The organism is Ruegeria sp. CDSC042 (assembly GCF_059610745.1).
In genome coordinates this window covers 172225-229895 of sequence record NZ_JBXWOF010000006.1, presented here as the reverse complement: position 1 = coordinate 229895, position 57671 = coordinate 172225, and the positions used below count along the sequence as shown (strand labels likewise).

Here is a 57671-nt window from a genome sequence, read left to right as displayed (position 1 = left end):
GTGCCAAGGCCAGTGCCTGACGATGCAGCGGATCGGAATAAGGCAGCGATGTCATTAGAATACACGGCAAAGATGGGTCCAGTTTCTGCAAAAGGTCAAGCCCCGTCTCTGGTCCTTCCAGCCGAATGTCGGACAATATCAATACAATGTCTTCGATCTGGTTCACTAATGAAAGCGCCTCATCGGTTGAAGTCGCCTCAATCACGGTGAACCCAATCTCCACAAGCATGTCACGGAAATTCCGACGAAGTTGGCTGCTATCTTCAACCAACAGAACTAGCCCTTCCAGCGCCGGCGGCGCGGCGCGATATGGTAGCCGAAGAACCACCATGGCACCGCTTGGTGTATTGCGCAGGCTCAGATTTCCACCGGTCAGTTTGACCGTATCGTAAACCATGGGCAAACCCAAACCCGATCCCTTGTCACCCTTTGTGGTGAAGAAAGGATTGAGTGCCTTGCCAAGTGCTTCTTCCGAAAAGCCCGGCCCTGTGTCCGAGACCGAAATCTCGACCCAGGTTCCACCAATCGTATGCGCGCTGATCGTGATCTGACCTGTTTCACCGCAGGCATCTCGCGCATTCAGCACCAGATTCAGGATGGCGTCCTGCATCATCCCCTGATCCAACATAAGTGCCACATCCGGCAATGTATTCACGACCGAATGCCCCATGCCACGCGGCAGTGACGGCGTGGCGAGAATACGCAAATCCTCGAGGAGAGCACGCATATCCGTGGCTTTGGGTTGCGGCGTTCGGTTGCCGGTCATGCCTGCTATGCGGTTCAGCAACTGTCCGCCGCGTTTAGCAGTCTGGCGCGTGGCGGCCACCAGCTTTTGTGCGCCTTCCGGCAGGTCCATTTTATCAAGCTTGGCCTGCATCCCCAGTATAATTGTCAGCAAGTTTGAGAAATCATGCGCAAGACCGCTTGTCATTTGCGCCGCCATTTCCCGGCGGCGTGTTTGTTGCAGGGCCACACGGGCTTGCGTTTCTTCAGTGATGTCGACTGACATCACATAGACACCGCCTTCGCTGTCGGGCGTGAACGAAACACGGATTCGACGTGAATCCTGACCCTCTGTGAATTCAAATACCGTGGCTTCCCCGTCGTAGGCACGGTTCAGGTTCTGTTCGATCCGCGCAAATGCGGCCGGTCCCAAAGCGTCAGAAATATGCATCCCAAGAATTTCAGAGGGACGGCCGGGCAAAACCGAACTGAGCTTGCGATTGGAATAATCGTACCGCCCATCGGCATCCAGATGCGCAATATGCGCTGGCATCATTTCGGTTGTCATCCGGGTGCGGGCTTCGATTTCGGTTAACTGACGTTTTGCCTCTTCCAAAGCCGAAATGGTCGACGCTAGCTTTCGGTTGGTCGCCGCCATTTCCTCGGCCCGGGTCAACAATTCGTCCGACAATTCTTCGGAACGCGCCCGCAATAGCGCTTCGGCCTGTTTGGTATCTGTGATGTCGGTATAGACCGTTACCCATCCGCCGTTGGGCAGCGGTGCTCCCTCGACCGAGATCACCTGCCCATTCGCCCTGACGCGCTCAATATAGTGCGGTTCAAAAGTGAGGGCCTGACTGACCCTATGTGCGACGATGTCCTCGACAACCTCATCATGGCCATACTCGCCGATGCTCGCCAGAAAATGTATTGTGTCACGGAACAACGCACCCGGCCGGACCAGATCATCCGGAAGGTCGAACATCACCTGAAAAGGCCGGTTGCAAAGCACCAGCCGCAACTGACTGTCGTAGATCGACAACGCCTGACCGATCAGATTCAGCCCAGCTGTCGTCATTGCCTTTATCTGGTTATCTGTGATGTTCAATCTGCCCCCTCTCTGAAGCTATGCGTAACATCAGATTGATCGCAGTTGTAGCAGAGACAGGGCAACACTCCCGACTAATGCCTGAGCTTGGATTTTGGCCCCTCTTTGGTGATGGAATGCAGGGAAAGCGTATGGTCCATATTTCGCATACGGTGCCGCAGCATCTCGCGCCCCAACCTGGCCAGGTCTGTTGCGTATTCCGGGTTGCTCGCCACGTTTTCCATTTCGCCGCGACGCAGGTGGTCAAACAAAAGCGGTGGCAGGTTTGCCGCAAACTCGACCAGCGTAAACCGTTCGTCACGCAAGATGGACAGGCATGAATCGCTATTGCCCGTTCCCAATTCCTGTTGCCAAAGGGTTGGATTTTCCGGCTCGGCAAAGTCAAGCTCGCTGAAAGAAAAGCTTCGCCAATCCTTGGGTCCCTGCCCCTGCAGAAACGGCATCAAAGACCGCCCATCCATAGAATTCGGGATACTCTGGCCCACCCAATCCAAAATGGTTGGCGTGATGTCAATCGACTCGGTCGGTGTCGTCACCACGGCTCCGGCCTGCGCCTGATTGCCTGGCATCCGGATCAGCAAAGGCGTGTGATAAGCTGCGTCATAGACGGTCATCTTACCCCAGCTATGTCGATCACCCAGCATTTCACCGTGGTCAGCTGTGATTACGATCAATGTCTCATCATATTGATTGCTGTCCTTGAGAAACTGGACAACGCGGCCGATATGATAATCGACCTCTGTTGCAAGGCCCAGATAAACAGAGCGCAGCGCCTGAATATTGGCCGTGGAGGGTTGCACCTCATCAAAACCCAAAACGAAATCCGAAGCCGAATACCGAGCCATCGTTGGCCCAAAAAACGGGTGTATTGCCTGTTCATCTTCTGGGCTGACATGACCAACTGGCCCCGGCAACGCGACGGGATCGTACATATCGTTATAGGGAGCGGGTGCGACCAAAGGAGGATGAGGCCGGATATAGGTCAGATGCGCAAACCAGCTTTGGTCGCCGAAGGCCGCGATACTGTCCAGAAAAGCGTTGGTCAAAAAGGCGGTGTCGCTGTCTTCGGCGCGGTACACCGCCGGGTCGTTCAATTTGGACGGCTCACCTGAGGTTGAAACAGGTTTGTGCAGATCCCAGTATGTGTCGAACCTGTAACCTTTTTTCAGCAAGTCGGCGCGCCAGGGATAAGATTCTTCAAGCCGCATTTCCACGACCTCTTCAAACCCCTCCATGGGACGTTCGTAAGATTTCAGGATCGGGTCATTGGCATCGTAAACCCGTGGGTCAGCCGAGGTGTCGGTATACCCGTAGAGCAAGGGCAGATATCCCGCCTTACGCATCTCGGTTGCGATGTTTGGCGTGTCGTGCCGCAAAGGCGTTCCATTGCGAACCGATCTATGATTCATCGCATATTGCCCGGTCAGGATGGACGCACGCGACGGGCCACAAGGGTTAGTAACCGAGAAATGGCGCTGAAACGTGACGGCCTCGTCCATAAAAGCGCGCAAATTAGGCAAATTGACATGCTCGGCCAGCGCGCCGGTCAGACAATCTGCCCGAAGCTGGTCAATCACGACAAACAAGACATTTCCGCGCTGCCGCATTCCCTGCCCCCGATTCCACCAAATAGGTCTCAGGGGCAGACTGTGTCGCGGTTCCGCCGCTTGCGCAACAGATTAGTCCAGCTCGTATTTTGTCTCGTAATTCTCCCTAAGTGCGGGATCCTGATCTTCCTTACGCAACAGGCAGTTCCCGATGGACAGGACCTCGATATCCGTTCCCATGAAACAGCGGAACGCATCGGTGGGCGTGCACACAATCGGTTCGCCGCGCACATTGAATGAAGTGTTCACCACCAAAGAGCATCCGGTCAGTTCTTTAAACTTTGAAATCAGCGCGTGATAGGCTGGGTTGGTCTCTTGGTGGACTGTCTGGATACGGGCAGAATAATCAACATGGGTCACAGCAGGGATGTCAGATCGTTTGACGTTCAGTTTTTCAATCCCGAACAGAGCGTCTTCTTCCTCGGTCATCTTGCGCCGGATTTTTTCCTGCACATCCGCCACGATCAACATGTAAGGGCTATCGCCATCCAGTTCGAACCAATCGGCTACGTCTTCGCGCAGAACGGATGGGGCAAATGGGCGGAAGCTTTCGCGATACTTGACCTTCAGGTTCAGCGTTTTCTGCATCGAAGCTGACCGTGGATCGCCCAGAATGGAGCGGGCACCCAACGCGCGCGGCCCGAATTCCATCCGCCCCTGGAACCAACCAACGGCCTTCCCGTCAGCCAGCGCCTGCGCCGTCTGGTCAATCAACTCACCATTTTCATAGGTGGAGAACTTCGCACCGGCCGCCGCCAGTTCTTGTGCGATGTCATCATCTTCGTAACGTGGACCCAAATAGGCTCCCAGCATCTGGTCACCCGAGGTCACCTGCCGCGGCTGCGCTAGCTCTTGATGCCAGGCCGCATAGGCAGCACCCAGCGCCCCGCCCGCATCACCCGCTGCGGGCTGCACCCAAACATTGTCGAAGGCGCCATCGCGAAGAATTTTGCCATTCGCGACACAGTTCAGAGCAACGCCTCCGGCCATGCAGAGGTTGCGTATACCATGCTCTTTCGCCAGGTCCCGAGTGATCCGCAGCATGATCTCTTCGGTCACGGCCTGAACCGAGGCGGCAATATCCATGTGGAACTGCGTCAGCTGGTCGGTTTCGGCTTTTCGAACCGGTTGGTCGAACAGCTCTTCCATCGCTTTGCTCGTCATGGTCAGACCAGCTGTATAGTTGAAATACTTCTGGTTCAGGCGGAACGAACCGTCCTCTTTCAGGTCGACAAGATGCTCAAGGATCAGATCCTTGTATTTGGAGTCGCCATAGGGTGCCAAGCCCATGACCTTGTATTCACCAGAATTCACCTTGAACCCGGTGTAATAGGTGAATGCAGAATACAGCAGACCCAGCGAATGCGGGAAATGCAGCTCTTTCACCATGGTCAGCTCGTTACCGCGACCAATACCCACGGTGGTGGTTGCCCATTCTCCGACTCCATCGACAGTCAGCACGACCGCGTCTTCGAAGGGCGAAGGATAGAACGCACTGGCCGCGTGACTGATGTGGTGCTCGGCGAACAGCAGTTTTTCGAGATCGAATTCCGGGTCGATTTTGCGAAGCTGCTTTGCAAGCAGATCCTTGAGAAACAGCTTCTCTCGCAGCCAGACCGGCATTGCCATGCGGAAGGAATTGAACCCGCGTGGCGCCACCGCAATGTAAGTCTCGATCAACCGTTCGAATTTTAGAAACGGTTTGTCGTAGAAAACCACATTGTCGACGTCTTCAAGCGCAACCCCCGATTCGGCCAGCACGTAATTGATGGCTTCTACCGGAAATCCGGGGTCGTGTTTGCGCCGTGTAAAACGCTCTTCCTGCGCGGCCGCAACGATCTTGCCGTCGCAAAGCAACGCCGCTGCGCTGTCGTGATACAGCGCCGAAATACCTAAAATGTATGCCATGTGATCAGAACAACGTGTAGACGAAAGGTGCAATCGCCGAGCCTTGGCTCAACACGATCAATCCACCAAACACACCCAAAACGATCAGAATGGGCAACAGCCAGAATTTCTTTCTGACTTTCATAAATGACCAGAGCTCGGATACGAATGTCACGCCTGGTACTCCCTTGTTAAAATTGCTGTTTCATGCTGCCGGGCTGCTCTTCACGAACAATCCAGTAGCTATCTGATGAACTGTCCAGTTTCTGTGACAGCAGGTCTTTTCCCAACAGGCGCGTAACCAGCCCAAACGGGACAAACGTAGTGATAAACACCAAAAACATGACGATTGGGGCCACAATCGCACCCAAAAGCATGCCGAGTTTGAACCAAAGCCGGTTCGGCACCTTCAGAGTAGCGGGTGCAAAAACTGTCAAAGCCAGAATAACCCCAGCGATAACCATTGGGATCAGGCGCACCGACCCTCCGCCCCACAAGGGCCAAAGAGCGATAATTATGAAGACAGCGGTGAAGACGTAACCAAAGCCCCGTTCGGACCCAATTTCGACTTCTACCTTCGCGTGATGATCAGACATTGAACACAACCATAATAACCAAACAAAAAACCTGCGCAAAGAATAACACTACTGGTTGCCGAAACAAGCCTTTTGCAAGCTCGCACCATCATTCTTGCGATGAATGCCATCTTGCATCGCCTGATGGCTAAATACTTGAAGCGTGACAAAAACCCGTTGCAGCACCATGCAGATTCACATCAGATACCCCCATGACCCCGCCTACATTCACAACTGACCTGGATACGGATCAGGTTCACCTGCAGATATCGGGTGATCTTCACACCCAATCTCTGGATATGGTTGAGCGTGAATTCGCGAATTTCCATCCCAACGGCGGAACGGTCATAGTTGATTTGACAGGCGTTAAGGCACTCGACACTGGCGGGGCTTGGCTGATTGCCAGCCTTGTCCGCAAGGTGAAGTCCAGCGGCGGGCAGGTCGAGCTGCACGGTGCAACCGCCGCGCATTCCGCGCTGATCGAAACGGTTTCCCGCAACATGCCGGACGAATCCGCCCCTGATCCCGGAAAGCCAGATTTTCTGGATTGGGTGGCACGTGTCGGCGAGCGTACAGTTGGTGGCTGGAAAGACAGCTTGTCGTTGCTTGAGTTTCTGGGCCTGACGCTACATCGGCTGGTCCGCACAATCTTGATGCCGCGGCGTCTGCGGCGGGCTGCGCTGGTATCGCAGATGGAAGAAACCGGTTTGAAAGCGATTCCGATCGTTGCCCTTATGGGTTTTCTGATCGGCGTTGTACTAGCATTTCAGGGGGCCACGCAGCTCAAGCAGTTCGGGGCCGAGATATTCGTGGTCGAATTGATCTCGATCTCTGTGCTGCGTGAGCTGGGCATTTTGTTGACGGCAATCATTGTTGCGGGTCGCTCGGGATCTGCCTTTACAGCTTCCATCGGCTCGATGAAGGTGCAAGAAGAAATAGATGCCATGCGGACGCTGGGCCTGGATCCGATCGAGGTTCTGGTCATTCCACGCGTTGTGGCGTTGCTGATCATGCTGCCAATCCTAGGGTTCATCGCCGATATCGCCGCCTTGATTGGCGGCGGACTTATGAGCTGGATCGACCTTGGGGTCAGCCCCGGAATGTTCGTGACCCGCCTCAAGGAAAACACCGGCATCTGGCAATTTGCCATCGGTATGATCAAGGCACCGTTCTTTGCGCTGGTCATCGGTATCATCGCCTGTTGGCAGGCCTTACAGGTCAAAGGATCGGCACAAAGTGTTGGGCAAAGAACCACCGCGTCCGTGGTCCAGGCGATCTTCTTGGTGATCGCGCTGGATGCCATGTTCTCGATCTTTTTCTCGGTACTGGGGGTCTGAAATGGACGGTGTAACCCGCGAACAGATGCCGATTGGCGACACCCAGCGCGAGGCGGTGATACGGGTCCGCAATCTGACCAACCGGTTCGGACCGCAGATCGTGCACCAGGATCTGAATTTGGATGTCTGGCGGGGCGAAGTACTGGGCATTGTCGGCGGCTCGGGCACGGGCAAATCCGTCTTGCTCCGCACCATCGTCGGCCTGAACAAACCGGCCGCTGGAAGCATCGAAGTTCTGGGCGTCGACGTCCTGAACGGCCCCGAACAAGAGAGGCGGCGCATCGAACGCCGCTGGGGCGTCGCCTTTCAGGACGGCGCGCTTTTCTCGTCGCTCACCGTGTTGCAGAATGTCGTAGCCCCCCTGCGCGAGCATACAGGAATAAGTGAAAGCCTTATGTCGGCGCTTGGCGGTCTGAAAATCAGCTTGGTCGGACTGCCGCAGCTGAGCTGTGGCAAATTCCCGTCTGAACTGTCGGGCGGGATGCGCAAACGTGCCGCTTTGGCGCGCGCGCTGGCGCTGGACCCTGAGATCGTATTTCTTGATGAACCAACGGCCGGTTTGGATCCCATCGGCGCCGCTGCTTATGACGACCTGATTGGCGAGCTTCAGCAAGCGCTGGGTCTGACTGTGTTTATGGTCACGCACGATCTGGATAGCCTTTATGCGATCTGCAACAGGATCGCAGTTCTTGCAGAAAAACGTGTTCTGGTTGATGGTCCGATTGAAGAGATGACCAAAGTCGATCATCCTTGGGTCCAAGAATATTTCACCGGCCCCCGGGCGCGCGCAGCACAAAAAAAGGGTCAGGACAGGTAACACCCATGGAAACCCGAGCAAATTATATCCTGATCGGTGCATTCACCCTGGCTGGAATACTGGGTGCGTTTGGCTTTTTTCTATGGCTGGCCAAATTCGAGGTTTCCCGGCAATACGCCTATTACAATGTACTGTTCGACAATGTTTCCGGCCTGTCTGCGGCAGGTGGCGTCAGTTACAACGGACTGCCAGTCGGGCAGGTAATCTCCCTTAACTTGGATGACGAGCACCCATCCAAAGTGCGCGTCCGCATTGAAGTAGACGCAAGTATCCCGGTGACCGAGGATACCGTCGCCCAGTTACAATCGCTTGGGGTCACTGGGGTCAGCTATGTGGAACTGACCGGAGGCTCGGCCTCGGCCAAGCGTTTAGAACAGGACAGCCTGATCAAAAGCAAACGCAGCACCATCCAGTCCTTGTTCGAAGGTGCCCCTAAACTGTTGGAAAAGGCGATTACGCTGATCGAGGATATCGACAAGGTGGTGGATGACAAGAACCGCCAGCAGGTATCTCAGATTCTGGAAAACGTATCTTCGGCCACCGGAAGGCTGGACAAAACCCTTGCAGATTTCGAAAACTTGTCCTCAGATTTGGGTGGCGCAGCGAAAGAAATTTCAGCCTTCTCAAAACGCCTCGAAAAATTGGCAGACACCGCAGAAACAACGCTGGAAGCCGGAACAAATTCATTAAATAGCCTCAAAACCGCATCCGACACGGCTGTATCGGCCCTAGACAGCGCAAAAGATACTTTTGACGCAGCAGATCGCATCATGCAGCAGGATCTGCATCCCTTCATCGAACGGGCCTCGACCCTGGCAGACCACCTTACGGTCCTGACCGAAGATGGGCGCGTCGCCCTGGCCACGGTTTCCGAGACTTTCGTGAACGCAAACAAAACGCTCGGCTCCGTCACTGGTGCGATGGAAACAGCAAAGGGCACTTTGACCTCAGCTGAACGCGCATTTGACTCGGCCAATGAGGTGATCAACAAAGATATCGGCGTCGTCATGGATGATGTCCGCAATGCCGCCAACCAAGTGGCGTCCACGGTGACGAAAGTGACAGACAGGCTTGATGATATTTCAGCCGACATCCTCAGCGCGTCCAAATCGGCCTCGGAACTTTTGGGAACGATCGACGGCATCGTTCAGGACAATCGCCGTCAACTGTCCGATTTCATGCGGGTTGGCCTGCCACAATTCACGCGTTTCATAGAAGAATCCCAACGACTGGTGATCAGCCTCGATCGTCTGGTGGACAAAGTTGAACGCGACCCCGCCCGTTTCCTTCTTGGGACCCAAGCATCGGAGTATCGTCAATGATCAGGCATTTGATAATGACCGCAGTTTTGGCGTCTTTGGGGGCGTGTACCGGACTGGAAACGCTGCGGCAGGCCTCAGAACCCAATGATCTCTATCTGCTGACACCCAAAAGCACGTTTTCTTCTTCGCTGCCGCGCATCCAGAAACAGATCGTGGTCCAAGAGCCAACCGCGACTGCCGCGGTAAATACCGATCAAATTGCAGTTCAGCCGACACCTTTGCAGGTTCAATATCTGCCGCGTGCCAGATGGGTGGATCGCGCGCCGCTGATCGTCCAGGCTCTTTTGGTCGAAAGCTATGAAAACAGCGGACGGGTATCCGCCGTGGGTCGTTCGACCGTGGGGCTTCGTCCGGATTATGTGATTGTTCCCGATCTACGCGAGTTTCAGGGCATTGTCGTTAACCAGGATGGTGAAAGCTCGACCGTACGCGTCGAAGTTCGCATGAATATCAAGATCGTGGACGAGTTCGACGACAAAATCATCGCTTCGAATTCGTTCCAAGAGAACATAATTGCCAAAAGCAACCAGACCGAAGATCTGGTTACTGCCTTTGACGTTGCTCTGGGTAAAACCATGCGGGATGCTGTCGAATGGAGCATTCGTAGAATTAGTACCCATACAGCCAACAACCCTAGGTCATTCTAGTTTCTCCCAAGCCCGGACCTTACTCAGCCAGCGTCTGGGCCAGACGCATCAAGGTGACAGCTTCAGCCCGATATCCGAAAAAATCCTCATCTCGGGACAGCGTGGCCAGATCAATGGCATCCGCATAGGACCAGCCGCCAAGATATTCTCCGCCCCGGAGCAACTGACCAAATCCTGCAATCGCATAGGAAAAGCGGATGTCATCCGTGACTGTCCCTTGTCCGGGTAAAATAGGCTGCTCCATCAGATTGCTTTGATCTTCACCAGGAAGCTTGTAACGCATTTTGAAGAAACCAATTTCCGCTGAATCATCCGATATGGATTGTTCAGCATACCGCAACGGGCCGTTTCTGATCGCATCGGAACCAACTGGCGTGACCTCGTAGATCGCCGTTACAGTGTGACCTGCTCCAATATCACCAGCATCCACTTTGTCATTTGAAAAGTCCTCGCGCTGCAGGGATCGGGTTTCATAACCGATCAGACGGTATTCAGCGATCTGTAACGGGTTGAACTCGACCTGGATTTTGACGTCGTTGGCGATGGGAAAAAGCGCCCCGGTAAGTTGATCGACCAATACTTTTTGCGCCTCAACCAGCGTATCGATATATGCCGCCTGCCCGTTTCCGTTCTGGGCCAGAGCCTGCATGGTGGCATCGTCCAGATTGCCTCGGCCAAAACCCAGAACGCTTAGGAATGTACCACTGTCGCGCTTGCGGGCGATAAAATCCTTCAGGGCATCAGGGTCTGACAGACCCACATTGAAATCGCCATCGGTGGCCAGAATTACGCGGGTCACCTCACCGTCCGCAGCCATACCTTCTGCCACTTGATAGGCTTGCTGCAACCCGGCCTGCCCCGCTGTCGAGCCACCGGCTTCGAGCCTGTCGAGGGCTGGGAGAATGGTCGTCTTTTCGGCTGCTGCGGTCGGTGGCAAAACCTGCCCGGCACTTCCCGCATAGGTGACGATCGAAACCTGATCTTCCGGACTGAGTTCAGACAGCATCAACCTGAAAGACTGTTTCAGCAGCGGCAATTTGTCAGCATCCTGCATTGAGCCCGATGTGTCGATCAGGAAAACCAGGTTCAATGGAGGACGGTCTTCGATCTGGGGCATGACCCCTTGGATGCCGACATGAACAAGCTGCGTCCCCTCATTCCAAGGCGTCGGTGTCACGGTGATCGTAGAACGGAACGGTTCCGCCCCATCAGGCGCCGGGTAGGAATAGGGGAAATAGTTCACCATCTCTTCAACCCGCACCGCATCCTTGGGCGGCAGATGGCCATTCATCAAAGACGACCGAACAATGGCGTAAGAGGCGGTATCTACATCAATCGAAAAAGTCGAAACCGGTTCGTCCGTCGTGATCTTCAGCGAGTTGCTGTCCGCGTTGGCGAAAGTTTCGGTATTCTGTTCCGGCGCGGGAACAGTCTCATGTTGAATGTCAAATTTCCCGACCGCCGATGCCGGCGCGCGCTGTAAAAGGTCCGCAGCCCCCAGCTGCGCAACGGCCCCCTGCCTCTTGGCGGAAGGTTCGATTGTTTCTTCAATCACAACAGGCGCCTCAACAACTGGTTCTTCGAGATTGGCCTCGGGCATATCCGCCACCAATAGGTCAGACTCCTGCTGTGCGTCGGCGCGGTCCTCGGACCAGGGCAGTGGCGCAACAACCTCGTCGCGCGTCTGCGGCAAGATCACAATCAGAGCCACAGCAGCAACTGCGGTGGTAGCGGTCAGGGCACCGCGATAAGAGAGGGCATTCAACATGGCTTTCGCTCCTTCTGTCAGGCGGGCTATGAGGCCGCGCTTGACAGTGGGACGTCGCGCAGAGGTCGATCCTTGGATATTATCGAATTTTTTTTGCGCCTGGCTCAGATTTTCAATCCGTCGCGATGCATCCGGGGTCGGCGTGGCGGCTTCCATCAGCATCTTCAGCTTGTCCAGTTCATCGGTCATTGTGCCAGTTCCTCTTGCCGCAAGGCGCGCAGCCGTTTGCGGATATCTGACATCCTCCAGGACACTGTCCCTTCGGAAACACCCAGCACCTCTGCAGCTTCTGCATGGGTCATCTCATCCTCGAGGGTCAGGGCCAGAGTGTCTTGCAAGTCCTGCGGCAAGGACCGCATGGCCCGTTGCAACCAATCGACAGCCTCGGCCGTTTCCTGCACCTCGGCCCGGCGCATCTGTTCCACATACCCCCAGCCGTGGGCCGCCCGCGTGTAACGGGTCGCGCGACGGCGTGCATCCTCGGCTGCATTGACAACAACACGGTACAACCATGTCGTAAACCGGGCTTCGGCACGAAAACCTACGATCTTTGACGGCAAGGCGGCGCATATATCCTGCGTCAGATCTTCGGCCTGATCCGCGCGTCCTGTCAGTCGAAAAGCCAACCGAAAGACCGTGTCGTAGTGGCGTGCCAATAGCGTGGCAAACGCATCAGCGTCCCCTGCAGCAGCGGCCTTTGCCAGATTCTCATCCGATGTTTTCATGCGCATCACAATGGGTAAGACGAACCAAAAACATCAATCCTTGGCAATGCACACAAAAAAATCAGAAATGATCCGCCGATGCGCGATTCCAGTCCTCTGCATATTCATCCGGAAGCGGAGCCTTCAGCAAAGCGCCTTCTTCAAGATGCAAATAGAGTTCAGCATAAGAGCGATCTCTTTCATCTGCAGTACGCCGAAGGATGTCCGAAGGGTGAAGTTCGGAGACCTTTTCCTTGCCCATGGCGCCCAGCAACTCGCGAAAGCTCTCTAATGTCGCGTCGTGATAGCGATGTACCCGTTGTCTTTTTTGCGGAACATTCACAGCGCGGCCTCGTACCGGATCCTGTGTGGCCACGCCGGACGGGCATCGGTTTGTGTTGCAGTGAAGCGCCTGAATGCATCCCACTGCAAACATCATTGCCCTTGCCGCATTACACATATCGGCCCCAAGCGCGCATTTCTCGATGATGTCATAGCCTGTGGCGACTTTGCCCGAGCAAATTATGCGAATCTTATCGCGCAAACCCACACCGCGTAGACAGTTATTCACGAAAATCAACGCCTCGTTCAAAGGCATGCCCAACCGGTTTGTGAATTCTACAGGGGCCGCGCCCGTGCCGCCTTCGGCACCATCAATGGTGATGAAATCAGGCAGGATGCCTGTTTCCAGCATGGCTTTGCATATCGCTAAGAACTCGGACGGACGACCAATGCACAACTTAAACCCAATAGGTTTGCCACCCGACATCTCGCGCAGATTCTGAACGAAATTCATCAAGCCGGTAGGTCCGTCAAATGCGGAATGAATTGGCGGAGAGATCACGTCCTGATGCAGGGGAACACCGCGTATCTGCGCAATCTCTTCATCCACCTTGGCCGCAGGCAACACCCCCCCGTGCGAGGGCTTGGCCCCTTGCGACAGCTTGATTTCAATCGCCTTGACGACCTCGTTCCTGGCTCTTTCGGTGAATTTGTCTTTGTCGAACCCGCCATCCGGTGCGCGGCATCCGAAATACCCAGTGCCAATCTGCCAGATGATATCGCCACCTTCGGCCAGATGGTGCGGCGACAGACCACCCTCACCCGTATTATGCGCAAAACCTCCATCCTTTGCCCCACCATTCAATGCTCGGATTGCATTGGCGCTGAGGGCCCCAAAGCTCATCGCTGAAACGTTCAGGCGCGAGGCACTATAGGGTTGGGAACATTGCGGCCCGCCCAGCATCACCCGTTCTTCGCTTTCCGGCACCTGTTTGGGCGCAAGCGAGTGATTGGCCCTGTGGTATCCAACGGTTTGGATGTCGTATTGGGTTCCAAATGCCTGGGTATCAACCTGCCCTTTGGCACGGGAATAAACCAGGCTGCGAATGATGCGATTATAGGGACGGCCGTTTTCGTTGGTTTCAACAAAATATTGCCGTATCTCTGGGCTGACGAATTCCAGCATGTACCGGAAATGCCCCAGAACCGGATAGTTGTTCAGCACGTTATGCCTTGTGGTCAGGATATCATATAGCCCGACCACCGCGTATGGGATCAGGAAAAGCAGCAGCCAATGGGCCGGGGGCCAGAAAAACCCGGCCACGATTGTCAGTGGCAGGCACACGAGGCTCAACACGTAATAGAGTCTGCGTATAATCATTCGTGCTCTCCCACTGTGGCTGTTAGCTGAGTCACCGTGGTACAAATTCGCGATTGCACGCAAGCCTTTACGCCCGAAATCACGTAAATGGTGAAACTTGTGATCCGCCATGCGCAGTTGATCCCGGCCGCGCCAATCGGTATCCCGGATGGCAGGGCAACGCGGGCAGGATCATTGGCTGTGAAAAAATCGCATACAGCATGGGCCACGGCTCTCATGTTCTGCGCCGTTTTCACGGGTGGCGCGACTGGGTCACTGGTCAGAGAAGCGTTGTCGCTCGGGATCTCGGGCCTGCCGATCCTGACCGAGACCTTTGGAATCAATATAGCCGCATGCTTTGTGCTTGGCTGGTTATACGCCATCCGACACCGGGTACATGCGCACGTCCTGCATCTGGGCGCGGTTGGGTTTTGTGGCGGGTTATCTACGTTTTCCTCATTTGTTGCGGAATTGGAACGTCTGGCAGAGGTCAGTTTCGGGCTTGCCCTAACCGCAGCGGGTTTGGAAATTGTGGCGGGTCTTTTTGCGGCGATTTTGGGTGAAACCGCCGGGCGTCGCTTTTCCCCGCGGAGGTCGTCAGAGTGAGCGATCTCTATCTGCATGCAATGTTTGGTTTAGGCGGCGGTCTGGGCGCGGTTCTGCGGCACTGGATCGCCATTCGAATTCGCCATGACCTGCCCGTTGCAACGCTGATCGTGAACGTCTTTGGCAGTCTGTTGCTTGGGCTTTGGGTCGGGTATCTGGGCGGACCGACGGGCGTCAGCCAGGAGGAACAGCGCCTGGTGTTCGGCTTTTGTGGCGGCTTCACCACTTTCTCCAGCTTTGCCTACCAGTCACTGGAACTGCGGCGCGAACGCACAATCGCTACGGCGGCGGGCAATATCGTGCTGAGCCTCTTGCTGTGTTGGGGCGCGCTGTGGCTTGGGCTGATGGCGATGCGCTGATCCGGTGCAGCCGAACCTACATCGGATAAGTATGCATCCGCACCGCCAGATTCCCCATTATCCAGACCGTCCCAACAATGATGATCAATAGAACCATCGTGGAAAACAGGACCAGGTCCAGGTCCTCGCGGCTGCTGCGTCGACGGTCGATATGCAGGAAATACACCAGTTGAACAATCAACTGCGCCAGCCCCAACAAACCGATCGACAAATAAACGCCCTTGGTCTCGATCCCGAACGTATATGCAATGGTAAAGACCGCCAGTGTCAGCAGCAGCGATCCGCCATAGCCAATCACATATCGGCGGCGTTCACGTCGGTACATTTCGCTGCGCCTATCCATAGGTCAGCCCTCCGAAATAGACGATCGTGATTATGCCGATCCAGATGAGGTCGAGAAAATGCCAGAACAGGGCCAGACGAACCACCCGTGACATCAGAACGTCGGTTAGACCAAACACACGCAGCTGAATACCCAGAACGATCAACCACAGACACCCCGCAGCGACATGCAGCCCGTGCAGCGGCACAAGCCCGTAAAACGCTGACAGAAACCCGCTGCGCTGTGGAATGCCACCCTTTTCCGCCATAGCCAGAAAGTCACGTATCTCAAGTACCAGAAAGCTGAGACCCAGAACCAGAGTTACCGCGAACCAAAGCACGATACGGGGCCGTGGCAGGTTGTATTTCAACGCCAGCATCGCAAGGCCCACTGTAAGGCTGCTGGTCAACAGGATCAGGGTCTGGGCAAAAATGCTGGTCAGGTCGAACAGCTCATGCGGACCGGGCCCACCCGCCTGCGCGTCGATCATGGTGATATAGATCGCGAACATCAGGCCGAAATAGACCAGATCGCTCATCAGAAAGACCCAGAACCCAAAGGTGACCACTTCGCTGGCCTTGTCGGCACCCGGATGCCGTCGGCCCAAGTTTAGGCCCGGATAGCTGTGTGTCGGCGCGCGTTTCATGTAGTGGCCTCCAGATCGGGACGGGCCAGGCCGCGGTTCTCGGGCGCGTATTCATGATCGCGATTGACCGGAGCCGATGCGCGCACGAGATCAAGCCAGGCTTCATGCTCTTTGCGGACCTGCTCGGCCGGAATAACCTCTTCGGTGTCGGTTCTGAAAGTCCAGGCGATGAAGGCCGCCAACATCGCGGCTGTCGTCGCAATAGCCAGCCACCAGATCCACCAGACCAGCGCAAACATCCAGATACCGCTGAGCACGCACAGACCGAACCCGATCGCCGTATTGCGTGGCATGAGGATATCTTCATAGGCATCAAGGGACGGATAGGCGTTGCCGCGCTCTTTCGCGGCGGCAAAATCATCCCGGTCGGTCACGTCAGGAATGATTGCAAAGTTATACGGCGGAGGCGGTGCCGGTATCGACCATTCCAGCGTGCGCCCATCCCAAGGGTCGCCAACCGGCACGCGGGTTTTTTCCCGGTCTCGAATGCTGACCCACAGCTGGACAATGATCGACAGAAGCGCTGCGAGAATGACCAGAGACCCAAGCACGGCGACGATCATATAGGGGTGAAAGCTGGGATCTTCCCAACTGTAAGATCGACGCGGCATCCCCATCAGGCCGACAAAATAAAGCGGCAGGAAGGTCAACATAAACCCAACGGTCCACAACGCGACAGATATCCGTCCCCAGCCTTCATTCAGGCGGAAACCAAAGGCTTTGGGGAACCAATAGTTGTATCCCGCAAGCAGGCCAAACAGGACGCCAGGCAACAGCACATTGTGAAAATGCGCGACCAGGAACAGGGTGTTATGCACCTGATAGTCGATGGTCGGATTGGCCAGGATGACGCCCGACAACCCTCCGATCACGAACAGCATCAGGAAAGACAACCCATAGAGCATCGGGACCGAGAACCGGATACGCCCGCGAAACAGCGTGGCCATCCAATCATAGACTTTCACGCCAGTCGGTATGGCGATCAGCATCGTGGCAATCCCAAACACCGCATTGATCAGCGCGCTTTGGCCCATAGTGAAAAAGTGGTGCAGCCAGACCGTGAAGGACAGCACCGCAATCGACATCGTGGCAATGACCAGAGAATTATACCCGTACAGGCGCTTGGCCGAGAAAGTCGCAAACACCTCGGAATAGATACCATAGGCGGGCAGGACCAACAGATAGACCTCGGGGTGACCGAACAGCCAAAACAGGTTGGCATAGTTCATCATGTTGCCGCCTAGGTCATTGGTGAAAAAGTGGAAATCCAGGTACCGGTCTGCGGCCAGCATCAGCGCCGCGACACCCAGCGGCGGCATGGCAAAGACAATCAGGATCGAGCTGCAGATGATCGTCCAGCAATACATCGGCAACCGCATGAACTGCATCCCCGGCGCGCGCATCTTGTAGATCGTGACGGCAAAGTTGATCCCGGTCAGCGTCGTGCCGATTCCCGAAACGACGATGGCCCAAATCCAATAATCCGGCCCAACGCCGGGATTGAAGGCTGCACCGGTAAAGGGAGGGTAGGCCGTCCAGCCCCCGGTCGAGAACTCTCCGACCACCAGGGAAACCATCAGCATCATGCCCGAGGACACGGTCAGGCCTAGGCTGATCTGGTTCATCACCGGGAATGCCACGTCGCGGGCGCCGATCATCAGCGGGATCAGGAAATTGGCGGCGCCGAACACAAACGGAACGGCCACAAAGAAGATCATGATCGTGCCATGGGTACTGAAAAGCTCGGCGAAATGCTCGGCTTCCAGAAAGCCTTCGCCCGGGCCAGCGGCTTGCTGGGCGCGCATGACAACGCCTTCCAGAACCCCCCGCGCCAGCATCACGATGGCAAAGACGATATACATGATGCCGATCTTCTTGTGGTCGGCGCTGGTCAGCCAGTCACGCCACAGCGGCCCCCACAGACGAAACCATGTCAGCAGCCCCACAACGGCAATGACACCTACAATCACAATCCCAGCCGCGGCATTTGCCACGATCTCATTCGCGTTGGGCGACTGGATCAACCCGGTGATCGGAAAAGCATCCCAGTTTAGACGGCCGAAAAAACCAGTCTCGACATCGGTCATTGTGTTTTCTCCTGACCATATTCGGCAGTGCCCGGTTGCTGATCGGCAGGCAAGGGTGTTGCCCCGTGATAGCGGTGCAGGATCGACTGAAACAGATCACCATCGGCTAGCGTGAAATACAGCGCATCAGTCGGCATCTGATCAGTGCCCAACATGGCCTGCACCTCGTCCCGGTCCGTTCGCATGGCAAGCGTTCGGTATGTTTCAGCGCTCAACGGAACCCCGTTTGCCTGGACATTCTCGGCCCATTCATTGAACTCCTGAGGCGCCATGGCAATGGCTTTGAATTTCTGCTTGGTAAAGCCACGCCCGTTATATTGCGTGTTCTCGCCCTGCATAGTTTCGGGCCTATCGGCGACAAGGTGCAGTTTGGTCGTCATCCCCGGCATGGCATAAATCTGTCCGGCCAGCGCCGGGATCATAAAGGACTGCATCACCGTATCCGTTGTCAGTGTGACAGCCACCTGTTGGTTGACCGGGAGCCCCATCTCACCGACGCTGGCGATGCCAAGATCGGGGTAGATGAACAGCCACTTCCAGTCGAGACCAACAACCTGCACTTTCAGCGCCGGTTCTTCTCCGAATGAGGTCTCGTAAGGGTCCAGCCGGTGGGTGGCTTTCCACAAATAGAATGAAAGGATGGCCACAATAACAACCGGGATACCCCACATGAGAAACTCCAACCGGGCGGAAAAATCCCATTCCGGTCGATAGTCTGCCTGCCCCTCCTTTCGCCTTCGATACCGTATGGCAATCAAAGGCACCAGGATCAGAACCGGAACAACTGCGACCAGTATCAGAACAGTTGCACGTAAAAGGTGGCTTTTCTGAAGGGCGGCGACGGGTCCCTGAGGGTCCAAGAAATTGTTGCTGGCTTCGGCAACCGGCACAAAGCCAAGACCTGCGATAGCGGCAGACAGGACAACCAAGGATGCAAAAGACGGTCTGGAATATGTCACGCCTGTTCATCCTCATTTCAAAATTGATTGGGACAACTATCGGCAGAGTCCTGAATTTTCACAAGGATTTTTACGCAGCTCTGCCAGTTTCCCGAGATTTGATCTTGCCACCCCGATCACAGCGGCAGAAACGCCATTCTGGTAGGTTGACTTAAAGCAGATCGCAGGTGAGATCATAGGATAATGCGTTGGTTAATCCTTACTCTTGGACTTTGCTACCTGTCGACAAGTGCGACAGCACAGGATCGTGCGGCGATCGAGGCTCAGTTTCAGTCATGGCTGAAACACACGGTCTGGGCGCGGGCGAAATCCGAGGGTATTTCAAAGCGCACGATGAACAGGGCCTTCAACGGCGTCACGCTGAACTGGAAACTGCCAGATCTGGTGCCTCCGGGCACGGCAAAAGCAGTTCCCAAACAGCAAAAACAGGCCGAGTTCGGATCACCGGGCCGCTATTTCAACGCTGGTTCGGTTCAGGGGGCCACCTCTGTCGGGCGCAAGATGGCCCGGCGCTATAGCGCGACGCTAAGCCAGGTGGAATCCGATACCGGCGTCCCTGCGCGCATCATTCTGGCGATCTGGGGCCGCGAAAGCGGATATGGGCAGGTGGCTATCCGGCATAATGCATTTCAGGTTCTGGGCACCAAAGGTTTCATGAGCACCCGCTCAGAATATTTCACGTCAGAGCTTATCGCCGCGCTCAAGATTGCCGAGGCTGGCCACATACCGCCGGATCAAATGAAAAGCAGTTGGGCCGGTGCGCTTGGGCAACCGCAGTTCATGCCATCGAACTACCTGACTTATGCGGCCGATGGAAATGGCGACGGGCGCGCGGATATCTGGACCTCGGCCGAGGACACAATTTCATCGATCGGAAACTACCTCGACCAACATGGCTGGGTCTCGGGTCGTGATTGGGGGTTCGAAGTAACTGTCCCGTCTTCGGTTTCCTGCACCCTTGAAGGGCCGGATCAGGGCCGTCCTATTCGCGACTGGGCCGGGTTAGGGATCACCCGTGTATCTGGCAAGCCGTTTCCAAAACAAGAAATGCAGGGGCAAGGGTTTTTGATGATGCCCGCCGGGCGCAATGGCCCGGCCTTCATTGTCACCCCCAATTTTTATGTCCTGAAAGAATACAACAAAAGCGATCTCTACGCCCTGTTCGTCGGCCATGTTGGGGATAGGATAGAATATGGCGTCCAGGATTTCCGCGGCCGGTGGGACAAAGTCGGCGGTCTTTACCGATCGGATATAGCAGCCATGCAGCGCGCATTGGAACAGATGGGCCATGACGTCGGCGGCGCTGACGGCCTGCCGGGCTTTCGAACACGCCGCTCTATCGGGCGCTGGCAAGAGGCCACCAATCAGTCCGCCACATGCTTTCCTCAGACCCATATGGTCCGGGCACTGACCCAATAGCGATTCGCGCCAATTTTTGGAAAGCCGCAAAAGCGGACCTTGCGTCAACGCTCAACCGCTTACTCAAGAGCTTCACAAAAATGTCAAGAAACCATCGCGTATCATTATAATATTTCCGTTCTCCCGTGGAATTTTTTAGATTTCGGCCGCACCTGGCCATTTTGCACGCAAAGGCTTTAACCTTTTTTGAAATAGTGCCACGTTCTGCATCAGTGAAAGGCGACTTTCGCAACTACGTTTCCGACAGCAAACCGAAAGACTGCGACGCGGTGTTCATTGCGATCTGAAAAAGCAAAATTCGAACAAGTCCCGGTCTATCTGAGTCGGACAATCATGGTGGTCAGCGACCATCCTGAACGGATGTGCGTACCTTGCCACCACACAAATGGGAGTAGAAAGATATGAACAAATACATTCGGACATCTCTGGCGGGGCTACTGACCTCGACCATGATCACCGGCGCTGCATTTGCCGCCGGCACCCATCCCGAAACCGGCGAGGCGCTGGCGGATGATCAAACCTTCACCTATCGCGTTCTGGATGAGCACAGTTCGGTTGACCCGCAGGTTGTTGAAGACGTTACCGGTGCGGAAATTGTCCGCGACCTGTTCGAAGGCCTGATGAACCAAGACGAAGACGGCAATTTGGTGCCCGGTGTCGCAACCGGCTATACCACAAACGATACCAAGGACGTTTACACATTTACACTGCGTGATAACGCCAAATGGTCCAATGGTGATCCGGTCACGGCAGGCGATTTCGTCTTTGCATGGAAACGTGCCGTCGATCCCGCTCTGTCCTCGCCTTATGCGTGGTTCATGGAGCTGATGTCGATCGAAAATGCGGCCGAAATCATTGCTGGTGAGAAGCCGGTGGACGAACTGGGCGTAACCGCCATCGACGACCACACACTTGAGGTCAAGCTGAGCGCAGCACTGCCTTATTTCGCGCAAATGACCACCCATTCCACCACCTTCCCTGCCCCGCAGAAGGTGATCGAAGAGTTTGGCGACGCCTGGACTAAGCCGGAAAACATCGTCTCGAACGGCGCCTATGTTCTGACCGAACACCTGCCACAGGAACGCTCGGTCCGTGAGCGCAACGAGATGTATTGGGATAACGACAATACGATTGTCGAAAAAGTCGTGGCCCTTGTCATCAACGACGAAAACGTAGCCCTGACCCGTTACCTCGCAGGCGAGCTGGACCGCACTGAAGTACCTGCTGGTCAGTTCCCGCGCCTACAGAAAGAGCACCCCGAAGAGGCCATCAGCTTCCCGCGCCTGTGCAACTATTACTATACATTCAACCTGTCTGACAGCGGACCGGAAGAATTCAAGAACCCAAATGTACGTCAAGCCCTGTCTCTTGCAGTTGACCGCGACATCATCACCAAGAACGTTAAAGCCGGTGGTGAGCCGCCCGCATATACGTTCGCACCCGAAGCAACCGCTGGGTTCACCGTCCCCGAAGTCGAAATGGCTTCGATGACGCAAGCCGAGCGTGACGAGCTGGCCAAGGAGCTGCTGGCCGAGGCCGGATTTGGCCCCGACAACCCGCTGAGCTTTGACATGGTCTACAACACATCAGAGGCCCATAAGAAAGTCGCAGTGGCACTGAGCCAGATGTGGAAACAGAAACTGGGCGTACAGGTCGAGTTGGCCAATATGGAATGGAAAGTGTTCCTGGAAGAGCGCGGCAACCAGAACTTCGATCTGGCCCGTGGCGCCTGGTGTGGCGACTATAACGAAGCCTCGACCTTCCTGGACCTGTTGCAGTCGGATTCCGGCTATAACGACGGCAAGTACAACAACTCCAAGGTTGACGATTTGCTGACCCAGGCCAAGACAGCAGATGACGCAGCACCACTGTATACCGAGGTTGAGCGGATCATTGCACAAGAGACTCCGGTTATCCCGATCTATCACTATGCTGGCGTCTACATGATGGACAGCGATGTCGGCAACTGGCCGGTCAAGAACGTAGAGCAGAACTGGTACTCCAAGAACCTCTACAAGATCGCCGAATAACCTTCCTTAGACCACGCTTTGCCCCGAGGATCACCCCGGGGCAAAGCCAATAATGGGGGCATGAAATGCTTGCCTATATCATCCGGCGATTGCTGATCGCCGTTCCAACGATCCTGTTGCTGATCGTTGCCTGTTTCTTTCTGATGCACTACGCGCCCGGCGGGCCGTTTACCTCGGAACGGCCATTGCCGCCGCAGGTACTGGCCAATATTGAGGCGCGCTATGGTCTGGACCAGCCGCTGTGGAAACAGCTTTGGGACTATCTGTACAACATTGTCGTGCATTTCGATTTCGGCCCGTCCTTCAAGTTCAAGGACCGGGACGTCAATGATATCATTTCGCAAGGCTTCCCGATCTCGCTGACTTACGGGTCATTGTCATTCCTGCTGGCAAGTGTCGTAGGTATTGGCCTTGGGATCGCCGCAGCCATCCGACACAACAGCTGGATCGACTATTTTGCCGTAGGTCTGGGTATCGCTGCGCAGGCTCTGCCGAACTTCATCATGGGCCCGATCCTGATCCTGACCTTCACTTTGTGGCTGGGATGGTTGCCGGGTGGTGGCTGGAACGGCGGTCAGTGGCAATACCTGATCATGCCTGTCATCGCATTGGCCACCTCCTATATGGGGTCGATCGCGCGGATTACCCGTTCGTCGATGCTGGAAGTTCTGAACTCGAACTTCATCCGCACGGCCCGGGCCAAGGGTTTGCCTACCAGGACCGTAATCTGGCGCCATGCGTTGAAGCCCACGCTGCTGCCGGTGGTGTCCTATTTGGGGCCGGTCTTTGTCTATGTTCTGACCGGATCGGTTTTCGTCGACATCTATTTCTCGACCGGTGGTCTGGGGCAGGCTTATGTCGGCTCGGCCCTGTCGCGTGACTATGCGGTGCTGCTGGGGGTCACGATCCTGTACGGCACGCTGACAGTGATCGTGAACCTGCTGACCGACCTGGCATATGCCTGGTTCGATCCGAAAATCCGGTACTGAGGGGCACAAAATGCTAGGAAAATCACAAAAAGCCGCCCATCTGGCCGAGGACATCACCGATTTCACGGCCGTTCAGGGGCGTTCCCTTTGGCAGGATGCGCGGATGCGGTTTGTCCGCAACAAAGCCGCAATGGCGAGCGTATTCATATTGCTGATGATCGTTCTGTTCACAATCTTCGGCCCCTATTTCGCCGTTTGGAGCAATGAGGAAATCGATTGGAACGTTATGGGTGACATCCGTGGCATGGGAATGCCGTCGATCGAGACCGGGCACTTCTTTGGCGTCGACGATCTGGGGCGCGACCTTTACAGCCGGGTCATTCAGGCCACAACAACATCGTTGTTGGTGGGGCTCGTCGGGGCGGCCACCGCGTTGATTGTTGGCACCTGCTATGGCATCGCCGCCGGGTATATTGGCGGGCGCCTTGACGGCGCGATGATGCGGTTCGTCGATATCCTTCTGGCCATTCCGACGACTCTGATCATTATTCTGTTGCTTGTGGTGGCCGGTCGGTCGTTCTTTACCCTGTTCATCGCGTTGGGCGCGGTTGGTTGGTTGACCATGTCACGGATCGTTAGAGGGCAGACTCTGGCCCTGAAAAACCGCGAATTCATCGAGGCCGCGCGTGCCGCCGGTGTCAGCGAATTCACCATCATGTATCGCCATATCCTGCCCAACCTGCTGGGCGTGGTAATCGTCTATGCTTCGCTTCTGGTGCCCGAGATGATCCTGACCGAAAGCTTTATCTCGTTCCTCGGACTTGGCATCTCGGAGCCCTATACCTCGCTAGGCCGTCTGATCGCTGAAGGGGCAGGCACAATGGGGTACGGAACCCTCTGGCAGCTGATGTTCCCTCTGACATTCTATGTCGCCATTATCATCACGATGTTCTTCATCGGCGATGGGCTGCGTGACGCTCTGGACCCAAAGGATCGCTGATATGAGCTTGTTCTCTGTTAAGGACCTAAGCGTCCAGTTCGACACCCCCGATGGTGTGGTCGAGGCCGTCAAAGGCATCAGCTTTGACATTAATCCGGGCGAATGCCTTGGTATTGTGGGCGAAAGCGGGTCCGGTAAAAGCCAGACTTTCATGGCCGCAATGGGGCTGTTGCCTTCAGCGGGTCGTGCAATCGGTTCGGCCACGCTGAACGGCAAGGAAATCCTGAATCTGCCTATCAACAAGCTGAACCAGATCCGGGGCGATGACGTCGGCATGATCTTTCAGGATCCGCTGACAGCCCTGACCCCGCATCTGAGGGTCGGGCAACAAATGCGTGAGGTTCTGCAGGTTCACGAAGGGTTGCAGGGTTCGGCCGCTCGGGCGCGCTGTCTGGAGTGGTTGGACCGGGTCCGCATCCCCGAGGCGAACCGTCGTCTGGATCAATACCCGCACGAATTGTCGGGGGGCATGCGCCAGCGTGTCATGATCGCCATGTCAATGTTGTGCAACCCAAAGCTGCTGATCGCCGATGAACCGACCACGGCGCTGGATGTGACGGTCCAGGCCGACATCCTGGACTTGATGGTGCACCTGCAAAAAGACGAAGGCACTGCCATTGCGCTGATCACGCATGACATGGGCGTGGTGGCACGGATGTGTGACCGCATTCAGGTCATGCGTCTGGGTCAGTTTGTTGAGGCCGGGGACACACGCGAGATCTTCCGCGCGCCGCAGCATGAATACACCCGCACCCTGCTTGAAGCGATGCCGCGCATTGATGCCGGTGACGCGCCAAAAGCTCTGGAAGAAACCGACGCACCTTTGCTTAGGGTCGATGACGTGAAGGTGCATTTCCCGATCCACGTGTCGGGCGGGTTGTTCGGGCGCAAGGTACCGCTGAAAGCTGTGGACGGTGTCAGCTTTGACATCCGTAAGGGCGAGACGCTGGGCGTTGTGGGTGAATCCGGCTGTGGCAAATCCACACTGGCGCGGGCGGTTCTGCAGCTGATCGAACCCAGCGGTGGCAATGTCAGCTGGTTGGGCCATCCGATTGTCGGGCTAAAGCGGGCCGAGCTGAACAAGTACCGCAAGGACCTGCAGATTGTGTTCCAGGATCCGCTGGCCAGCCTCGATCCGCGAATGACCATCTCGGCCTCTATCGCCGAACCGCTGAAAACCTATCGCCCGGATCTGACAGAGCGTGAGCGCAAGAAAATGGTCGGCGAAATGATGGAGCGGGTTGGCCTGCAGGCCAACATGATCAACCGCTATCCGCACGAACTGTCCGGTGGGCAGAACCAGCGGGTCGGGATCGCGCGGGCGATGATCAACAAGCCCAAGCTGATCATTTGTGACGAGGCGGTCTCGGCTTTGGACGTGTCGATCCAGGCCCAGATCGTAGAGCTTTTGAAAGAGCTGCAGCAGGAATTCGGGCTGTCGATGATTTTCATCAGCCACGACCTGTCCGTGGTACGGACAGTGTCAAACCGGATCATGGTACTGTATCTGGGGCGCATCGTCGAATTGGGAGATGGAGAGGTGATCTGTTCGCAGCCTCTGCACCCCTATACCAAATCGCTGATCTCGGCGGTCCCGATCCCCGATCCGGATGTGGAACGGCAACGCCAGCGCCTCAAATTGCCGGGAGAGCTGCCTTCGCCGATGGACCCGAAAGCGGCGCTCAGGTTTTTGCCCAGCCGGCTATCGGCCGGTCAGAACGATTATGTTCCACAGCTCAACGAGGTCGCACCGAACCATTTCGTGGCCGAGCATGATCCGCTTGAGACAATCCTGGCGAACACTTAAATCCCCTGTCCCCGAGGCCGCATGAACAGCCTCGGGGACAGGTTCGGCTTTGCACGACTTCATGACGATTCTTGGCGTATTCTTGCCAATGAATGGGCGAAGGGCCGGATTGTACAACAAAACACCGGTAAATGACGGGTTTCAAAGGCATCAAACGGCGGTTCGTTTTGACTTCCCCTACCCCCGATGGCACCTTCCTGTCAGATTTTAGACTGCGGCCGCGATGTCATTGATTGTTCTGACTGCGCAGCCTAATAGGAAACCCCGGCCTGCCCTACGCGGTCGGGCAAGAATTGAATTTGAGAGGTAACATGGTACGCAAGGTCACCAAGGCGATTTTCCCCGTTGCGGGATTGGGCACGCGTTTTCTCCCAGCGACAAAATCCGTCCCCAAAGAGATCATGACACTGGTTGACCGTCCTTTGGTTCAATACGCAATCGACGAAGCCCGCGCCGCAGGTATTACCGAATTCATCTTTGTAACTTCGCGTGGCAAATCTGCGCTGGAAGATTACTTTGATCACAACCTCGTTCTGGAACAGGAGCTCAAGGCCAAGGGCAAGGATGACCTGCTTGAAGCGCTGAATGCAACGAATATGGAAAGCGGCGCCATCGCCTATATCCGCCAGCACAAGGCGCTTGGTCTGGGCCACGCAGTCTGGTGTGCCCGCCGTCTGATCGGCGACGAGCCATTTGCAGTAATGTTGCCTGATGACGTCATTGCTGCTGATAAACCCTGTCTGCAGCAGATGGTCGAAGCCTATGAGGAAACCGGCGGCAATATGGTCGCAACGATGGAAGTGCCAAACGAAAAAACCAGTTCCTATGGCGTTCTCGATGTAGGCGAAAACGTCGGCTCAGTGGTTCGCGCCAGAGGAATGGTTGAAAAGCCCAAGCCGGAAGAAGCCCCCTCGAACCTAGCCGTTATCGGTCGGTATATTCTGGGGCCGTCAGTGCTGTACAATCTCAACCAAAAGAAAACGGGCAGTGGCGGTGAGATTCAGCTGACCGATGCTATCGCAGAAGACATCTGTAACGGTGTGCCTGTGTTTGGCTATAAATTCGACGGTCAGCGGTTTGATTGCGGCTCGAAAGCCGGGTTCCTTCAGGCAACTGTTGCCTTTGCGTTGGCCCGTAGTGATCTGCGTGATGACCTGAGCCAGTATCTGAACGAGATAGCCGCCGCCGGGAAGGCCGCTCAATAGCGCCCGCAACCTTCAGCATGTCGTTTCTAAAGTGACAAAGTCCAAGAACCTTCGAGGCAAGCCGCAATGACCACCATCCATCCCATCATACTCTGCGGAGGGTCCGGCACCCGACTGTGGCCCCTGTCGCGCAAAAGTTACCCCAAGCAGTTCGTCCCTCTGATCGGTGATTCAAGCCTGCTTCAGGATTGTGCTGAACGAATGCAGGGACCCAAGGACGCGCCTTATGCCAAGCCGCTGATCCTTACCAATGATGCATTCCGTTTTGTGGTTCCGGAACAACTGGGCGCGATTGGCATAGATCCGGGCCCCATTCTGATCGAACCCGAAGGGCGCAACACAGCACCAGCGGTTCTGGCCGCCGCGTTGTATCTGGCCGCCAGCAACCCGGATGCGATCATGCTTGTCGCCCCATCGGACCATGTCATCCCGGACAAAGCTGCGTTTCATCAGGCAGTTACCGAAGGCGCGCGCGCGATTTCGGATCGTGGGGATCTCGTAACTTTCGGGATCACTCCGGACCGGCCGGAAACCGGCTATGGATATCTCAAGCTCAGCCATGCCCCAGATACGGGCAACACCGCCATTGCGCTGGACCGTTTTGTCGAAAAGCCTGATCTGCAGAATGCACAAGCCATGATCGCCGATGGCAGCTATCTTTGGAATTCGGGGATATTTCTGTTCGCGGTCAAAGACATAATCGCTGCATTCAAAGAACATGCGTCCGCACTGCTGGATCCGGTCGGCAAGGCCGTCCGTGAGGCAAAGACCGACCTCGGGTTTCTGCGCCTCGATCCCCAAGCCTGGGGCACGGTCGAGGATATCTCGATCGACTACGCGGTCATGGAGAAGGCCCGCAACCTGAGCGTCGTGCCCTATGCGTCGGGCTGGTCGGATGTCGGCAGCTGGTCGGCAGTTCAAGAGCTGAGCAATCCAGACGCCGATGGGGTTGCCACCACGGGCCAGGTTACCACCATTGACTGCCGGAACGTATTGGTGCGTTCAGAAACCCCCACGCAAGAAGTTGTTGCGATGGGTCTGGAAAACATGATCGCGGTCGCCATGCCCGATGCGGTTTTGGTGGCCAGCATGGACAAGGCTCAGGACGTCAAACAGGCGGTTGCGGCCCTGAAGGCCAAAGGCGCCAAACAAGCGGAATCGCTGCCGGTCGATCATCGCCCTTGGGGCTGGTTCGAAAGCCTGGTCATCGGGGATCGGTTCCAGGTCAAACGCATACACGTTCACCCCGGCGCCTCACTAAGCCTGCAATCTCATCACCACCGGTCTGAACACTGGATCGTTGTACAGGGCACGGCAAAAGTTACGATCGACGAAGATGTGCGCCTGATCTCTGAAAACCAGTCTGTCTACATCCCGCTCGGTGCCGTTCATCGGATGGAGAATCCGGGCAAGGTGCCGATGGTTCTGATCGAGGTCCAGACCGGGTCTTATCTGGGTGAGGACGACATCATCCGGTACGAGGATGTGTACGCCCGCAGCTAACCTTTCACGGTGATTGGTAAACTTAAGGGCAGCTTCGGCTGCCCTTTTTCGTTGAATCCTGACCTTTGGCTACGCCCCATGGAATCCTCCAAACGTTAGCAAATGATTATTCGAACGTTCGGTCAGATCAGACCGGATTCATCCTGGGCACGGCAATGTGGCGCGCAATGCAATAGTCGGACCGACAGCTACAGGAGGACGCCACCCGTGTCACAAAACTCACCCAGATTGGATTTACCTTTCCTGCAACCTTCGCAGGCCCAGAAACACGTCACCCATAACGAGGCGCTGCGTGCTCTGGACCTGATTGTCCAGCTGAGCGTAGCGTCGACAAACGCCTCGGTGCCGCCTGCGGTGCCGGAACAGGGCGAGATTCACGCGCTTGGTGCCAACCCTACCGGGGATTGGGCCGCGCAGCCGGGCGCCCTTGCGGCCTGGTTGGATGACGCCTGGCACTTTGTGACCCCGGGAATCGGCTGGCGGGCCTGGGATGAACAGGCCAACCGGTTGAAGATCTGGGACGGCGCAGACTGGTCCGAACCTCAGGTCGCGACCCAAAACCTGGACGGGTTGGGTATCGCAACCGGGTATGATAGCACCAATCGGCTTTCGATCCGGTCGCCTGCGACGTTGCTCAGCCATGACGGGGCTGGTCACCAGTTGAAGATCAACAAGGCGGCGTCAGGGGATACCGCGTCGCTTTTGTTCCAGTCAAACTGGGTTGGCCATGCGGAAATGGGATTGTCTGGCAATACCGGTTTTTCCATCAAAGTCTCGGCTGATGGCGGATCCTGGACCGAGGCGCTGAGCTTTGACCCCGCCACCGGAACAGCCTTTGGCTCTGCCATTCAAAACGATGCCGAAGACATCACCGCAGGTCGCCTGATGCGGGCCGACTATGGCTACTGCCCCGGAAACCTGCTGGGCTCTGTGTCAGAAACCGCCGGGGTGCCAACCGGCGCGGTCGTTGAACGCGGATCAACCGCCAATGGCGAATACGTTCGGTTTGCGGATGGTACACAAATCTGCACGGGCGTTCTGACGGCCACCGATTGCGTGAACGCCGAAGGATCGCTGTATTCCAGCGCCGAGACCACCTGGAGCTTTCCCGCAGCCTTTGCGTCCGGAACCTCACCCTCGGTCGGTGGCAGTGGCGGCGCGACAAGCCGGTTTATAGGTTTAGGCGCGACCACTGAAACACAAGTGCCCTTTAAGGTTCTATCGGCATCGTCGGACACAAGCAGCTTGTCCCCAACGGTAATCGCAACCGGTCGCTGGTTCTGAGCTTTAGACCGTCCGGAGCTATGCCCAGGCGGTCATTTGGCGCGCAAATCGGTGTCTGCCTGCTCCAGAAACCACGCATAGGTCTCCCGGATACCATCTTCGAGTCCAACGCGTGCTCGCCACCCCATATCGGCCAGTCGGGACACATCCATCAACTTGCGCAATGTCCCGTCAGGCTTGCTGACATCCTGAGTGATCTTACCCGTGAATCCGGTTGTTCCGGCCACCAGGGCCGCCAGCTCAGCGATTGAGATATCTTCGCCGCATCCCACATTGATATGGCTCAGCATCGGCTGGGTATTCGCATCGTAGATATCGCGCGGTAAGTCGAGCACAAACAAGGACGCCTCGGCCATATCATCGACATGCAAAAACTCGCGCCGCGGTTTTCCTGTGCCCCAGATCACCACTTCTTCCAGCCCGTCGCGCTGTGCCTCGTGGAATCTGCGGATCAGGGCCGGCAGGACATGGCTGTTTTCGGGGTGAAAATTGTCTCCGGGTCCGTAAAGATTGGTTGGCATAACCGACCGGTAATCGACGCCATGTTGGCGATTATAGCTTTCACACAGCTTGATCCCGGCGATCTTTGCAACGGCATAGGGTTCGTTGGTGGGTTCCAGCACGCCGGTCAGCAAAGCGTCTTCACGCATGGGCTGAGGCACAGCCCGTGGGTAAATGCACGAGCTGCCCAGTTGCAGCAAATGCTTTACCCCCGCTGCAAAAGCCTGATGGATCACGTTGCATTCAATCATCAGGTTTTCGTAAATGAAATCTGCGGGGTAGGTGTTATTTGCGTGAATCCCACCAACCTTGGCCGCGGCTAGGATCACCATATCCGGACGCTCAGTCTGCATAAAATCACGCACGGCGGGTTGGTCGGTCAGATCCAGTTCGGAATGCCTGCGCGTGATCAACTCCAGCGCTTCGCCTTCGTCCTTGCGGTTTTGCAAACGGCGCAGGATTGCGCCGCCAACCATACCACGATGCCCGGCAACATAGATCTTACGCATGAGGGCCTCCTCAGCCGTTTTCCAGGCTCATTGGCAGCTCAAACCCGTGCTCTTTCAAAAGCGCGTGACGTTTGGCCGTCTTCAGGTCTTCGGTCACCATCTCAGCGCACATTTCCTGCACGGTCAGTTCTGGTATCCAACCCAGTTTGTTCTTGGCGTTTGAGGGATCGCCCAGAAGGGTCTCGACCTCGGCCGGGCGAAAATATTGCGGGTCTATCCGCATCACGACGTCACCGGGTTTCAATCCCGGGGCTTTGTCCCCCTCGATCGAGACGACAGTCGCGGTTTCGTCAACGCCTGACCCGGTGAATTCCAGTGAAACGCCAAGCTCGGCTGCCGACCATTCAATGAACTGACGTACCGAATACTGAACCCCGGTCGCAATCACGAAATCCTCAGGATTGTCCTGCTGCAGCATCAGCCATTGCATCCGCACATAGTCCTTCGCGTGGCCCCAATCCCGCAGACTGTCGATATTGCCCATGTACAGGCAGCTTTCCAGCCCTTGCGCAATATTTGCCAAACCGCGTGTGATCTTGCGGGTAACAAAAGTTTCGCCCCGGCGCGGGCTTTCGTGGTTAAACAGGATCCCGTTACAGGCATACATGCCATAGGCCTCACGGTAATTGACCGTGATCCAGTACGAATAAAGTTTGGCAACCGCATAAGGTGACCGTGGGTGGAACGGGGTGGTTTCGCGTTGCGGGGTCTCTTGCACCAGACCGTAGAGTTCCGAGGTCGAGGCCTGATAGAAGCGTGTCTTTTTCTCGAGCCCGAGAAAACGTATCGCTTCCAGCAAACGCAAAGTACCAATGGCATCTACATCCGCAGTGTATTCCGGGGATTCAAAACTGACGGCCACATGGGACTGTGCGCCTAGGTTATAGACCTCGTCCGGCTGCACTTCGCGAATGATTCGCGTCAGGTTAGACGTATCGCTCAGATCTCCATAGTGCAGGTGCAGTTTGGGATTGGGAACGTGTGGATCCTGATAGATGTGATCGATGCGTTGCGTGTTGAATGAGGACGCCCTACGCTTAATGCCGTGAACTTCATAACCTTTTTCCAACAAAAACTCGGCCAGATACGATCCGTCTTGTCCGGTAATCCCGGTGATTAATGCCGTTTTTGTCATAGTTCCGCCCTACGAAAACAAATGTGTATGATTGCCGACCCAAAAACAGCAAGAATCCCCGGAATGCAACCCAAGCACGCTGACAGGCATTGAAACCGGCGGAACTTTCTTCGAATGTGTGCGCGCCAAAGGCGGTATTTGTTAAGAAGGGTATTTTAGTATGCGTATTGCGATGATCGGAACCGGCTATGTAGGTTTGGTGTCCGGGGTATGTTTTTCCGATTTCGGCCATGATGTCATTTGCGTCGACAAGGCCGAACAGAAAATTGAGATGCTGCAGGCTGGCGAAGTCCCGATATATGAGCCCGGGCTTGACGTCCTGATGGCCAAAAACGTAGCCGCTGGTCGGCTCAGCTTTTCCACGGACCTGGCCGCAGCAGTGGATGGTGCGGATGCTGTTTTTATTGCCGTGGGCACGCCCACACGTCGCGGGGACGGTCACGCCGATCTGACTTATGTGATGGCCGCCGCAGAAGAAATTGCGCATGCGATTACGGGCTACACTGTGGTGGTAACCAAATCGACCGTTCCAGTTGGCACCAATCGCAAGGTGCATCAGGTCATTTCTGCCGCCAACCCGAAGGCCGAATTCGACGTCGCCTCGAACCCTGAATTCCTGCGCGAAGGGGCCGCCATTGATGATTTCATGCGCCCGGATCGTGTGGTTGTCGGCGTTGAATCAGACCGCGCCGCCGATGTCATGGCGGAAATATACCGCCCGCTTTACCTGCGGGACTTCCCGATCCTGACCACCGATCTGGAAAGCGCAGAGATGATCAAATACGCCGCTAACGCGTTTCTTGCGACCAAGATCACCTTTATAAATGAGATCGCAGGCCTGTGCGAACGTGTTGGCGGCGACGTGAAAGAGGTCGCCCGAGGCATCGGTCTGGATGGACGCATTGGCAATAAATTCCTACATGCAGGTCCGGGATATGGCGGATCGTGCTTTCCAAAAGACACCGCCGCTCTGGCCCGGATCGGTCAGGAACATGCCCACCCGATGCAGATCACCGAAACCGTCATCCGGGTGAATGACGAGGTCAAGAAACGGATGATCCAGAAAATCCGAGATGTCTGCGACGACAGTTTCAATGGAAAAACGATCGCTGTTCTGGGCGTGACCTTCAAACCCAATACCGACGATATGCGTGATGCGCCCTCGTTAACTATCGTGCCTGCACTGATCGGTGGTGGGGCAACGGTGCGGGTTGTCGACCCTCAGGGGCGTTCCGAAGGTGAGGCCCTGCTGCCCGGCGTCGAATGGTGCGAAGACCCCTATGCTGCTGCTGCTGATGCGGATGTCGTTGTGCTGTTGACCGAATGGAACGAGTTCCGTGCGCTCAATCTGAGCGAACTAGCTGGCACGATGAAATCCCCCCGAATGGTCGATCTGCGCAATATCTATTCCGAACCCGCCGTCAAGAAATCCGGCTTCGATAGTTACGTCGGTATTGGGCGCTGATCTTCGGATCAAGTTTGGATGGCCGATTCAAAACAACCGGCCATCCGTCATTCATTTTGTCAAAACGCCGCCAGATCCCTAAGGAATAGCGCGATACCCGGGAAGTGGATCAGCATAGCCGTCATCAGCGCCAGGATCGCGAAGAACGGCAAAGTGCCCCGGATCACCTCAAGATAAGGTCTGTTGAAAATCGCGATTGCAGTGAAGATATCGCAGCCAAACGGCGGTGTTGCTGATCCGATGGCCATCTGCAGCGTCACCATAACCCCGACAAGAACCGGATCAATCCCCGAGGCATCCACGATCGGAACGAAGATTGGCGTAAGGATGACAAGCACGACCAGCGAGTCGACGAACATACATCCCACGAAGAAGCACAGCGCGATAATGAACAGGATGTATTCCTGCGACGCGCCTTCCAGGTTCAGCGGCTCTAACAGGCCCTGTGGAATCTGTTCGAAGGAAATATACCAGGAAAACGCCTGACCGATCCCGACAAGGATGAACACAACCGCCGTAATCAATCCTGTGCTGAGAGCGGAATCCAAAACGTCGTTGAGTTTCAGTTCCCTATAAATCACGCATTCGACGATCAGCGCATAAAGCACCGAAAACGAGGCTGCTTCGGTCGGGGTCACTGCGCCGGTGTAGATACCGCCGACGATCAGGACCGGGAAACCAAGCGGCAGTATGGCCTTGCGAAACGCTGCGCGCCGCTCGGCACCGGATTTCTTTGGCACCCGCGCGATCAGATCGCCCTGCAGGACGCTGTAAAAATAGCAATAGACCGAAAACATCAGCGCCAGAACAACGCCCGGACCAATTCCTGCAATGAACAGCTCGCCCACGCTGGTATTGGCCAGCGTGCCATATAGGATCATCCCGATGCTTGGAGGGATAAGGAAGGCGATGTCGCTGGCATTGATGATCAACGCCATGACAAAACTGTCCTTGTAACCGGCCTTCAGCAGCTTTGGCCGCATGATCTGACCAATCGAAACCACGGTCGCCTGAGTCGAACCCGAAACCGAGCCGAACAATGTGCAACTGATGCAGGCCGTGATCGGCAATCCGGCTCGGCGGTGACCGACAAAGGCTTCGATCAGCCCAAGCAGATTATTGGCCGTATGACCTCTCGCCATGATATCGGCGGCGAATATGAACATCGGCACAGCGATCAGCGCGTTTGGCGAAATGCCAGTGACCATCTGCTGGATGATGACGCCAGTATCGCTTTGCGAGAAATGAACAAGGCCAATCAGCGTGGCAACCGCTAGCGGAACAACCATCGGGTAGCTGAGGAACAGCAGAACCACCATCGCCACGACCAGAGCAAAGGTGATGACATAGATATCCAACTCACCAGCTATGACATCGCCAAGGAAATCAAGGAATCCGGGCATCTCAGACTCCTACATCCACTGCGTCATTGTCCTCGACCTCGTACGAGTGCCAGATGCCGACATGAGTGACATTCATGATGAATGCGATCAGATATTGCAGGCTGGCCATAAACAGGCCGACCGGGATCACAGAGTAGATGATATAGACCGGAAACTGCAGCGCCGGGCTCAGACGGTTCAGCTCTTTGATCTCAAGCACGTAGAACACGGACTTATAGGCCAAAAAGGCCAGCAGCATGCTGGTCGTGATCGAAATCAGCGTCAGGATCACTTTCTTGGACCGACGGGACAGCGTGTCATAAACCGCCGTCATCCGAATGTTCCGACCTTTCCGAACCGCATAGGCAAATCCAAAAAAGGTCACGCTGACAATCAGAAACTGGTTCAGCTCTTCCGAGAAGAACAGGCTTTTGCCAAAGGCGTAGCGGCCAATGGCGTTAGCGGTCGAATTCACCATCATCAACAATATGGCCAGAATGATAACGAATTTCTCGATGAACTCGGTGCCCCTACTTAGGGCGACCAATGCGCTTCTCATGATTTTCCCTCCCTCGGCCCGCCAGTCAGCGTTCCGTAAATGAAAGACGCGACGCCTGGATGAGACGCCGCGCCTTTCAGTGATGTCAGCTTTTATTGCGACGCATTGCTCACCTCGTTAAGCAGGCCGTCGAGGATCTTCTGGGCTTGCGCGCGGGCCGCAGGTTTCTCGGCGTCGTCATAGGCGTTTTCGACCACATCGAAGAATGTTTCATGCAATGTGGCGCTTTGGGCTTCAAAGACAGCGCGCTCGTCCTCGGTCAGGACAATGACCTGCAGATCGGGGCGCTCTGCCTTGATCTTTTCCATGTTTTCCAAGTTGATCTTGATCTGATAGTCATGCGCAGCCTGCTCACCCTTGGCGATAGCGTTCTTGACCATTTCCTGCTGATCTGCAGGCAGGCCGTTGAACCAATCGCTGTTGGTGGAAACAGTGCCGACGTAAGGAAGCTGGCCCGGGAAGATCAGGTAATCCTGAACCTCATGCCACTTGGCGTTGTAGATGAAATAGATCGGGTTCACCATGCCATCGACGGTCTTCAACTGCAGCGCGCCATAGACCTCGCCCCAGGACAAAGGAGTCGGGTTAGCGCCAAACGCCTTGAAGGTTTCCACCGGAATGGTCGAGGTGAAGGTACGGATTTTCTGGCCTTCAAAATCCGCCGGGCTGCGGATCGCCTTGTTGGCGCCCCAGGCCATGTCGCCTTCCGAGATCATAGTGAGCAGCTTGAGGTTCACCTTCTCGAATTTCTCGCTGAGGTCTTCGTAGATGGTCGGGCTGGTGGTCAGAACCTCGCGGATCACGTCGATATCACCGCCCAGAACATAGGGAAGATCAAGAACCTGCGCCTCGGGCACATAAGACCCCAGGTGACCGGTGCCCACCGATACGAACTGGACCGTACCCTTAGATGTCAGCTCGACAATATCGTTCTCGGTACCCAACTGACCGTAGTAGTAGATACGCACTTTGATGTCGCCATCGGACTGCTCTTTGACACTTTCGGCGAAGGCCTGTGCAAAGATATCCTGTACGTCGCCTTTGTCCTCTTCCGAGGCGAATTTCCAGGTGTCCGCAAAGGCAGCAGTCGACAGACCTGCCGCGAAAACCGCCGAGGTAATCAGCTTGCTAAAGATGGATGTCATTCTGTTAGTCCTTTCTTGCCCGCTCATGCGAGCCCTTCTGAGATGATGACAAGAGGACGTATTTCCTGCGTCCTCGCCTGTTGGTTGGTTCTCTTGCACAGGGCGCCGTAACCGGCCGCGCCTGACGGCGTGGTCGCGATTCCAAGTGCTGTGACAGCTTCTGCGGCTGCCTGGCCTTCTTCTTCGGAAAGGGTTTCGTAGCTCACGCCGCAGCGCTCGAGCACATCCCAGGCCACGATCGACGGTGCCTTGCAGTCAAGCCGACCCATATTCGAATCCGGCCCATCGCTGCGGGTGGCCCGTCCGGCCAAGTGACTGGCCCGCAAACAGGACGCAGCGCCGGGTTCGACAACAATCAGTTCAGGCTGTTCCGCCCAGTTCAGACGGATCATATGCGACATTGCGGCGGCCAATCCACCGACACCGGCCTGCAGATAGACATGCGTAGGCCACTGCCCCGAGGCTTCAAACTGCTGACGCAACTCTTCGGCGATGACGCAATAGCCCTCCATCACCAGTTTCGGAATCTCGGTGTAACCAGGCCAGGTTCCGTCGGCCAAAAGCGTGGCACCGGTGGTTTTGGCGTCAGCAATAGCGGCGGCGACGCTTTCGTCATAAACATCGCCCGAACGGACAACCTCGGCACCGAAGGTTCTAAGACGGTCGCCGAACCCTTGCGGTACGGTCTGCGCCAGATGAATTCGCGCCTTTGCACCCATCGCCCGCGCCCCCGCCGCAACGCCCATTCCGTGGTTGCCTGCACTTGCGCAGACGAATGTGTGGCTAGATGCGAATTCTCGAAAATCGGCATCCTTCATCCGCGTGAAGGAGAGCGTTTCACCTGTATTCTCGTGCCATGCATCCTCGAGAAGGCGTGCAACCGCATAGGGTGCCCCCAAAGCTTTGAAGGCGCCAAGCCCCATACGCTCTGTCTCGTTCTTGGCCAGAATGCTCTGACCATCCGGCCCCGTGATTTCAATCAGCGGCGATACAGCATAGGTCTCTTGCCCCTGAAAAAACTCCTGCGCACGGACGAAATCCGGGGCGAAGCTTAGGTCGTCGGTCGCTATCATGTATTTTTCATCCGCTTTTTCCATGTGCAGAGATTGTGCATGACCGACCTATTTCTATTTATCGTATTTGACCCTAATCTCGATAATATGTTTCAAACCTGCCTCTTCCATCGCGAGGATTTTTCATGAACCAACAACTTGATGATGCAGACACGATAATCCTCAGAACCCTGCAAAGGGATTGTCGAATCGGGCTGGAACAGCTGGCGCAAGAATGCAGTCTTTCAGTTCCCTCGGTGCAGCGGCGGCTCAAGCGGTTGCGAGATTCCGGGCTGATCCTGAAAGAGGTCGCGGTGCTCAACCCGTCGCGTTTTGACTATAAGATGACCTTCATCGTTCTGGTCGAACTTGACCGGGAATCGCTTCAGCAACTCGATCTGTTCCGAAAACGCGCCAGGAACGAGCCGCAAGTTCAGCAATGCTATTATGTGACCGGTGATGCCGACTTTGTTCTTATCTGCGTCGCGCAGGACATGGAGGATTTCGAGGACCTGACCCATCGCTTGTTTTTCGATAACTCGAATGTCCGCAGATTTCGCACATCCGTCGCGATGGACCGTACAAAGATTGGTCTGGAACTTCCGATCTGAACTTGGCGCTTTTGTGCAATTTTTTCTGCTTTAGGGTCGGAAATTTGATGCGAAACACGCAGCCCTATCCTGTAGAACCGATGCAACTCACACGCGGATGAAGAAATGAGCTATTTAGAGAACCGTATGATCGCGCTTCGGCGGGATTTGCACAGGCACCCGGAACTGGGCTTTCAAGAGGCGCGGACCAAGTCGGTTGTCGCTGAACGGCTGCGCGCCCTTGGGATCGAAGTGCACGAAGGCGCAGGCGTTGTCGGTGTGCTTCGATCCGGCGTTGGCAACAAAGCCATTGGCCTGCGTGCTGACATGGATGCGCTTCCAATCACCGAAACCTCGTCCCATCACTATGTCTCGACCTCACCCGGTGTGATGCATGCTTGTGGCCACGATGGACATACAACCATGCTGCTTGGGGCGGCAGAGCGTCTGGCGAAAGAACCTACCTTTGACGGTACGGTTGTTTTTCTATTCCAGCCAAACGAAGAGCACGGCCTGGGCGCGCGCGCGATGATCGACGACGGTGTGCTAGAGCAATTTCCGGTCGAAGAAATCTATGCAATCCACAATTTGCCAGGCGCTCCAACCGGTCAGATTTCGACCCGCGCCGGTATTATCTGTAACAGTGAAACCCTGTTCGAGATCACGGTTAAAGGCCAGGGCGGTCATGCCTCGATGCCACAAACCGGCGTTGATGCAATTACCGTAGGGTCCGAGATTGTGGTGGCATTGCAGACCGTGGTGGCACGAAAGCTTGCGCCCGCCTCTGGCGCGGTAGTGTCCGTGACCGAATTCCTGACGGACGGCCAGCGAAACGTCTTGCCGGGCAACGCCACTCTCAAAGGAGATTTTCGCGCCAGATCGCCCGAGGACCGCAACGCCATCGAAGGTTTCATGCGCCAGATCACCGAAGGGATTGCGGCAGCACATGGCATTCAAGCATCGGTCAGCTTTGATACGCAGTTCGTTGAGACCATCAACGCTGCCACCCCGGCCCTTGCGGTATATCGCGCCGCCGAAGCCGCCGGTTGTGACCTGATCAAAGATCGGGCACCGATGAGTTTTTCTGAGGATTTCGCCCAGTTTTCGGCCGCCGTGCCAGGATGTTTCCTGTTGCTGGGCAATGGCGAGACCGGGCCACATGGCCAACCGCTCCATGCTTCTGACTATGATTTCAATGATGAACTGCTGCCGATCGGAGCTGAATTCTGGGCCCGATTGGTTCAGGACCGGTTGCCCCTGCGAAAGGATCAAAAGTCATGAACGCCCCACGACGCGGTTTTGACCAACAAGAATTCGCAACGCGTACCGCAGCGGCGCAGACAAAGATGGCCGAAACCGGTATGGCGGGCATATTGCTGACAACTGAACCGGATGTGCGCTATTTCAGCGGGTTCCACACGCTGTTTTGGCAAAGCCCGACCCGCCCATGGTTCCTGTTCATCCCGGCAACCGGCAAGCCCATCGCAATCATCCCTGAGATCGGCGCAGACCTTATGCGGCGAACCTGGGTCACAGATATCCGCACCTGGGGCGCACCTGCACCAAAGGATGACGGTATCGGGCTGTTGACCGATCTGCTGGCGCCGCTTGCCAGCCGCGGCGAGACTGTCGGCCTGATGAAGGGCCACGAAACCCATTTACGGATGCCCCTTGGCGATTATGAGCGGCTGATCGCGGGCCTGAACGGACTAAAGATCACTGACGCGACCGAGATCGTTCGGGGCTTGCGAATGGTGAAATCCGAGGCCGAGATCGAAAAGCTCTCTTATATCTGCTCAATCGGGTCACAGACGTTTGAGCAGGTGCCTGATTTCGCTCGCGAAGGGCAGCCGCTTGAGGATGTTTTCCGCTCCTTTCGGCGCGAGGGGTTGGCGCAGGGGGCCGATGACGTCCCGTATTTGGTCGGCGGTGCGGATACGGGTGGCTATCACGACGTCATCTCGCCCCCGTCGCGCCGCCCGCTGGCGCGCGGCGATGTGCTGATGCTCGACACGGGGGCCAACTGGGACGGGTATTTTTGCGACTTCGATCGGAATTGGGCCATTGGCCGCGCCGATGACGCCTCACGCCGTGCATATGATGTTCTTTGGCGCGCGACTGAGGCCGGGATCGCCGCAGCTCGCCCCGGAGCGACTTGCCGAGAATTGTATCAAGCGATGCAGAAGGTGATCGCTGAGCTCGACGATCAGGGTGGTGACGTCGGCAGGCTGGGTCATGGGCTTGGCATGCAGCTGACCGAATGGCCCTCGCACACCAGTTGGGATACAACTGAGATCACCGAAAATATGGTACTGACCCTTGAACCATCGCTTGGCTATGGCGACGGTCGGGTCATGGTGCACGAAGAGAACATCGTCATACGTGCAAGTGGGGCAGAGCTTTTGACCAAACGCGCCGCGCCCGAACTACCAATCATCTGAGGCCAATCATGAAGCTTGATTTCGAAACAGACGAAGGCATTGGCACCCGCGCCAATCTAGGTGTGATTGTTCTTGAGACTGACGAGACGTTAGAGAACGAATTCTCTCGGATCATGCGCCTAGCTGGTGTCGCGCTCTATCACAGCCGGATTCCGATGGTGCCCGAAATCCGACCCGACACACTGGCGCGGATGGAACAGGACCTGCCTGCGACGGCACGGCTTTTGCCACCATCGCTCAGCTTTGATGCAATCGGATTTGGCTGTACCTCGGCCTCGACCGTGATCGGGTCCGAGAATGTGGCCAAGGTGATAAAGACGGTCTGCCCGGATGCACGTGTGACAGATCCGTTGGCGGCAATCATCGCTGCCGGTCAGCATTTAGGAGCCCGACGATTGGGCTTCGTCACCCCCTATATTCCCGAAGTTTCCGCTGGGATGCGCACAAAGCTGGAACAGGCCGGTTTCGAAATCGCAGGTTTCGGGTCGTTCGAGGAAGGAAATGATCGCGTTGTTGCGCGGATCACAGAAGGGTCGATCCTTGACGCTATTGAAAAGGTCGCGGCTCAAGCGCCCTGCGATGCTGTTATTGTCTCTTGCACGAACCTGCGATGCCTTGACGTCATTGTTCAGGCAGAAGAAAAGATCGGGATTCCAGTCATTTCCAGCAATCAGGCGCTTGCCTGGCATATGCTTCGATTGGCCGGCATTGAGGACCTCAACCCTCAGTTCGGACGGCTCTTTGGATAGAGCGAGAAGGGTGTCCGCCTAGGGCGCTTTCGTTCAAGCAGGCGATTTGAGGCCAAGCGTTGCCAGAGTTGCAGCCATTGTCTGGCCCCAACGGTCCTGCAATGCGCTGTTTGTGTTGCGACGCAGGCCCATTGATTTCAACAGCTCGAACCGTTTCGGGTCATCGCCGCCGAAGGACACCGCAACCCGAGGCCACCAGTAAGTGACCGAGTGCTGCATGTCGTCCGCCGCACCGTTCTCGATCAGTTTGACCGCCCCTTCCAACGCCAGCTCGCCATGATGCGCCTCGACCGGGGCGATGGTTCGGAAGGCTTCGGCCAGAGGCTGATACGAGATGGTGGAATACTCGGCCAGTTGTTCGGCCACCGCGCGGCTCATCAGCAGATTCATGACCACAGCGTCTGTCCAGCCGGACAGCGGATAGTTGAACACCGCCAGACGCATGTCATGCTCGGACCGGGTGGCCCCGATATCCGCATCCCGCGACAAGCGCATGGTCCAAGGATGGTGATTGGCATAGCGTTCGGTATCTGCGCCAAATTCGCCCATTATGCTGAGAACACAATTTGCGTGATCTGACTTTTCCAGCACGATCTTTGCGGCGGCGATCCGTTCTTTGATCCCCGGCCCCTGATTGATGATGTCGGCAAACCCGGCAGCCCCGGCCAGTTCACTGTCGACAAATGTCGCCATCAGCTTCATCAGCTCGGCCCGATAGCGAGGCGGCACATTCGATGGGTTGGTCAGAACACCGCCTGCGGCCAGATAGCTGTCGAGTGTCATTGAATCGGACATATCTGCCCCCTTTCTACCGGTCGTAATCGACGACCACGCGGTCTGTTACCGGATAGGCCTGGCAGCTTAGCACATAGCCTTTTTCCACTTCGTAATCTTCCAGCGCGTGATTGGCGAGCATCTCGACCTCACCCTCAAGCACCTTGCAGCGGCAGGTCGAACAGACACCCGCCTTGCAGGCAAACGGGGCATCCATAGCGTTTGCCAGGGCGGCCTCAAGAATGGACTGGTCCTTGGGTATGGTCACGGTCTGGGTGGATCCGTCCAGCGTGATCGACGCGCTGCTTTGGTTGCCTTGCGTGGCTGCGTCCGCCGAGACCGGCTTGGCCCTGGCCCGCCCGGGCTGGGCGCTGGCGAACAGCTCGAACTTGATCTGGCCGTCATCCAGACCGTGCTCGCGCAGCGCCGCAGCAATGCCCAGCATCATCGGTTCCGGGCCGCAGATGAACGCCGTGTCAACATGGTCGATATCGACCCAATGTTTGAACAGCTGCGCGCATTTTTCCTGGGTCACCAGACCTGTGAACAGCTCGATCTCTTGAGAGTCTGTCTCAAGAATGTGGATCACGTTGAGGCGGCCCATATAGAGGTTCTTGAGGTCTTCGAGATCCTCGCGGAACATGATCGTGTTGATACCCTTATTGGCATAGATCAGGGTAAAGCGCGATTGCGGTTCCCGCGCGAGGGTCGTCTTGAGGATCGACAGCACCGGAGTAATCCCCGAGCCCCCTGCAAAGCCCAGATATTGCTTTTGCGCAGCCGCATCCATCGGCGTATGAAAGCTGCCCATCGGCGGCATGGCCTCGACAACATCGCCGATATTCAGTTCAGTATTCGCCCAACCGGAAAAAGCGCCGCCCTCAACCCGTTTGATGCCAACCTGCAGCACGCCTTCGTCCTTGCCCGCGCAGATCGAGTAGGACCGGCGCAGCTCTTCTCCGTCAAAGTTGCGGCGGAATGTCAGGTACTGACCGGCGGTGAAATCGAACTGATCCGCAGCGCCGTTTACAGGTTCCAGTGTCACCACCACCGCATCGCGAATGGTTTTGTGGATATCTGTGACTTTCAGGTCGTGGAAACGTGCCATCCGGTGGTCCTCCTCAGATGCACTTGAAATAGTCAAATGGTTCCAGGCAGTCGGTGCATCGCCAATGCGCCTTGCAAGGGGTCGAACCGAACTGGCTGACCTTCTCGACCGCTTTGCTGCCGCAGCGTGGACAGCGATCCGGGCCGCCCGCCGGTTGTGGTGGGGCAATGCCATAGTCTTCCAGCCGTGCCCGGCCCTTATCGCTGAGCCAGTCGGTGGTCCAGGCCGGGGCGATGCTGGTTTCGATCTGCACGTCACTGATCCCGCGATCGTGCAAGGCGGTTTCGATATCCAGGCTGATAATGGATGTTGCCGGACAGCCGGAATAGGTTGGAGTGACCGTCACCTTCAACGTCTCGTCCTGCCACTGCACGTCGCGCACAATGCCAAGATCGACCACCGAAATCACCGGAATTTCAGGGTCAGGAACAGCATCCAGCCATTCCCAGATTTGTTTGGTCGATGCCCGATCCATCGGCGTTACCAGCTTGCTTCGGGATAGGCGCGTTGCAGCCACTGCATCTGTGTCAACAGATGACCCAGATGTTCCGTATGCATCCGCCCGTCACGCCCACCTTTATGGGCAAACCCGCCTTCCGGGATCGTCAAGGTCGCCTCGGACAGGATCCGCTGCACCAAAGCGTCAAACTCCGCGCGCAGATCCGCGGGGTTTGGCGCAATGCCCGCCGCGACCATCTCGGCGTCAACTTCGTCGCTGGTGAACATCTCGCCGACATACGGCCACAGGTAGTCCAGAGCCGACTGCATCCGAGCGTGGCTTTCCGCTGTTCCGTCCCCCAGACCAACCACCGTGTCGCCCGAGCGTTCCAGGTGATATGCCACCTCTTTGCTGGCTTTCGCGGCAATGGCCGCGACACGGTCATCCGTAGAGTTGAGCAAGCGTCCCAGCATGATGGAATGCCACGCATCGAACAGGAACTGGCGCATCAGGGTCCGGCCAAAATTCCCATTTGGAACCTCGACCAGCAGCACATTGCGGAAATCCCAGGCATCGCGCAGGAAGGCCAGATCGTCAGCGGTTTTGCCGCCTTGGATTTCCCCCGCCAGACCCAACCACATCTGAGTCTGCCCGATCAGGTCCAAGGCCGTGTTGGCCAGTGCGATATCCTCTTCCAACACCGGCGCATGGCCGCACCATTCACTGACGCGATGGCCAAGGACCAGGTCGTTATCGCCCATCCGTAGAAGGAATTGTACAAATGCCGCGTCCCGGTCCATCACATGGCCCCCACTTCATCGGGGATGTCGAAAAAGGTCGGGTGACGATAGACCTTGCTTTCGCTGGGCTCGTATAATGGGCCCTTGTCGCTGGGCGAGGAGGCCGAGATATTATTCGCCTCGACCACCCAGATCGACACACCTTCGTTGCGGCGGGTATAGACATCGCGCGCGTTCTTGATGGCCATCTCCGCGTCCGGGGCATGCAACGAGCCGACGTGACGGTGGCTCATACCATGCTGACCGCGGATAAAGACTTCCCACAGGGGCCATTCGTTTTTCATCGGGTTTCCTCCTCAGGGTCGACTTATTCGGCAGCCACTGTGCCAGAGCGTTTCTTTTCGGCATGGGCCATCAGCCCGTCGCGCACCCATTTGCCGTCGTCCCAGGCTTGGTTTCGGGCGGCCAGCCGGTCGGTGTTGCAGGGGCCATTGCCGCTGATGACATCGAAGAACTCAGACCAGTCGGGTTCTGAGAAATCATAATGGCCGCGATCGTCGTTCCAATTCAGCTTTGGGTCAGGGATGGTCAGGCCCAGATACTCGGCCTGTGGCACAGTCTGATCGACGAATTTCTGACGCAGCTCGTCATTGGTGTTCATCTTGATCTTCCATTTCATCGACTGCGTCGAATGCACCGAGTCCTTGTCGGACGGTCCAAACATCATCAGCGATGGGTACCAAAAGCGGTTCAAAGCGTCCTGCGCCATTCGTTTCTGTTCCGGCGTGCCTTCGGCCATCTTGCGGATGGCGTCATAGCCCTGACGCTGATGAAAGCTCTCTTCTTTGCAGATGCGGATCATGGCGCGTGAATAGGGACCGTAAGACGTGCGCTGCAACGGCACCTGGTTCATGATCGCGGCGCCATCCACCAGCCAGCCAACGGCACCAACATCAGCCCAGTTCAGGGTGGGATAGTTGAAGATGGACGAGTATTTCATGCGCCCGTCCAGCAGCATTTCGGTGATCTCATCCCGGCTGACACCCAGTGTTTCGGCGGCGCAGTAAAGGTAGAGACCATGCCCGGCCTCGTCCTGAACTTTTGCCAACAGGATCGCCTTGCGTTCCAGTGTGGGTGCCCGCGTGATCCAGTTCGCCTCGGGCAGTTGCCCAACGATTTCGGAATGGGCGTGCTGGCCGATCTGGCGGATCAGCGTCTTGCGATAGCCTTCGGGCATCCAATCCTTAGGTTCGATCTTTTCGTCAGCGTCTATGCGCGCCTGAAAGGCAGCAAGCTTTGCAGGATCTTCCTGTGTCGCCTCGGACTTAACCATCTGAGCATACATGTCCCGTCATCTCCCCTATACGCGTTCAAGAATAAGCGCTGCGCCCTGTCCGACGCCGACACACATGGTGCACAGCGCGTATCGCCCGCCCGTGCGCCGCAACTGATAGGCCGCGGTCATAACCAACCTTGCGCCGGACATGCCCAACGGGTGGCCAATGGCAATCGCGCCCCCATTCGGGTTCACCTGTGGCGCGTCGTCTGGCAGGCCCAGTTCGCGCAGTGTCGCCAGACCCTGGGACGCGAAGGCCTCATTCAACTCTATCACGTCCATTTGCTCGATGCTCAGCCCGGCGCGGGCCAAAACTTTGCGGCTGGCCGGAACCGGGCCAATGCCCATGACACGCGGCTCAACCCCGGCGACAGACATGCCCACGACCCGGGCCATCGGGGTCAGGCCGTTCTTTGACGCTGCCGCCTCATTGGCCATCAAAATGGCTGCAGCGCCATCATTGACGCCCGAGGCGTTGCCAGCGGTCACCGTCTTGTCCGACCCGTTGACACCTTTGAGACCAGACAGTTTGTCCACGGTCACATCCGAGCGCGGATGTTCATCCGTATCGACAATGATCGGATCGCCCTTGCGTTGCGGGATCGTGACCGGGGTGATTTCATCCCGGAACAGACCTGCCTCGTGCGCGGCGGCCCATCGGGCCTGACTGCGCGCCGCAAAAGCATCTTGGTCATCGCGGCTGATACCAAAGTCTTCGGCCACATTGTCGGCCGTTTGCGGCATCGAGTCGATGCCATAGGCCTGTTTCATCTTCGGGTTCACAAAGCGCCAGCCGATCGTCGTATCATAGACCGCATTGCTGCGGGTAAAGGCCGAGGTCGCCTTGGGCATCACAAAGGGCGCCCGCGACATGCTTTCGACGCCGCCGGCCACAGCCAGATCATAATCGCCCGCCTTGATGCCCCGCGCCGCCATTCCAACCGCATCCATTCCACTGGCGCACAATCGGTTCACTGTTGTTCCGGGCACATCAACCGGCAATCCAGCCAACAAGGCCGCCATCCGTGCCACATTGCGGTTGCTTTCACCCGCCTGATTGGCATCGCCATAGATCACATCATCAACGCTGGCCCAATCAACCTGCGGGTTGCGCTCTTTCAGGGCGGCCAATGGAATCGCGGCCAGATCATCTGTCCTGACTGACGACAAAGCCCCCCCATATCGCCCAATCGGAGTGCGCGTCGCGTCGCAAATGAATGCGTCCATCACTTAGTTCTCCTGTAGGTGCTGATCCGTATCATTGACCGCATGGTCGGTTTTTAGGGCGTCCATCGATTCGAGGCAAGCTTTATGTTACGAGTTCTTTTTCTTTTTTAGTTTTTCTGTAACATTTGGCGCGAGAGAAACGCCGCAATGATCGCCGAATGACCAGCATCGGGCGGATCAGATAGGTGACGCTAAAGAAAACCTAGCTGTCCAGCTCGGCTTCCAAGGATGTTAAATCCGGGCGCGGCAGTTTTTCCAACAACTGAGATACAGCCGCCCGGCATGTAGCGCCTTTCCAGTCAGCGGGCAGAAACGCTGCAGGAAAGGCGGGATGGCGCAGAACAATACGACGCCAATTATGCACGATCAGGACACGCAGAATGGCCGTCTTCATCGGGTCGCCCGCCCCCTCGGGCGGCATCTCTTGGTCGATGATCTGTGTCGATCTCAAGAACTGATCATAGGCGGTTTTCAACGCCTCTGGCCCGCAGAGATCCCGAAGCCAGCCAGGAACAGAGATAGCGCTGCTTTCCACGCCCATCAGCTCTTCAAGACCCGCCGGAACCTGACCCGGAGCCATCGACGTTGCGGGATTGAGAGAGATGTAGTCCCCAGTCAGCATCAGGTCAGCCAATTCTTTGCGCGATGAGTCCGAATTGCTGGCGATAAGTACATGCCAGAGGCCGGGTTCCGGCCCTTCCTTGGCATAGATACGCGGTGCGGCGGTCACACTCTGATGACGGCCAAACGCGGTCAGGCGGTGAAAGCTGCTGCGCCCTTTGCGGGTGCTTTCGATCCAGCCATCCTTGCGCAGCCGATGCAGGGCAACACGCGTGGCTTCGGCCTTGATCCCGGCAAGGCTGGTCAGTGCGGTGATCACCGCACCACTTATTTGATCTGTTTCTTCCTGCGCCAGATCACCGAATATCGTCACCAGCACGGACCACACCCGTTGCGTACCCTCAGAGGTCAGATGGCTAACGCAGGTTTCAAACCAATCGGGGGCTGAATCTTTCATACGGCAAGTATAATCGGGCAAGATCGAATTACCATCCGGCCCAAGAATCTTAGTAGGCCACCATGGTCAGCAGCTCATATTCGGCCACAGGCTCATCATCTTGTTGGGTCAGGGTGACATGCCAGCGCACTTCGCCATATTCATCATTGCGGCGGGTTTTCTTTTTGACCGTCAGGCGCACCTTGATGCTGTCGCCTGCCTCTACCGGTTTCATAAAGCGCAGGTTATCGAGCCCAGTATTGGCCAGGACCGGCCCTTCGTTCGGTTCCACAAAAAGACCCGCCGCGAAAGACAGCAAAAGATATCCATGTGCGACCCGGCCCGGAAAGAACGGGTTACGCTCAGCCGCGGCCTGATCCATGTGGGCATAGAAGGTGTCGCCGGTGAATTCGGCGAAATGTTCAATGTCTTCCATGGTCACGGTCCGCGGTGCGGTGTGGATCGTCTCACCAATGGCCAGATCGTGATAGCGGCGTGTAAATGGATGGGCTGGCGCATTGACCTCGGCTGCACCCGGCACCCATCTCTCGCCAATAGCTGTCAATATGTCCGGCGATCCTTGAATCGCCGTACGTTGCATATAATGCATCACACCGCGCACACCGCCCATTTCCTCGCCACCGCCAGCACGGCCGGGACCGCCATGGACCATATGCGGCAAAGGAGAGCCATGGCCTGTGGATTCTTTCATCGAGTCTCGGTTGTTGAAATAGAGCCGCCCATGATAGGCCCCTGCCCCCATAACAAATTTGCGGGCAACATCAGCATCATGTGTGATGACTGAGGCCACCAGAGACCCCTGCCCTCGGTTCGCCAGCTCAATCGCGTGGTCGGTATCGCGATAGCCCATGATTGTACTGACGGGCCCAAAGGCTTCGGTATCATGCACACGTTGCGCGGCATCGGGATCGCTGCAATGGAACAGCATCGGTGGCAGAAAGGCGCCCTTATCTGCATCGGCCCCATCGACCACGAAGTCGTCCGGGTTGCCAAAGACGCACTCGGCCTCGTGCCCTATAATCGCGGCCTTCTCCAAAACATCGCGCTTCTGACTGGCTGAGACCAGCGCGCCCATTCGGGTGGTTTCCAGTTTCGGATCCCCGATGGTGGTCTTTGCCAAACGCGCGGACAGCGCCTCAATCACGGCCTGCACATGCGGCTCGGGCGCGATGATCCTGCGGATGGCAGTGCATTTCTGACCCGCCTTGGTGGTCATCTCGCGCTGAACCTCTTTGACGAACAGATCGAATTCGGGCGTTCCCGGCGCGGCATCAGGGCCCAGGACCGAGCAGTTCAAGCTGTCCTGTTCCGCCACGAACCGGACCGAATTTTCCAGGATTACGGGGTTCGCGCGCAGCTTCAGCGCCGTATCCGCCGAGCCGGTAAAGCTGACCACATCCTGCATGGTCAGGCGATCGAGCATGTCGCCCAGCCCGCCTGACACCAGTTGCAATGCACCGTTGGGCAATATGCCCGACTCGAGCATCAACCGAACGCACAGCTCGGTCACATAGCAGGAATTTGTGGCCGGTTTGACGATGGCCGGAACCCCCGCCAGAAGAGTCGGAGCCAGCTTTTCCAGCATGCCCCAGACCGGAAAGTTGAAAGCGTTGATATGGATCGCAACACCTTTCAACGGGGTGCAGATATGTTGCCCCAGAAAGGTGCCATTGCGCGAAAGCTGCTCGACCTCGCCGTCGAGATAGACATGCCCGTCCGGCATCTCGCGCCGCCCTTTTGAGGCAAAGACGAACATCGTGCCAATACCGCCGTCAATGTCGATCAGATGATCCGCCTGGGTTGCGCCGGTATTGAAGGACAGATCGTACATCGCCTGCTTGTGCTTGCCCAGATGAACAGACAGCGCCTTGAGCATCTTGGCCCGCTGGTGAAACGTCATCTTGCGCAGCGCAGGACCACCAACATTGCGCGCATGATGCAGCATTCCCTGAACGTCCAAGGCGTTGTTTCCGGCTGTTGCGATCACCTCTCCCGTCACCGCGCTTGCGATGTTGCGAGCACCTGCCCCCGGCGCAATCCACTCGCCCGCAGCAAAACTTGAAATCTGTTGGATCGTCATAGGTCTCTCCTTACTCGCAGCAGGGCTAGCGCGCGGGGGCGTTTGCGATATCTTATTATTAACCGTACGGTCGGTCAATAAATTTCAGAACAAGCAGCGCGGCTAGTTCAAACCTGCGCGGGCAGGTGGGCGAACCCCCGAAACCGAATACGCCCCCCACGCTGAGCACTTTCCGTGATCTGGTAATCAGGGAACCGGTTCAAAAACCGGCTAATGGCAACCCGTCCTTCCATCCGGGCCAAGGTCAGACCAACACAAGTATGCGGTCCGCCCGCAAACGCGTGGTGCTTGTTGGGACGGCGATCCAACATCATGTCGTCGGGGCAATCAAACTGTCGCGGATCGCGGTTGGCCGCGCCGATGCAAAGATGCAGATCGGTTCCTGCTGGAATGACATGTCCGTGAAATTCCACCTCTTCAGTGGTCAGGCGATTGCCGAACTGGTTCGGGCTTTCCAGACGCAGAAACTCGTCAACTGCGGTGAAAATCAGGTCTGGATTAACCAACAGCTCGGTCCGCTTATCCCTGTGGCGGTCCAACAGATCCAAAGCGTTGCCAATCAGGTTTGTTGTGGTCTCATGCCCGGCATTCAGTATGAAGATGCAGTTCTGGTACAGTTCAACTTCGGTCAGGCCGCCCTCGGTGTCATCCTGTATCAACCGGGTCAAAACATCGGTCTCCGGGTTGCCCGGGTTGGCCCTGCGGTCGTCGATGATATCGCGCAAAAAGGCTTTGAACTCGCGGACTGCGCGGTTGCCCCAATCTTCCTGCTCGGGCGTCAGCTGCGGTTCCAACGCCCCGAGAATGGCCAAGGACCACTCACGCAACGGCTCACGCTCGGACCGAGGGATTCCCAGCAGGTTGCCGATGATCTCGATCGGGATCGCCCCGGCAAAATCCTCGATCAACTCAACTGTGCCCTTGGCCTGCATTTGATCCAACAGCCCGTCGACAAGTTCGATCAGACCCGGCTCCATCTGCGCCAAAGCGCGCGGGTTCATCGCGCCCACCATCACCTTGCGGACACGCGAGTGCAGGGGCGGATCATTGAACACAAGACTGGTGGTGTGATGTTCAAACAATGGGCTATCCACCCCGTATTTGGGGCCAAACACGGCCTTCTTGTCCGAAATGAACCGCGTTGTGTCCCGATAGATGATGTCCAGATCCTGATGTCGTGACAGGATCACCGACCCATCGGGTTGCAGGCAGACGGGCGTATCTTCACGCAGCGCCCTATAGGTAGGATAGGGATCATCGTGGAACCCGTCAGGCAGCTTGGTCAGCGCAAACATCAGTGGCCCATCGCACCCATCTGTTCCGGCAGAACCAGCACAAGCCAGGGCACCAGAACGATCAGGGCCAGCCGGAAGATATCGGCGATCCAAAACGGCGTGACGCCTCTGAAGATCGTCCCGGTCGACACATCCCCGACCACACCCTTCAGAATGAACACGTTCAGCCCCACGGGCGGGGTGATCAGGCTGATTTCGGTGACGACGACCACTACAATGCCGAACCAGATCGGGTCATATCCCAGCGATGTGACCAGAGGAAAAAAGATCGGCACGGTCAGCAGCAGCATCGACAGGGATTCAAAAACACACCCCAAAATGATGTAGATGCCCAGGATCATCAGGATCACCACAAAGGGCTCAACGTCATACGCTGTGACCATGGCGATCAGCGCTTCGGGCAAACCGGCGAGGTTGATGAAGTTCGAAAATATCTGCGCCCCGATCAAGACCGAGAACAGGGCCGCAGCGGTCGCGGTGGTTTCCTTCAAAACCTCGAATGTTGAACCCAGGCTAAGCCCGCCGCGCGACAAGGCAATCAAAAAGGCGCCCATGGCCCCCATCCCCGCCGCCTCGGTCGGGCTGAAGGTCAGGTTCAGCGGTTGAAAATCGAAGGCACCATAAAGCCCGCCAATGACCAGAAAGAACAGCAGCAACACGGCCCAGACCGAGCGCAAGGCCCTCAGGCGCTCGACCCAACCGTGGCGTTCGCCTGCCGGTCCCGCCTCTGGTTTGCGCCAGACGGTCCAGCGCACCGCGAAAAGATAAAACAGAATGCCAAGCACACCGGGGATAATGCCCGCAACAAACAGTTTGCCAATCGAGGTTTCCGTCAGCAGGCCATATATGACCAGGATCACCGAGGGCGGGATCAGGATGCCAAGCGTGCCACCCGCTGCAATCGACGCAGTCGAAAGCTCATCCGCATAACCATACCGGCGCATTTCCGGCATCGCGACCTTGGACATGGTGGCCGCTGTCGCCAGAGACGACCCGCAAATTGCCGAGAACCCGCCGCAGGCCGCGACAGTCGCCATGGCGATGCCGCCCCGGAAATGGCCGAGAAATGCATTGGATACCGCATAAAGCTCGCGCGCGAGCCCGCCTTTGTTCACGAACAGGCCCATCAGGATGAACAGAGGCACCACCGACAATCCGTAATCCTGTGCCGTATCGGTGATCTGGCGACCCACCATCGACATCGCCGCCTTCAAGCCGCGCTCCGAAAAGATGCTGCCGCCACGTTCGTAGGCGAACCCAAGCGTACCAACCAGACCCATCGCGAAGACGATAGGCAGACGCACCAGTACAAGCACCAGAACAAGGGCAAAACCGATAAGTGCGGCGGTCATTGAGAGGTCTCCGACAAGGATTGGGGGGAGAAGATAGTAATTAGGCCCGTGACAATCATCGCCATGGCCGTGATCGCAGTGAACCCGGCGATGAACCAGCCGACATAGAATACCGGGATCGACAGGTATTCAGTCACATCGCCATAGTCCCGTGCTCGCTCGGCAAGAATCCAGACGCGTTTGATCGGCCAGATGAGCATCACGCCCGACACAATATATACAACAGCGTCACGCGCTCGGCTCAGCCGCAAGCGGGAAAATACTCCGTCCGTCAGGTCGACGGCGATCTGACCCTTTCCGGCTGAGATCATCGGCAGAACCGAAAACACCATGATCGCCATGAGAATACGTGTCAGCTCAGTCGCCGCCTCAATCGGGGCGTTGAAGACAGACCGCAGTATGACGTCAAAAAAGGTCATCACCATCAGGATGAACAGCGCGATACAGGCCAGCAGCGTCGGAGCGATGCTGACGCGACGCGCAAAAGTCACGAGAGATTGCATGATTGGGTCCCGGCTGGTGAATTTGGCTGGCGAAGAGACCCCGCCAGCCGGACTGCGTTATTGGGCAGCCATTTCATTTACGATCATGTCATAGGCCGCCTGTGCGTCAACACCGGTGCCGTTGACCTCGTCAATCACCTTGGCGCGGACATCAACGGCGATCGCGTTGAATTTTTCCAGATCTTCCGCCGAGGCCGCGTTGATTGCGTTGCCCTCAGTGGCTTCGGTCGCCTCGCGGCCGATCCCGTCGATCTCGTCCCAGATCTTGCCGATTTCGCGGCTCAGCGGTTCACCGAACACATTCTCCTCCAGCGCCTGCTGCAGCTCAGGGGGCAGGTCGGCAAACGTTTCTTCGTTCATGATAAAGGCGAACGACCCGCGATACAGGCCGCCCGGAACCTCGTAAACGTTCTGGGCAACCTCGGTCAGCTTAAAACCCTTGCGGGATTCAAACGGCATGACAACGCCATCGGCTGCTTTCGAAGCAAGGGTCTCATAGACTTTCGGTGCAGGCACCTGGATGCCGGTCGCGCCAAGCGCTGTGCCGACGTCACCGCCAACCCCACCCGGGATACGGACCTTGAGGCCCGACACTTCATCCAGCGTGGTCACCGCGCTGCTGGAATGCAACTGCGCCGGACCATGGGTATGCAGGGCGATCACTTTCACGCCGCGATGCTCGTCCGCGGCCTTGAGATGCGCGTCATAGGTGCGCCAATATGCAACCGATGCGGCCTCTGCCGAGCCTTCATATCCGGGCAGTTCTATCATCTTTGTGGTGACAAAGCGCCCCGGCTGGTAGCCGTGGAAAATGATCGAGGCATCCGCCGCGCCATCCATGATCAGATCCATCTGTGCTGGTGGCGGCGCGATCCCCAACTTCAGTTCGGCGGTGACCTGACCGTCTGTGGCCTCTTCAACCATTTCCACGAATTTTGGCCACATCTTCGCGTTGATACCGTGGGTCGGCGGCGCCCAGCTGGATATGGTCAGCGTATAATCTGCGGCCAGCGCCACGGTGCCCGAAACGGCCAAGGCGGCTGAGGCCAATAGCGTGCTCAAACTGTTGAATTTCATGGTTTTGTCTCCTCCCTCTGAAACATACATTGAATCTGCGTTAATAGTCCGTTTTGTAACCATCAATAGTCATGGTGATGTGGTCTGCCCCGCAATCCTCCAAGACCCGGGGCTTTCAGAGGCGACGGTCTCCATTATTCCCCGCGACAGCTGCGCCCCAATTTCATCCCGATAGTTCATCGGCCCCCCGCGCCAGCGCGGGAATCCGTAGCCATGGATCTGGACCATATCCACGGCCATCGCGTTTTCTGCGATACCCTCTTCGATGATCAATGCGCCCTCATTCGCAAGTACCGCCATCAAGCGCGACGAAATCTCGGTGCTCGCAAACGCGCGCCGGGTGATGCCATGTTCAGCCGAGTTGGCTTCGATCAAAGCCTCGACCTGTGTATCACGGATCGGCGTACGGTCGCCGTCATCATAACTATACCAACCTTTTCCGGACCGTTGCCCGAAACGCTCCATCTCGCAAAGCTGGTCGGCCACAGAGACATAGCGCTCATCCGGTGGGCGTGTTGCGGCATTGCGCTTGCGATTGGCCCATGAGATCTGAAGACCGGTCAGATCCTGCAATTCGTACGGACCCATGGGCATACCAAAGTCGCGCATGGCCTGATCCACTTGATAAGGCAGCGCACCATCTGCCAGCAGATAATCAGCCTCGCGCCGATATGCAGCCAGCATGCGATTGCCGATAAAGCCATCGCAAATGCCCGATAGGACCGCCACTTTGCCCAGCTTTTTGCCAAACGCAAATCCGGTGGCGATGACCTCTGGGTCCGAATGCCCGGTATGTACGATTTCAAGCAGTTTCATGACATGGGCTGGGCTGAAGAAATGTAGACCTATACAGCGGGCCGGACTGTCGATACCGGCGAAAATCTGGTTTGGATCCAGATAAGATGTGTTGGTGGCAAGAATTGCGTTTGTGTCCATATGCCGGGCGAGTTCCGCGAAAACCTGCTGTTTGACAGATATGTCCTCGAACACCGCCTCAATGGCCAGTTGCGCATCCCGTGCGTCGGCATAGCTGTCAACGGCGCGAAAAGCGCTCAGGCGGCTCTGCATCTGCGCCTCAGTCAGCTTTCCCCGTTTGGCAGCGCCTTCGAGCAGGCCCTTAACACGCCCCAAGGCCGCCGCGGCGGCTTCGGCGTTCTGCTCAATCAACGTGACAGAAAACCCCCCATTCAGGGCGGCGGTTGCAATCCCGGCACCCATCAGACCGCCGCCGACCACCGCGATACGGCTGATGTCGCGCGGGGTTACGCCTCTGATCAAAGAAGGTTTGGACACGCTCCGTTCGGCAAAGAAAGCATGGCGAAGGGCCCTGCTTTCGGCACCTTGGCGCAGGGCCAAATGGCGGACGCGCTCTTTTGGCAAGGCATCGGCAAAGGGTTCGGTTGCCCACCCCAATGCCGTCAGATTTTCCAGCGGAGACTGCTGACCCTTTGACCGTTTCAAAAGTTCCGCGCGCGAAACCTCTATCAGGTCCGGTGCAAAGCTGGTGAGGCTACGCTGACTGACTGGCACTGGTCGCTGCGGCAGGTTGGCCGCAAAGGCCTCAACGGCAGCCTCAGGCTGTTCAGCGACAAGATCAAGGCCACCCAGCCCTAGTAACGTTTCTGCAGTCAGGATCTTGCCCCGGCAGGCCATGTCAATCGCGGCCTCCATCCCCACAAGACGGGGAATACGCTGGGTGCCCCCTGCCCCGGGGATCAGGCCGACATTGACCTCTGGCAGACCAAATCTGGTGCCCGACGCGGCAATGCGCCAAGCGCAAGCCATGGCAATCTCGAACCCGCCGCCCAGAACAGTACCGTGCATGCAGGCGATAAAGGGAACTTCACTGTCTTCGATCATCTGTACTACGTCAGGCAGATGTGGCTCAACCGGTGGGGCGTCGAACTCTGTCATATCGCCACCGGCAACAAAGGTTTTACCCGCACATCGCAGGACAGCCACGCGCGCGCCTTTGATGGCACCTACCGCGTCGGCCAACCCCTGACGCACCGCAGCGGATGTCGCGTTCACTGGCGGATTGTTGATCGTTACCCAGGCAACGTCACCCTTCCGCTCAACGCTCACCACCGGCGATTTTGCCATAACCCATCCCTTTGATTTGCTCAGATTCGGCTTGCGTTTATATATTGACCAACCGTTCGGTTAATGCAATCATAAAGTTGAAACGATACCGGCCGAGGCAGTGATGAGCGATACGATTCTTGTAGAAAATCACGGGAACTGGGTCGAGATTACATTGAACCGTCCGGACAAGCTGAATTCGTTCAACGAAGACATGCATCATGCGCTTCAGGCTGCCTTGAATTCCGCGCGCGATACAGGCGCGCGGGCAGTGCTGCTGACGGGCGCCGGGCGTGGCTTTTGTGCCGGCCAGGACCTTGGCGACCGCAATCCGTCAAATATGGACGGGCCGCCGGATCTGGGCAAAACCGTCCGCAGTTTCTATGCCCCCCTCGTGCGTCTGATCCGGTCGTTGGACTGCCCTGTCATCTGCGCCGTGAATGGCGTCGCTGCCGGCGCCGGGGCCAATCTGGCACTGGCCTGCGACATGGTTCTGGCAGCGGAAAGCGCGAAATTCATCCAGAGCTTTTCCAAGGTCGGCCTGATCCCAGACACTGGCGGCAGCTGGCACCTGCCCCGCCTTTTGGGCGAGGCGCGCGCCAAAGGGCTGGCCTTTACCGCACGGCCGCTGCCCGCCAAACAGGCCGAAGACTGGGGCCTGATCTGGAAAGCCATACCCGACGATCAGCTATTGGCAGAGGCTCGTACGCTGGCTGATCAACTGGCCAATGGCCCGACCCTTGGGTTGGGCAAGACCAAACACTGTATCCAAGCAGCGGCGACGACCTCTTTGTCCGATCATCTGGAGTTCGAGGCTGA

At 56.7% G+C, this 57671-nt stretch carries 52 protein-coding genes (2 of these 52 only partly in view); 20 read left to right on the top strand and 32 right to left on the bottom strand.

What is annotated here, in order from left to right; all coding sequences use genetic code 11:
* The 5 genes from AC2FHX_RS14220 to AC2FHX_RS14200 all read right to left on the bottom strand — a co-directional run.
* Positions 1-1801, bottom strand: the 5' portion of a protein-coding gene (locus AC2FHX_RS14220) for a PAS-domain containing protein (RefSeq protein ID WP_496730867.1). Its footprint begins 65 nt before the window's first position; the window shows 1801 of its 1866 coding nt (coding positions 1-1801); the start codon lies at positions 1799-1801; its stop codon lies off the left edge, out of view.
* Between the two features lie 104 nt (positions 1802-1905).
* A complete protein-coding gene (locus AC2FHX_RS14215) occupies positions 1906-3438 on the bottom strand; it encodes a sulfatase-like hydrolase/transferase (protein ID WP_496702136.1) in 1533 nt (510 codons plus the stop codon).
* A 72-nt stretch (positions 3439-3510) separates the two neighbouring features.
* Positions 3511-5346, bottom strand: a complete 1836-nt coding sequence (locus AC2FHX_RS14210) for a carbamoyltransferase family protein (RefSeq protein ID WP_496702138.1) — start codon at positions 5344-5346, stop codon at positions 3511-3513.
* A gap of 4 nt (positions 5347-5350) precedes the next feature.
* Entirely contained in the window at positions 5351-5500 is a 150-nt protein-coding gene (locus AC2FHX_RS14205) for a DUF5989 family protein (RefSeq protein WP_142636421.1), read from the bottom strand.
* Between the two features lie 16 nt (positions 5501-5516).
* A complete protein-coding gene (locus tag AC2FHX_RS14200) occupies positions 5517-5921 on the bottom strand; it encodes an SxtJ family membrane protein (RefSeq protein ID WP_142636423.1) in 405 nt (134 codons plus the stop codon).
* A 191-nt stretch (positions 5922-6112) separates the two neighbouring features.
* On the opposite strand from AC2FHX_RS14200, the gene AC2FHX_RS14195 reads away from it, so the two are divergent.
* From AC2FHX_RS14195 to AC2FHX_RS14180, 4 genes are read left to right on the top strand one after another with little or no spacing between them, the layout of a single operon-like run.
* Positions 6113-7237, top strand: coding sequence for an MlaE family lipid ABC transporter permease subunit (locus AC2FHX_RS14195; protein ID WP_496691555.1), 1125 nt, complete (start codon positions 6113-6115; stop codon positions 7235-7237).
* Between the two features lies 1 nt (position 7238).
* On the top strand, positions 7239-8054 hold the full coding sequence (locus AC2FHX_RS14190) for an ABC transporter ATP-binding protein (RefSeq protein ID WP_271949003.1): 816 nt from the start codon (positions 7239-7241) through the stop codon (positions 8052-8054).
* 5 nt (positions 8055-8059) lie between these two features.
* Positions 8060-9376, top strand: a complete 1317-nt coding sequence (locus AC2FHX_RS14185; protein ID WP_496702140.1) for an MlaD family protein — start codon at positions 8060-8062, stop codon at positions 9374-9376.
* 14 nt (positions 9377-9390) lie between these two features.
* Complete coding sequence (locus AC2FHX_RS14180) at positions 9391-10023, top strand: ABC-type transport auxiliary lipoprotein family protein (RefSeq protein WP_496702142.1); 633 nt, start codon at positions 9391-9393, stop codon at positions 10021-10023.
* Between the two features lie 19 nt (positions 10024-10042).
* Here AC2FHX_RS14180 and AC2FHX_RS14175 read toward each other — a convergent pair whose 3' ends face one another.
* From AC2FHX_RS14175 to AC2FHX_RS14165, 3 genes are all read right to left on the bottom strand, one after another.
* Positions 10043-11980 (bottom strand): vWA domain-containing protein, encoded by a 1938-nt coding sequence (locus tag AC2FHX_RS14175; RefSeq protein ID WP_496702144.1) that lies wholly within the window; start codon positions 11978-11980, stop codon positions 10043-10045.
* Positions 11977-12516, bottom strand: a complete 540-nt coding sequence (locus tag AC2FHX_RS14170) for an RNA polymerase sigma factor (protein ID WP_496702421.1) — start codon at positions 12514-12516, stop codon at positions 11977-11979. The genes AC2FHX_RS14175 and AC2FHX_RS14170 overlap by 4 nt, the downstream gene beginning before the upstream one ends.
* Positions 12517-12577: 61 nt before the next feature.
* Positions 12578-14158 (bottom strand): FMN-binding glutamate synthase family protein, encoded by a 1581-nt coding sequence (locus tag AC2FHX_RS14165; RefSeq protein WP_496702146.1) that lies wholly within the window; start codon positions 14156-14158, stop codon positions 12578-12580.
* Between the two features lie 87 nt (positions 14159-14245).
* Between AC2FHX_RS14165 and AC2FHX_RS14160 the strand changes: the two genes are divergently transcribed.
* Together AC2FHX_RS14160 and AC2FHX_RS14155 are read left to right on the top strand one after the other, a co-directional pair.
* Positions 14246-14743 (top strand): fluoride efflux transporter FluC, encoded by a 498-nt coding sequence (locus tag AC2FHX_RS14160; RefSeq protein ID WP_496702148.1) that lies wholly within the window; start codon positions 14246-14248, stop codon positions 14741-14743.
* The gene (locus tag AC2FHX_RS14155; RefSeq protein ID WP_281972876.1) at positions 14740-15102 is read left to right on the top strand and encodes a fluoride efflux transporter FluC; all 363 of its coding nucleotides are present in this window, start codon (positions 14740-14742) and stop codon (positions 15100-15102) included. Before AC2FHX_RS14160 ends, AC2FHX_RS14155 begins: the two co-directional genes overlap by 4 nt.
* A gap of 16 nt (positions 15103-15118) precedes the next feature.
* Here AC2FHX_RS14155 and AC2FHX_RS14150 read toward each other — a convergent pair whose 3' ends face one another.
* The 4 genes from AC2FHX_RS14150 to AC2FHX_RS14135 are packed head-to-tail and all read right to left on the bottom strand — an operon-like array spanning position 15119 to position 19116.
* Complete coding sequence (locus AC2FHX_RS14150) at positions 15119-15427, bottom strand: cytochrome o ubiquinol oxidase subunit IV (protein WP_496702150.1); 309 nt, start codon at positions 15425-15427, stop codon at positions 15119-15121.
* A 10-nt stretch (positions 15428-15437) separates the two neighbouring features.
* Entirely contained in the window at positions 15438-16070 is a 633-nt protein-coding gene (locus AC2FHX_RS14145) for a cytochrome c oxidase subunit 3 (protein ID WP_142639822.1), read from the bottom strand.
* A complete protein-coding gene (locus tag AC2FHX_RS14140) occupies positions 16067-18157 on the bottom strand; it encodes a cbb3-type cytochrome c oxidase subunit I (RefSeq protein ID WP_496702152.1) in 2091 nt (696 codons plus the stop codon). The genes AC2FHX_RS14145 and AC2FHX_RS14140 overlap by 4 nt, the downstream gene beginning before the upstream one ends.
* Positions 18154-19116: a cytochrome ubiquinol oxidase subunit II family protein gene (locus AC2FHX_RS14135; protein WP_496691546.1), complete on the bottom strand. Its 963-nt coding sequence runs from the start codon at positions 19114-19116 to the stop codon at positions 18154-18156. The genes AC2FHX_RS14140 and AC2FHX_RS14135 overlap by 4 nt, the downstream gene beginning before the upstream one ends.
* Before the next feature lie 183 nt (positions 19117-19299).
* Between AC2FHX_RS14135 and AC2FHX_RS14130 the strand changes: the two genes are divergently transcribed.
* The 8 genes from AC2FHX_RS14130 (at position 19300) to AC2FHX_RS14095 (ending at position 30293) form a co-directional block, all read left to right on the top strand.
* Positions 19300-20535 carry a lytic murein transglycosylase gene (locus tag AC2FHX_RS14130; protein WP_142639828.1) on the top strand — a complete coding sequence of 412 codons (1236 nt, stop codon included), beginning with the start codon at positions 19300-19302 and terminating at the stop codon, positions 20533-20535.
* Between the two features lie 401 nt (positions 20536-20936).
* Positions 20937-22565 carry a peptide ABC transporter substrate-binding protein gene (locus AC2FHX_RS14125; RefSeq protein ID WP_496676879.1) on the top strand — a complete coding sequence of 543 codons (1629 nt, stop codon included), beginning with the start codon at positions 20937-20939 and terminating at the stop codon, positions 22563-22565.
* Positions 22566-22630: 65 nt separating this feature from the next.
* Positions 22631-23554: an oligopeptide ABC transporter permease OppB gene (gene oppB, locus AC2FHX_RS14120; RefSeq protein WP_142639832.1), complete on the top strand. Its 924-nt coding sequence runs from the start codon at positions 22631-22633 to the stop codon at positions 23552-23554.
* Between the two features lie 10 nt (positions 23555-23564).
* Positions 23565-24494, top strand: a complete 930-nt coding sequence (locus AC2FHX_RS14115; protein ID WP_142639834.1) for an ABC transporter permease subunit — start codon at positions 23565-23567, stop codon at positions 24492-24494.
* A gap of 1 nt (position 24495) precedes the next feature.
* Positions 24496-26301: an ABC transporter ATP-binding protein gene (locus AC2FHX_RS14110; protein WP_496702155.1), complete on the top strand. Its 1806-nt coding sequence runs from the start codon at positions 24496-24498 to the stop codon at positions 26299-26301.
* Between the two features lie 311 nt (positions 26302-26612).
* Positions 26613-27506, top strand: a complete 894-nt coding sequence (gene galU, locus AC2FHX_RS14105) for a UTP--glucose-1-phosphate uridylyltransferase GalU (protein WP_142639838.1) — start codon at positions 26613-26615, stop codon at positions 27504-27506.
* Between the two features lie 66 nt (positions 27507-27572).
* Complete coding sequence (locus AC2FHX_RS14100; protein WP_496702157.1) at positions 27573-29009, top strand: mannose-1-phosphate guanylyltransferase/mannose-6-phosphate isomerase; 1437 nt, start codon at positions 27573-27575, stop codon at positions 29007-29009.
* A gap of 207 nt (positions 29010-29216) precedes the next feature.
* Positions 29217-30293: a DUF2793 domain-containing protein gene (locus tag AC2FHX_RS14095; protein ID WP_496702159.1), complete on the top strand. Its 1077-nt coding sequence runs from the start codon at positions 29217-29219 to the stop codon at positions 30291-30293.
* Positions 30294-30325: 32 nt separating this feature from the next.
* Here AC2FHX_RS14095 and fcl read toward each other — a convergent pair whose 3' ends face one another.
* Together fcl and gmd are read right to left on the bottom strand one after the other, a co-directional pair.
* The gene (gene fcl, locus AC2FHX_RS14090) at positions 30326-31303 is read right to left on the bottom strand and encodes a GDP-L-fucose synthase (RefSeq protein WP_496702161.1); all 978 of its coding nucleotides are present in this window, start codon (positions 31301-31303) and stop codon (positions 30326-30328) included.
* A gap of 10 nt (positions 31304-31313) precedes the next feature.
* Positions 31314-32438 carry a GDP-mannose 4,6-dehydratase gene (gmd, locus tag AC2FHX_RS14085; RefSeq protein ID WP_496702163.1) on the bottom strand — a complete coding sequence of 375 codons (1125 nt, stop codon included), beginning with the start codon at positions 32436-32438 and terminating at the stop codon, positions 31314-31316.
* A 160-nt stretch (positions 32439-32598) separates the two neighbouring features.
* On the opposite strand from gmd, the gene AC2FHX_RS14080 reads away from it, so the two are divergent.
* Complete coding sequence (locus AC2FHX_RS14080) at positions 32599-33903, top strand: UDP-glucose dehydrogenase family protein (protein WP_142639848.1); 1305 nt, start codon at positions 32599-32601, stop codon at positions 33901-33903.
* Between the two features lie 59 nt (positions 33904-33962).
* On the opposite strand, the gene AC2FHX_RS14075 is transcribed toward AC2FHX_RS14080, so the two are convergent.
* The 4 genes from AC2FHX_RS14075 to AC2FHX_RS14060 all read right to left on the bottom strand — a co-directional run bounded on the left by AC2FHX_RS14075 (position 33963) and on the right by AC2FHX_RS14060 (position 38086).
* Positions 33963-35246, bottom strand: coding sequence for a TRAP transporter large permease (locus AC2FHX_RS14075; protein ID WP_221929501.1), 1284 nt, complete (start codon positions 35244-35246; stop codon positions 33963-33965).
* A 61-nt stretch (positions 35247-35307) separates the two neighbouring features.
* A complete protein-coding gene (locus AC2FHX_RS14070; protein ID WP_142639851.1) occupies positions 35308-35844 on the bottom strand; it encodes a TRAP transporter small permease in 537 nt (178 codons plus the stop codon).
* A 92-nt stretch (positions 35845-35936) separates the two neighbouring features.
* Positions 35937-36989, bottom strand: a complete 1053-nt coding sequence (locus tag AC2FHX_RS14065) for a TRAP transporter substrate-binding protein (RefSeq protein ID WP_496689229.1) — start codon at positions 36987-36989, stop codon at positions 35937-35939.
* Between the two features lie 23 nt (positions 36990-37012).
* On the bottom strand, positions 37013-38086 hold the full coding sequence (locus AC2FHX_RS14060) for a pyridoxal-phosphate dependent enzyme (RefSeq protein WP_496702166.1): 1074 nt from the start codon (positions 38084-38086) through the stop codon (positions 37013-37015).
* Positions 38087-38187: 101 nt separating this feature from the next.
* Between AC2FHX_RS14060 and AC2FHX_RS14055 the strand changes: the two genes are divergently transcribed.
* The 4 genes from AC2FHX_RS14055 to AC2FHX_RS14040 all read left to right on the top strand — a co-directional run bounded on the left by AC2FHX_RS14055 (position 38188) and on the right by AC2FHX_RS14040 (position 41821).
* Complete coding sequence (locus AC2FHX_RS14055; RefSeq protein WP_271949042.1) at positions 38188-38652, top strand: Lrp/AsnC family transcriptional regulator; 465 nt, start codon at positions 38188-38190, stop codon at positions 38650-38652.
* A gap of 105 nt (positions 38653-38757) precedes the next feature.
* A complete protein-coding gene (locus AC2FHX_RS14050) occupies positions 38758-39912 on the top strand; it encodes an amidohydrolase (protein WP_496702168.1) in 1155 nt (384 codons plus the stop codon).
* Positions 39909-41072 carry a M24 family metallopeptidase gene (locus AC2FHX_RS14045; RefSeq protein ID WP_496702170.1) on the top strand — a complete coding sequence of 388 codons (1164 nt, stop codon included), beginning with the start codon at positions 39909-39911 and terminating at the stop codon, positions 41070-41072. Before AC2FHX_RS14050 ends, AC2FHX_RS14045 begins: the two co-directional genes overlap by 4 nt.
* A gap of 8 nt (positions 41073-41080) precedes the next feature.
* Entirely contained in the window at positions 41081-41821 is a 741-nt protein-coding gene (locus AC2FHX_RS14040) for a maleate cis-trans isomerase family protein (RefSeq protein WP_271949047.1), read from the top strand.
* 33 nt (positions 41822-41854) lie between these two features.
* Here AC2FHX_RS14040 and AC2FHX_RS14035 read toward each other — a convergent pair whose 3' ends face one another.
* The 14 genes from AC2FHX_RS14035 to AC2FHX_RS13970 form a co-directional block, all read right to left on the bottom strand.
* Positions 41855-42616: a Phenylacetic acid catabolic protein gene (locus AC2FHX_RS14035; RefSeq protein ID WP_496702172.1), complete on the bottom strand. Its 762-nt coding sequence runs from the start codon at positions 42614-42616 to the stop codon at positions 41855-41857.
* Between the two features lie 13 nt (positions 42617-42629).
* Positions 42630-43703, bottom strand: coding sequence for a 2Fe-2S iron-sulfur cluster-binding protein (locus AC2FHX_RS14030; RefSeq protein WP_496691535.1), 1074 nt, complete (start codon positions 43701-43703; stop codon positions 42630-42632).
* 13 nt (positions 43704-43716) lie between these two features.
* Entirely contained in the window at positions 43717-44178 is a 462-nt protein-coding gene (gene paaD, locus AC2FHX_RS14025; RefSeq protein WP_496702174.1) for a 1,2-phenylacetyl-CoA epoxidase subunit PaaD, read from the bottom strand.
* A gap of 5 nt (positions 44179-44183) precedes the next feature.
* The gene (gene paaC / locus AC2FHX_RS14020) at positions 44184-44942 is read right to left on the bottom strand and encodes a 1,2-phenylacetyl-CoA epoxidase subunit PaaC (protein WP_496702176.1); all 759 of its coding nucleotides are present in this window, start codon (positions 44940-44942) and stop codon (positions 44184-44186) included.
* Entirely contained in the window at positions 44942-45226 is a 285-nt protein-coding gene (gene paaB, locus AC2FHX_RS14015; RefSeq protein WP_142639870.1) for a 1,2-phenylacetyl-CoA epoxidase subunit PaaB, read from the bottom strand. Before paaB ends, paaC begins: the two co-directional genes overlap by 1 nt.
* 23 nt (positions 45227-45249) lie before the next feature.
* Positions 45250-46227: a 1,2-phenylacetyl-CoA epoxidase subunit PaaA gene (gene paaA / locus AC2FHX_RS14010; protein WP_281972861.1), complete on the bottom strand. Its 978-nt coding sequence runs from the start codon at positions 46225-46227 to the stop codon at positions 45250-45252.
* 15 nt (positions 46228-46242) lie between these two features.
* A complete protein-coding gene (gene pcaF / locus AC2FHX_RS14005) occupies positions 46243-47445 on the bottom strand; it encodes a 3-oxoadipyl-CoA thiolase (RefSeq protein ID WP_496702178.1) in 1203 nt (400 codons plus the stop codon).
* 202 nt (positions 47446-47647) lie between these two features.
* Entirely contained in the window at positions 47648-48463 is an 816-nt protein-coding gene (locus AC2FHX_RS14000; RefSeq protein ID WP_496702180.1) for a PaaX family transcriptional regulator C-terminal domain-containing protein, read from the bottom strand.
* A 49-nt stretch (positions 48464-48512) separates the two neighbouring features.
* Entirely contained in the window at positions 48513-50543 is a 2031-nt protein-coding gene (gene paaZ, locus AC2FHX_RS13995) for a phenylacetic acid degradation bifunctional protein PaaZ (RefSeq protein ID WP_496702182.1), read from the bottom strand.
* Between the two features lie 107 nt (positions 50544-50650).
* Entirely contained in the window at positions 50651-51838 is a 1188-nt protein-coding gene (locus AC2FHX_RS13990; protein ID WP_496691529.1) for a cytochrome P450, read from the bottom strand.
* Complete coding sequence (locus AC2FHX_RS13985) at positions 51838-53190, bottom strand: TRAP transporter large permease (protein WP_496702184.1); 1353 nt, start codon at positions 53188-53190, stop codon at positions 51838-51840. Before AC2FHX_RS13985 ends, AC2FHX_RS13990 begins: the two co-directional genes overlap by 1 nt.
* Positions 53187-53693, bottom strand: a complete 507-nt coding sequence (locus AC2FHX_RS13980; protein WP_496691527.1) for a TRAP transporter small permease — start codon at positions 53691-53693, stop codon at positions 53187-53189. The genes AC2FHX_RS13985 and AC2FHX_RS13980 overlap by 4 nt, the downstream gene beginning before the upstream one ends.
* Before the next feature lie 57 nt (positions 53694-53750).
* The gene (locus AC2FHX_RS13975; RefSeq protein WP_271949076.1) at positions 53751-54770 is read right to left on the bottom strand and encodes a TRAP transporter substrate-binding protein; all 1020 of its coding nucleotides are present in this window, start codon (positions 54768-54770) and stop codon (positions 53751-53753) included.
* 69 nt (positions 54771-54839) lie between these two features.
* On the bottom strand, positions 54840-56873 hold the full coding sequence (locus AC2FHX_RS13970) for an FAD-dependent oxidoreductase (protein ID WP_496702186.1): 2034 nt from the start codon (positions 56871-56873) through the stop codon (positions 54840-54842).
* Positions 56874-56976: 103 nt separating this feature from the next.
* Here AC2FHX_RS13970 and paaG point away from each other — a divergent pair, with 103 nt between their 5' ends.
* Positions 56977-57671, top strand: the 5' portion of a protein-coding gene (gene paaG / locus AC2FHX_RS13965) for a 2-(1,2-epoxy-1,2-dihydrophenyl)acetyl-CoA isomerase PaaG (protein ID WP_496702188.1). Its footprint extends 91 nt past the window's final position; the window shows 695 of its 786 coding nt (coding positions 1-695); its start codon is at positions 56977-56979; the stop codon falls past the right edge of the window.

What these genes read in the sequence shown, in the direction of transcription:
- AC2FHX_RS14215 (WP_496702136.1), bottom strand. Translation starts at nt 3,438, where the DNA reads ATGCGGCAGCGCGGAAATGTCTTGTTTGTCGTGATTGACCAGCTTCGG.
- AC2FHX_RS14210 (WP_496702138.1), bottom strand. Translation starts at nt 5,346, where the DNA reads ATGGCATACATTTTAGGTATTTCGGCGCTGTATCACGACAGCGCAGCG.
- AC2FHX_RS14200 (WP_142636423.1), bottom strand. Translation starts at nt 5,921, where the DNA reads ATGTCTGATCATCACGCGAAGGTAGAAGTCGAAATTGGGTCCGAACGG.
- AC2FHX_RS14195 (WP_496691555.1), top strand. Translation starts at nt 6,113, where the DNA reads ATGACCCCGCCTACATTCACAACTGACCTGGATACGGATCAGGTTCAC.
- AC2FHX_RS14190 (WP_271949003.1), top strand. Translation starts at nt 7,239, where the DNA reads ATGGACGGTGTAACCCGCGAACAGATGCCGATTGGCGACACCCAGCGC.
- AC2FHX_RS14185 (WP_496702140.1), top strand. Translation starts at nt 8,060, where the DNA reads ATGGAAACCCGAGCAAATTATATCCTGATCGGTGCATTCACCCTGGCT.
- AC2FHX_RS14180 (WP_496702142.1), top strand. Translation starts at nt 9,391, where the DNA reads ATGACCGCAGTTTTGGCGTCTTTGGGGGCGTGTACCGGACTGGAAACG.
- AC2FHX_RS14175 (WP_496702144.1), bottom strand. Translation starts at nt 11,980, where the DNA reads ATGACCGATGAACTGGACAAGCTGAAGATGCTGATGGAAGCCGCCACG.
- AC2FHX_RS14170 (WP_496702421.1), bottom strand. Translation starts at nt 12,516, where the DNA reads ATGAAAACATCGGATGAGAATCTGGCAAAGGCCGCTGCTGCAGGGGAC.
- AC2FHX_RS14165 (WP_496702146.1), bottom strand. Translation starts at nt 14,158, where the DNA reads ATGATTATACGCAGACTCTATTACGTGTTGAGCCTCGTGTGCCTGCCA.
- AC2FHX_RS14160 (WP_496702148.1), top strand. Translation starts at nt 14,246, where the DNA reads ATGGTGAAACTTGTGATCCGCCATGCGCAGTTGATCCCGGCCGCGCCA.
- AC2FHX_RS14150 (WP_496702150.1), bottom strand. Translation starts at nt 15,427, where the DNA reads ATGTACCGACGTGAACGCCGCCGATATGTGATTGGCTATGGCGGATCG.
- AC2FHX_RS14145 (WP_142639822.1), bottom strand. Translation starts at nt 16,070, where the DNA reads ATGAAACGCGCGCCGACACACAGCTATCCGGGCCTAAACTTGGGCCGA.
- AC2FHX_RS14140 (WP_496702152.1), bottom strand. Translation starts at nt 18,157, where the DNA reads ATGACCGATGTCGAGACTGGTTTTTTCGGCCGTCTAAACTGGGATGCT.
- AC2FHX_RS14130 (WP_142639828.1), top strand. Translation starts at nt 19,300, where the DNA reads ATGCGTTGGTTAATCCTTACTCTTGGACTTTGCTACCTGTCGACAAGT.
- AC2FHX_RS14125 (WP_496676879.1), top strand. Translation starts at nt 20,937, where the DNA reads ATGAACAAATACATTCGGACATCTCTGGCGGGGCTACTGACCTCGACC.
- oppB (WP_142639832.1), top strand. Translation starts at nt 22,631, where the DNA reads ATGCTTGCCTATATCATCCGGCGATTGCTGATCGCCGTTCCAACGATC.
- AC2FHX_RS14115 (WP_142639834.1), top strand. Translation starts at nt 23,565, where the DNA reads ATGCTAGGAAAATCACAAAAAGCCGCCCATCTGGCCGAGGACATCACC.
- AC2FHX_RS14110 (WP_496702155.1), top strand. Translation starts at nt 24,496, where the DNA reads ATGAGCTTGTTCTCTGTTAAGGACCTAAGCGTCCAGTTCGACACCCCC.
- galU (WP_142639838.1), top strand. Translation starts at nt 26,613, where the DNA reads ATGGTACGCAAGGTCACCAAGGCGATTTTCCCCGTTGCGGGATTGGGC.
- AC2FHX_RS14100 (WP_496702157.1), top strand. Translation starts at nt 27,573, where the DNA reads ATGACCACCATCCATCCCATCATACTCTGCGGAGGGTCCGGCACCCGA.
- fcl (WP_496702161.1), bottom strand. Translation starts at nt 31,303, where the DNA reads ATGCGTAAGATCTATGTTGCCGGGCATCGTGGTATGGTTGGCGGCGCA.
- gmd (WP_496702163.1), bottom strand. Translation starts at nt 32,438, where the DNA reads ATGACAAAAACGGCATTAATCACCGGGATTACCGGACAAGACGGATCG.
- AC2FHX_RS14080 (WP_142639848.1), top strand. Translation starts at nt 32,599, where the DNA reads ATGCGTATTGCGATGATCGGAACCGGCTATGTAGGTTTGGTGTCCGGG.
- AC2FHX_RS14070 (WP_142639851.1), bottom strand. Translation starts at nt 35,844, where the DNA reads ATGAGAAGCGCATTGGTCGCCCTAAGTAGGGGCACCGAGTTCATCGAG.
- AC2FHX_RS14065 (WP_496689229.1), bottom strand. Translation starts at nt 36,989, where the DNA reads ATGACATCCATCTTTAGCAAGCTGATTACCTCGGCGGTTTTCGCGGCA.
- AC2FHX_RS14060 (WP_496702166.1), bottom strand. Translation starts at nt 38,086, where the DNA reads ATGGAAAAAGCGGATGAAAAATACATGATAGCGACCGACGACCTAAGC.
- AC2FHX_RS14055 (WP_271949042.1), top strand. Translation starts at nt 38,188, where the DNA reads ATGAACCAACAACTTGATGATGCAGACACGATAATCCTCAGAACCCTG.
- AC2FHX_RS14050 (WP_496702168.1), top strand. Translation starts at nt 38,758, where the DNA reads ATGAGCTATTTAGAGAACCGTATGATCGCGCTTCGGCGGGATTTGCAC.
- AC2FHX_RS14045 (WP_496702170.1), top strand. Translation starts at nt 39,909, where the DNA reads ATGAACGCCCCACGACGCGGTTTTGACCAACAAGAATTCGCAACGCGT.
- AC2FHX_RS14040 (WP_271949047.1), top strand. Translation starts at nt 41,081, where the DNA reads ATGAAGCTTGATTTCGAAACAGACGAAGGCATTGGCACCCGCGCCAAT.
- AC2FHX_RS14035 (WP_496702172.1), bottom strand. Translation starts at nt 42,616, where the DNA reads ATGTCCGATTCAATGACACTCGACAGCTATCTGGCCGCAGGCGGTGTT.
- AC2FHX_RS14030 (WP_496691535.1), bottom strand. Translation starts at nt 43,703, where the DNA reads ATGGCACGTTTCCACGACCTGAAAGTCACAGATATCCACAAAACCATT.
- paaD (WP_496702174.1), bottom strand. Translation starts at nt 44,178, where the DNA reads ATGGATCGGGCATCGACCAAACAAATCTGGGAATGGCTGGATGCTGTT.
- paaC (WP_496702176.1), bottom strand. Translation starts at nt 44,942, where the DNA reads ATGGACCGGGACGCGGCATTTGTACAATTCCTTCTACGGATGGGCGAT.
- paaB (WP_142639870.1), bottom strand. Translation starts at nt 45,226, where the DNA reads ATGAAAAACGAATGGCCCCTGTGGGAAGTCTTTATCCGCGGTCAGCAT.
- paaA (WP_281972861.1), bottom strand. Translation starts at nt 46,227, where the DNA reads ATGTATGCTCAGATGGTTAAGTCCGAGGCGACACAGGAAGATCCTGCA.
- pcaF (WP_496702178.1), bottom strand. Translation starts at nt 47,445, where the DNA reads ATGGACGCATTCATTTGCGACGCGACGCGCACTCCGATTGGGCGATAT.
- AC2FHX_RS14000 (WP_496702180.1), bottom strand. Translation starts at nt 48,463, where the DNA reads ATGAAAGATTCAGCCCCCGATTGGTTTGAAACCTGCGTTAGCCATCTG.
- paaZ (WP_496702182.1), bottom strand. Translation starts at nt 50,543, where the DNA reads ATGACGATCCAACAGATTTCAAGTTTTGCTGCGGGCGAGTGGATTGCG.
- AC2FHX_RS13990 (WP_496691529.1), bottom strand. Translation starts at nt 51,838, where the DNA reads ATGTTTGCGCTGACCAAGCTGCCTGACGGGTTCCACGATGATCCCTAT.
- AC2FHX_RS13985 (WP_496702184.1), bottom strand. Translation starts at nt 53,190, where the DNA reads ATGACCGCCGCACTTATCGGTTTTGCCCTTGTTCTGGTGCTTGTACTG.
- AC2FHX_RS13980 (WP_496691527.1), bottom strand. Translation starts at nt 53,693, where the DNA reads ATGCAATCTCTCGTGACTTTTGCGCGTCGCGTCAGCATCGCTCCGACG.
- AC2FHX_RS13975 (WP_271949076.1), bottom strand. Translation starts at nt 54,770, where the DNA reads ATGAAATTCAACAGTTTGAGCACGCTATTGGCCTCAGCCGCCTTGGCC.
- AC2FHX_RS13970 (WP_496702186.1), bottom strand. Translation starts at nt 56,873, where the DNA reads ATGGCAAAATCGCCGGTGGTGAGCGTTGAGCGGAAGGGTGACGTTGCC.